Consider the following 56,183-nt stretch of genomic DNA (forward strand, 5'->3'; position numbering starts at 1 on the left):
ATCCATGCGACCTCTACATTGCACCTCCTCGGGCTGTGGGCCCGTCAGTACAACCTCATTGGAGAAGGATGCATGGAAACGATAGGCACGTGGTGGATGTGGGCGGGCTTCGCCGCCTTTGTGGTCGTGGCGATCGCCGTGGACCTGCTGGTGATGGAGCGCCAGGGCGCGCACCGGGTGACGATGGGCGAGGCCGCGCGCTGGAGCCTGCTGTGGTTTGCGCTGGCGTTCGTGTTCGTGGGACTGCTGTGGTGGTACCTGGACGGCAGCCAGGGCCGCGACGTGGCCAACACGGTGTCGATGCAGTTCATCACCGGCTACCTCGTCGAAAAGAGCCTGTCGGTGGACAACATCTTCGTGTTCCTGATGCTGTTCAGCTACTTTGCCGTGCCGCCGCAATACCAAAAGCGCGCCCTCATCATCGGCATCATCGGCGCCATCGTGTTGCGCACGCTGCTGATCCTGGCGGGCGCGTGGCTGTTGGCCACGTTCCACTGGCTGCTGTACGTGTTTGGCGCGTTCCTCGTGGTCACCGGCATCAAGATGTGGTTTGCAGCGGGGAAGGAGCCCGACATCGCGACCAACCCGGTGCTCAAGCTGCTGCGCCAGCGCATGCGCATCACCGACCGGTTCGACGGAGAGAAACTCTCCACCATGATCGACGGCGTCAAGCACTACACCCCGCTGTTCGTGGTGCTGGTGCTGATCGGCACCACCGACATCATCTTCGCGGTGGACAGCATCCCCGCCATCTTCGCCATCACCAGCGACCCGTTCATCGTGCTCACGGCCAACGTGTTCGCCATCCTGGGCCTGCGCGCGCTGTACTTCCTGCTGGCCGACCTGGCCAACCGGTTCCACCTGCTGGCCTATGGCCTGGCGCTGGTGCTGGTGTTCATCGGCACCAAGATGCTGCTGATCGACCTGGTGAAGATTCCCATCGGCTACGCGCTGCTGGTCACGGCGACGCTGATTGCCGGCTCCATCGTGCTGTCGCTGCGCGGCTCGGGGGGGAGCGCGGCGCGCCCCGTGCCCCCACTGCCGGGCAAGCGCTGACCTGCCCTGCGCGCCCCCCGGCCGGGGTCACGCCCGGCCGTGGGTGGCCCGGTTCAGCGCGTGCGTGCCAGGGCCTGGTCGATATCCCAGAGGATGTCGTCCAACTCCTCGATGCCCACGCTCAGGCGCACCATGTCCGCGCGCACGCCGGCGCGGGCCAGCTCTTCCTCGTTGAGCTGGCGGTGCGTGGTGGAGGCGGGATGGATCACCAGCGTCTTCGCGTCGCCGATGTTGGCCAGGTGGCTCAGGAACTCGCAGGCGTCGATGAACCGCTCGCCCGCGGCTGCGCCGCCCTTCACCCCGAAGGTCAGGATGCCCGAGGCGCCGGGCTGACCGTCCAGTGCGCGGAACTGTTTTTGCGCCAGCGCGTAGTGGGGCGAGTCCGGCAGGCCCGGGTAGTTGACCCAGGCCACCTGCGGGTGCTGCTGCAGGAACCGCGCCACGGCCAGCGCGTTGCGGCAATGCTCGCGCATGCGCAGGTGCAGCGTCTCGGCGCCCTGCAGCAGCAGCCAGGCGTTCAGGGGCGAGAGCACGCCGCCGAAGGTGCGGTTGACCTCCATGCGCGCCTTCATGGTGTAGCCAAAATCGCCAAAGGTCTCGTAGAACTTCACGCCGTGGTAGGCGCGGCTGGGCTCCACCATCTCGGGGAAGTGGCCGTTGTCCCAGGGGAATGTGCCGCCCTCCACCACCACGCCGCCCATGGTGGTGCCGTGGCCGCCGATGTACTTGGTGGCGCTGTGCACCACGATGTCGGCACCCAGGGCCAGCGGGTTGCACAGGTAGGGGCTGGCCACGGTGTTGTCGATGACCAGCGGCACGCCGTGGGCGTGGGCCACCTCCGCAATCGCCGCGATGTCCAGCACGTTGACCAGCGGGTTGCCGATGGTCTCGCCGTACACGGCGCGCGTGTTCGGGCGCATGGCGCGGGTGAAGTTCTCGGGGTCGGACGGGTCGACGAAGGTCGTCTCGATGCCCAGGCGGCTGAAACCCACGCCCAGCTGCCCCACCGTGCCGCCATAGAGCGTGCTGGCGGCCACGATGTGGTCGCCGGCCTTCAGGATGGCCAGCAGCGCCGCCATCTGCGCAGCCATGCCGCTGGCGCAGGCCAGGGCCGCGCGGCCGCCCTCCAGGCTGGCCATGCGCTCCTCGAACACGGCGACCGTGGGGTTGCTGATGCGGCTGTAGACGTTGCCGAAGGTCTGCAGGTTGAACAGGCTGCTGGCGTGTTCGGCGTCGTCGAAGACGAAGCTCGTGGTCTGGTGGATGGGCGTGGCGCGCGCGCCGGTCACGGGGTCGGGCTGGGCGCCGGCGTGGATGGCGCGCGTGCCGAAGCCGAAGGCACGGTCGGCTCCAGAGCCGGGTGGGGTGGATGCGGTCATGGTTTTATGAGTCAAATAGGCCCCCAGCGCTTATCCATCAATCGCTGGCAGCTATCAATACGGGAGCTTGCACAGTCGCCTGGGCGAGATCACCTGGGTGTTCACGCCCATCCAGCCCGCCGAACAGGCGTGCGTGCTCGATCTTCACGCAGCGGTTGTGGATCACCTGCAGGCCCGCGGCCTCGGCCTTGGCGCTGGCGGCCTCGTGGAACACGCCCAGCTGCAGCCACAGGCACCGGGCGCCAATGGCAATGGCCTCGTCGGCCAGCGGCGGGATGTCTTCGCTCTTGCGAAAGCAGTCCACCATGTCGATGCGCGCACCCTGCGCGGCCAGGGCGGCAGCGGCATCCAGCACGCTGGCGTAGGCGGTCTCGCCCAGTATCTGCCCGCCACCTTGCGCGACCAGCGGGTTCACGGGCACGATGCGGTAGCCATGGGCCTGCATGTACTTGGTGGCCAAGTGGCTGGGCCGGTGCCACTGCGGCGACAGGCCCACCACGGCGATGGTGCGGCACTGCGTGAGCACGTCACGCAGGGTGCTGATGGTGTCGGGTGTGCGGAGCATGGCGGCAGTGTATGCACAGCCGTGGGCCGGCGGTACCCACGGCACCCTTCATGCGGTGGCAGCATGCCGCTTCAGCCACGCCCCCCACGCCAACCCCAGCAGCGCCGCCAGGCCCGAGGCCAGCAGCACGCCGCGCTTGGCGGCGTCCAGCAGCGCGGCGCTGTCGAACGCCAGGGTGGCGATGAAGATCGCCATGGTGAAGCCGATGCCCGCCAGCAGCCCGGTCAGCAGCACGCCGCCCCAACCCATGTCCGCAGGCAGGGCGCACAGGCGCAGGCGCACCGCCAGCCAGCAGGCCAGCAGCACGCCCAGCGGCTTGCCTGCCACCAGCGCCAGGGCCACAGCGCCCATCAGCACGCTGGCGCCCGGCGCCGCCTGCTGTGCGCCGCCCAGGCTGACGCCCGCGTTGGCCAGCGCAAACAGCGGCATCACGCCAAACGTCACCCACGGGTGCAGGCTGGCCTGTACGCGCTGCACGGGGGCGGCGTGTTCGCGCCCGGCCAGCATGTGCACCGGCGTCACCAGGCCCAGCACCACCCCGGCCAGGGTGGGATGGGCGCCCGTCTGCCAGATGCCCCACCACAGCAGCGCGCCCGTCGGCACAAAGGCCCAGGCGCGGCGCACGCCCAACTGCTGCAGCAGCACCACGCCCGCCAGGCCCAGCGCGGCAATGCCCAGCATGGGCCACTGCAGCCCGCCCGAATAAAACAGCGCAATGATCAGCACGGCCACCAGGTCGTCGATGATGGCCAGCGTGAGCAAAAACACCCGCAGCACCGGCGGCAGGCCGCGCCCCAGCAGGGCCAGCACGCCCACGGCGAAGGCGATGTCGGTGGCCGTGGGCACGGCCCAGCCGCTGCGCAGCGCGGGCGGCACCAGCGCCAGGTACAGCAGCGCCGGCACGGCCACGCCGCCCAGCGCGGCCAGCACGGGCAGCAGCGCATCGCGGGGCTGGGCCAGGACGCCGTCGTGCAGTTCGCGCCGGATCTCCAGCCCCACCACCAGGAAGAACACCGTCATCAGCGCGTCGTTCACCCAAAAGTGCAGCGATTGCTCCAGTTGCCAGCCACCCAGCGCGACCGACAGCGGCAAATGCCACAGCGCGTGGTAGCTGGCGGCCCAGGGTGAATTGGCCCAGGCCAGCGCGGCGGCGGCCGCGATCAGCAGCACGATGCCGCCCGCGGCATCGGCGTGCGACAAGCGCGAGAGCAGGGCCGAGCAGCGGTCGGCCAGGGCAAGCAGGGCGGGCTGGCGCGGCGCAGCGCGCCGCGGGGTAAGGCGGTCGGTCATGGACAGGCGGGGCCGCATGCTGCGGCCCGTGGTGCGCAGGCGGCCCGACCTGCGCTGCAACAATCCTGCCCTGCCGCCCCATGCGGTGGACACCCGCGGGCAGTATAGGAAGCCGCGCCCAGCGTGCCCGCGCAATGCCCCGGCCCTACACTGGCTTTTTTCGCATGCCCAGGAGTTTGCGATGGTCCCTGCCACCTCTGCCGCTTTGCAAGGCGTCTGTTTGGCGCTTGTCCTGGCCGCCAGCGCGGCGCAGGCGCAGCCGGCCGCGCCGGCCCTCTGGGTGAATGCGCTGGGCATGCCCTTCGTGCGCATCGCGCCAGGCAGCTTCCGCATGGGCAGCAGCGAGCCCGTCGACGCGTTGGCCCGTGCCTACCCGACGCTGGAGCGCTGGCGGTTTGAGCAGTTGGCCGACGAGGCGCCCGCCCATACCGTGCGCATCACGCGCGCCTTCTACCTGGGGCAGACGGAGGTCACGGTGGGGCAATTCCGCCGCTTCGTGCAGACCTCCGGCTACGTGCCCGAGTCCGAGGCCGACGGCACGGGCGGCTACGGCTACAACCCGGCCTACGACCCCGCCGCCAGCGCGCGCGGCGACGCATTCGAGGGGCGCGACCCGCGCTATTCCTGGCGCAACCCCGGCTTCGCCCAGGGCGACGACCACCCGGTGGTCAACATCACCTGGCACGACGCGCATGCGCTGGCCGCCTGGCTCAGCGCCACCGAGGGCCACCGCTACCGCCTGCCCACCGAGGCGGAGTGGGAATACGCCTGCCGCGCTGGCACGCGCACGCGCTACCCGCATGGCGACGACCCGGCCGCGCTGGCGCGCCACGCGAACGTGTTCGGCGAGGATGCCGCGCCCTACTGGCCGCGCTGGCGGCCCCAGGCCGCGCCGGGGCATGACGGGCATGCGTTCACCGCGCCCGTGGGCCGCTACGCGCCCAACGCCTTCGGCGTGCATGACATGCTGGGCAACGTGTGGGAATGGGTGTCGGACTGGTATGCCGAGGAGGGCTATGCACACTCCCCGCGGGACGATCCGCAGGGCCCGGCCACCGGCCAGGTACGCGTGCGCCGCGGCGGTTCCTGGCACACCTGGCCGCTGTACGCGCGCTGTGGGTTCCGCAACTGGAACACGCCCCAGACGCGCTACACCCTGGTGGGCCTGCGCCTGGTGCGCGAGATCGACCCGCCGCAATCGCCACGGCCACGCGGCGCGCGGCGGTGATCAGAGCGCGGCCACGGCGGCGCGCAGTTCCGACTCGCCCAGGATCTCGGAGAACACCACCGGCGCCTTGCCCGGCGCATGCAGCACATACACCGGCACGCCGCTGCGGCCGAGCTCAGCCAGCGCGGCGGTGATGGCGGGGTCGCGCCGCGTCCAGTCGGCACGCAGCAGGGCCACGTTCTTCGTTGCAAAGTCCTGCAGCACCGCAGCGCTGGCCAGCGTGGTGTTCTTGTTGTACTGGCAGGTCACGCACCAGGCGGCCGTGTAGTCCACGAACACCGGGCGGCCCTGGGCCACCAGCTCGTCGGCCAGGCCAGGGCGCCAGGACTGCCAGGATGTCACGCCGGCCACGCCGCTGGGGGCCGAGGCCGCGGCCATGGGTGCGCTTTCCAGTTCAATGATCTTTGGGCCCCAAAGCCATACCAGCCAAGCGCAAGCAGCTATTGAGAGAGGAGCGAGAACAGCCCGCGTGGCCCCGCGCAGCGTGAGCGCCCACACGGCCATGCTGAGCGCCACCAGCAGCGCCAGCAGCGCCGCCGCGCCGTTGATGCCGCTTTGCTGGCCCAACACCCACACCAGCCACACCACGGTGGCGAACATCGGGAACGCCAGCAGGCGGCGCAGCGTGTCCATCCACGCGCCCGGCCGCGGCAGGGCGCGCGCAAACGCGGGCAGCCAGCTGGCCAGCAGGTAGGGCAGGGCCAGGCCCAGGCCCAGCGCCGCGAAGATCGACAGTGCCTGCCCCGCGGGCAGCGTGGCCGTGAGGCCCAGCGATGCGCCCATGAACGGCGCCGTGCACGGCGAGGCCACGGCCACGGCGAGCACGCCGGTCAGGAAGGCATCCAGCACGGGGTGGCGCGCCTGCAGGCCCGCCAGCGACGAGGGCAGCATGCGCCCGAACTCGAAAACGCCCGCCAGGTTCAATCCGATCAACGTGAACAGCGCGGCCAGCGACGCCACCACCGCCGGTGACTGCAGCTGAAAGCCCCAGCCCACGGCCTCGCCCGCGGAGCGCAGGCCCAGCATCAGCGCGCCCAGCAGCAGGAACGACAGCACCACGCCCGCGGTGTAGGCCAGCCCGCCGATGCGGTGGGCGCGCTGGTTCTGCGCATGGCGCGCAAAGCCCACCACCTTGATTGCCAGCACCGGGAACACGCAGGGCATGAGGTTCAGGATCAGCCCGCCCAGCAGCGCGCCGGCCAGCGCGGCCAGCCAGGTGCCCAGCGGCGCGGGTGTCGCAGCGGCGGGGGCCGCGGGCGCGGCGGCATTGGCGGCGTTGGCTTTCAGCGCGGCCTCCAGCGCGGGCGACATGCCCTTCAGTGCCGCCACGGCGGGCCAGCCGCCCGGCACGGGCAGCTCGGCACGCCAGCCCTGGCCGCCATGGGCCAGCACCACCGGCATCGGCACGGGCCCGTCGCTGCGCTGGGGCGACAGCGGCAGGCGCGCCGTCCACACCGCGCCGTCCCACTGCTGCGCGGGCGTGGCGGCGGTCTCCACCACGCCTGTGGTCTCGGGGAACACCTCCAGCGTCTGGCCCTGCAGCGCCGGGGGCAGGCCGGCCACGCGCAGCAGCACGGTGTCGCCCTCGACCTGCGCGCTGCTGCCGCCTAGAGCCGGCAGATCGCGCGGGTGGGCCGCGGCGGCGGCATCGAACGCGGCGGCATGCAACGCCGTCGTACCGCGCAAGGGCAATTGCAGCGTGAAGCTGCCCTCCTCGGGGATGCACTCCTGGCGGCACACCAGCCAAGAGGCCTTGAGCTGGAAGGTCGCTTCCTTGGCCAGCGGGCCGGGGTTGAATGCTGGGGAGACAGTCATGGGCACGGGCAACAGCACCGTGCCCTCGTAGCCGTAGTTGGCCAGGTTGCCCAGCGGAATCTTCTTGGGCACGGGCCAGGCGACCTCGCCCGCGTCGATGCCCGCCGGCAGCTGCCACTCCAGTTGCGTGGGCAGGCCGGAGTCGCCCGGGTTCTTCCAGTAGGTGTGCCACTCGGGCTGGTGCGTGATCGACAGGCCCAGCCACAGCGGCTTGCCCGGGCCCACACCGTCGGGTGCCTGGGCCACCAGCTCGGCGCGCACATGCGGCGTGACGACGCTGCTGCTGCCCGCGGCGGCGGTTGTCTTGAGCTGAATTTGGCCGATGGCGACCGTGGATACAGCGCAAGCAGCTATGAAAAAAAGAGTGTGCAGGGAGCGCTGCAAGGGGCGAAGGCAGGACATGGCGCAGGGTGGGAGCAACTGGGGCGGGGTTTGGTTCCTTGGGGGCTGGCGTTCAGGCGCCCAAGCCCAGCACCACGCGGCGCGACATGGCGCCCTTTTTCTCGATCTTGGTGACCACCACGGCGCCGATCTCGCCGGTGCGCGCCACATGCGTGCCGCCGCAGGGCTGCAGGTCGATCTGTGCGGCGTCGCCGTCGCAGGCGCCGCCCACGCGCACCGTGCGCACCGTGCCGGTGCCGCGCGGGGGCTGCACACTCATGCTCTTGACGAGCTGCGGGTTGGCGTCCAGTGCCGCGTCGCTGATCGCGCCGATGGTCACCGCATGGTCTTGCGCCACCAGGCGCGCGATGGCGGCGGTGAGCGCGTCCTTGTCCAGCGCACCGTCCATGTGGAAGTCCAGGCGCGCGTAGTCGGGCGTGATCGAGCAGCCGTTCACCGGCTGCGCGACGATGTGGCACAGCAGGTGCGTGGTGGTGTGAAAGCGCATCAGCCGGTGGCGGCGCTCCCAGTCGATGCGCGCCGTGACCGCGTCGCCCACCGCCAGTCCCAGCGCCTGGCCCGGCGCGGGCACATGCACGATGTCCGCGGTGGGCCGCCCCTCGGCGTCCTTGCCCTTGCGCGTGTCGGCGATGGCCAGTGCCGTGCCATCGGGGCGCAGCAGCACGCCGGCATCGCCGGCCTGGCCGCCGCCCAGCGGGTAGAACACGGTGCGGTCCAGCACCACGCCACCTTCGGGCGTGAGGGCGGTGACGGTGGCGCTGCATTCGCGCAGGTAGCTGTCGGCGCGGAAAAGGTCGTGGGTCATGGTGGGCAATGGTAGAGCGTCCGCCCAGGAGTGCGCGGACAGGCTCTAAGATGGCCCGCATGCGATATCCCTCCCGCTTTTGGGCCGATCTGTCCGCCCGCGACTTTGCCCAGGCGCAGGCCTCGGGCCTGGCCGCGCAGACCGTGGCGGTGCTGCCCGTGGCCGCCGTCGAGCAGCATGGGCCGCACCTGCCGCTGTCGGTCGATGCCACGCTGCTGGCCGGCGTGATCGACGCTGCGCTGCCCTTGCTGCCCGCCGATCTGCCCGTGCTGCTGCTGCCGGCGCAGAACGTGGGCCTGTCCACCGAGCACCTGTCCTACCCCGGCACGCTCACGCTGTCGCCCGCCACGCTGATCGCGCTGTGGACCGAGCTGGGCGCCTGCATCGCGCGCGCGGGGGTGAAGAAGCTCCTGCTGCTCAACGGCCACGGGGGCAACGTGGCGGCCATGGACATCGTGGCGCGCGAGCTGCGCCAGCGCCACGGGTTGCTGGTGTACGGCAGCAGCTGGTTCAACCTGGTGGACGAGGCCAACAACGCACGTTTTGCTGCGCAGGAGCACCGCTTCGGCATCCACGGCGGTGAGATCGAGACGTCCATGATGCTGCACCTGGCGCCCGCCACCGTGCGCATGGAGCATGCGCAGCATTTCCCCTCGACCTCGCAGGACCGCGCGGCGCGCTACGGGCTGCTGGGCAACGGCAAGAGCGCCAAGATGGGCTGGGCCATCGAGGACTACAACCCCGCCGGCGCCGTTGGCAATGCCGCGGCCGCCACTGCCACCCAGGGCCAGGCCATGGTGCAGGCTGCCGCAAGGGGGCTGGCCCAGTTGCTGGGCGAGCTGCATGCGCTGCCGCCCGAGACGGTGGCAAAAATTTAAGCAAAAATCGGCTCTAGCGCTTTTCCATCAAGCGCTAACAGCTCGCTTTTCAATAGCAAACGTTCTCAGGCGTGCGTTGCCCAGCCGCGGTGTTCGGGCGTGTCCAGGTGCGGCAGCGTGTTGAAGGTCTGCAGCATCAGGCGTTTGGGGCTGATGCTGAACTCCGTGACCGCGCTGTTGCGGATGCGCATGTTCAGCGCGATCGTGACCTCGGGCGGGGTGCAGAGCACCTCGCCCACGGCGGCGGCGATGGGCCCGCCGCTGGAGACCAGCAGCACGTTGTGTCCCGTGTGCTGGCGCCGTACATGGTCCAGCGCCGCGCGCACCCCGCCAGAGAAATCGTCCCAGCAGGGCATGCCCGCCGGGCTGATGGTGCCCGCCATCCACTGCGCCATGGCATCGCACAGCAGGCGAAAGTGCTGCTTGTACAGCTCGGGCGTGTCGGGGCGCGGCAACGGCATGGGGTGCACGCAGTGGATCAGTGCATGGCTGTCGTATTCGTTGAGTCCCGGCATCAGCAGGGGCTCGGGCGTGCCCTCCAGCCCTTGCTGGATGCCTTGCAGCGTCTGCGCATGGCGCCGCAGCGTGCCGCACAGCACCGCATCGAACTGCAGCCCGCGCTCGCGCCAGTACGCGCCCAGGCGCACCGCCTGCTCATGGCCGCGCGGGCTGAGCTGGTCATAGTCGTCCGCGCCAAACGAGGCCTGGCCGTGGCGCACGAGGTAGAGGGTTCCCATGGTCTGGAATTGTGGCGAGGCCGCAGCCGCGCGCTTGTCGCGGCTGCGACCGGCGGCGCGCTAGGCTGCAAGCGCCGCCCGCGCCTGCGCCGCCGTGGGCAGCAGGCGGCGCTGCTGCAACTGGCCGAACCATTTGCGGAACATGTCCTCGGTGTCCATGCACGCATGAAAGCCCGCCTGGCGGATCTTCACCGAACTCATGATCACCGGCGGCAGCGGGGCGGCCCTGCCGTGGTTCATCTGGAAGTCGGCGTACGCTGCGCCCTGGCCGATGAAGGCGGTCAGATCGCGCGGCGCCGCCAGCTGGTACTTGTCCACCAGGCGTTCCCACGCGGGCTGCTGGTCGGCCAGCGCGGTGGCCAGCGACTGGGGCTCGGGTTCGCCCACGGGCATGCCCAGCGCGTCGGCAATGGTGGGCCAGACGTTCTGCCAGACGAACACGTCGCCGTTTTCCAGGTTGAAGGTTTCGTTGCGTGCGTTGGGCGACTCGGCAGCCCAGGCGCAGGCCTGGGCGATCAGGTCGGCGTCGATGGCTTGGTTCACGCGCGCCGGGCCGCCGGGGTAGGCCAGGAGCAGGCCCTGTTCATGGCGCAGCCAGGCATAGACGCCGATGGCCGGGATGGGGTTCATGTTGCTGCCCGCCGCGTCGCCGAACACGATGCGCGGGCGCATGATGGTGAAGTGCCACGGGCCCTTGGCCTGGCGCTCGCGCAGGAAGTCCTCCTGCAGCCAGTAGAAGTTCTCGTGGGGGTCGCGCGGCCAGCGTTCGCGTGCGGGCACGGCGATCTGCGGGTGGATGTGCACGCCGTAGGCCTTGCCGCCCTGCATGATGGTCACATGGCGCAGCGCACCGCCCGGGCGGTCCAGCGGCTCGACCACGTTGCGCAGCATTTGCAGGTTGATGCGCATCTGCTCCTGGTCGCGCCAACCGCCCACGAGGCCCCCGGGCTGCTCGTACACGGCGGCATAGACCACATGGGTGATGTCGTCCCGTGCGCCCAGCGCAGCCTGGCAGGCCGCCGCGTCCTGCAGGTCCAGCTGCAGCGCGGTGGCGCCCGCGGGCAGGGCGATGGCGCGGCGCGCCACGCCCACGGCGCGCCAGCCGGGCAGGGCGGCGAAGTGGCGCAGGCAGGCCTGGCCCACGACGCCGGTGGCGCCCACGACGAGTACGGTGTTCGTCATTTCTTCACCATGGGGCACTTGGACTGCGACAGTGGCAGGAAGGCCTTGTCGCCGGGCACCGTGGCCACGAGCTTGTAGTAGTCCCACGGGTACTTGGACTCGGCCTGCGACTTGACCTCGAACAGGTACATGTCATGCACCATGCGGCCGTCCTCGCGGATGCGGCCGTTCTTGGCGAAGAAGTCGTTGATGGGCGTGGCCTTCATCTTGGCCATGACCTGGGCCGTGTCGTCGGTCTTGGCGGCCTGCACGGCCTTCAGGTAATGCATGGTCGATGAATAGGCGCCCGCCTGGCTCATGTTGGGCATCTTCTTCATCTTCTCGAAGTAGCGCTTGGACCAGGCGCGCGTCTCGTCGTTCATGTCCCAGTAGAAGCCCTCGGTCAGCATCAGGCCGCCGGCGGTGCGCAGGCCGATGGCGTGGATGTCGTTGATGTACATGAGCAGGCCGGCCAGGGTCTGTTTGTTCTTGCCCGTGGTCAGGCCGAACTCGCGCGCGGCCTTGATGGTGTTCACCGTATCGCCCCCCGCGTTGGCCAGGCCGACGACCTGGGCCTTGCTGTTCTGCGCGCTGATCAGGAACGAGGCGAAGTCGCTCGCAGCGATCGGGTGGCGGGCCGCGCCCAGCACCTTGCCGCCCTGGGCCGTGACCACGGCGCTGGCCTGCTCCTGCAGGCTGTGGCCGAAGGCGTAGGGCCTGTTCACACTATTTTTGCCAGATGCGTTGCGATCAAAAAGGGCCAGGCGCAAGGCGCCAAACGAAGCTGGGGTGCTACCCCAGCGAGGCTTGGCAACGCCGCGAATGGCCCTTTTTGATCGCAACCCGGAGGGAACGGAGTGAAAACCGCGCCATTCGTCGTTGCCCTCCTAGCCAAGGCCCCGGCCTTGGCGTCGTCACGCGCCTAGATTGGCGCGGTTTTCACGCCATTCGCACTGGCAAAAATAGTGTGAACAGGCCCTAGTCGGCGGTGATGAAGAACCAGTCCTTTCCGCCGCGTGCGGTGATGGCGCTGGCCGTTACGTTGGCCAGGGCGTAGGTGTCGTACACGTAGTGCACGGTGCTGGGCATGCACAGGTCGCCCGTGAGGCGGTCCAGGCCGGGGCCGTTGAAGATGACGACCTTCTGCTTTTGCTTGGCCACCTCCAGCACCGCCAGCGCGGGCGCGGAGACGGCCACGTCCATGATGGCGTCCACCTTGCCGGTATCGAACCACTCGCGCGCCTTGCTGGAGGCGATGTCGGCCTTGTTCTGGTGATCGGCCACCACCAGTTCGATCTTCTTGCCCGCTACCTTGCCGCCGAAGTCGTCGATGGCCATCTGGATGGCGGCGGCGCTGCCGGGGCCGGTGATGTCGGCGAACGGACCGTTCAGATCGGTGAGGATGCCCAGGCGCACCACGTCGTCAGAAATTGCCGTGTCCTGGGCGGTGACGGTGGCCGTGGCGGCCAGCAGGGCAAGGCCCGTGCACAGCGCGCGGCAGGCGCGGGTCAGGGGACGCGGAGTGAGGTGGACGGGGCGGTTCATGGTTGTCTCCTTCGTTGGTGTGTGTTTGGGAATCACAGGGTGGCAATGGGGGTCACGGGCGAGCCCACGGCGCCCGGCAGGCGCAGCGGTGGCGCGGTGAGCAGGAAGCGGGTGCGCCCGAGGGTGTGCAGGTGGTCGGCCAGTTCTTTCAGGTACCACAGCTCGCCCAGCGGCAGGCCCAGCTTGAACAGGCAGTGCTCGTGCAGCGGCAGCACGGGGTAGGGCGCACCGTCCTCGGGAACGCGGCGTGGCGGGTGGCGCTCCACGGCGTAGTTGTCGGCGATCAGCGCGGCGATGCCGCTGTCGGTGATCCACTGCAGCAGCTTTTCGTCGCATCCGTCCAGCGCGGCGCAGCTGTGGTGCAGGCGGTGCGCGTCGGGCTGGCGCTGCATGGACAGCACCAGCTCGGCAAAGCCGGTGCGCAGCAGCAGCATGTCGCCGTGCTCCACGCTGGCGCCGCTGCGCTCCATGGCACGCATGAGTTCGTCGTAGCCGATGTCGCGGAAGTCGGTGCCGTAGGCGCGCTCCAGGTCCACCAGCACGCCGCGCCCCTGCATGCCCTTCACGGCCAGGTGCTCCACGCCCAGCGCGCGGGCCACGCTCTCGTCCGGCGCGCGGCCGGCGCAGCACACGGGCTGGTAACGCGCCGCCGCGCCGTCGCCGTCGCGCGCGGGGATGCCATGGTCCTGCGGACCCAGGATGTGCTCGTGGCCGCGGTAGCCGTTGTAGTACACCGTGCGCGGCTGGCCATCGCCGTCGGGGTCGAACAGCGCGCCCACATGCGCCAGCGAGTCCCATTGCGTGGAGTACTGCAACGACAGCAGCACCTGGTCGTCGCTGACCACGTCGGTGGCGCCGGGGTACACATGGCCCAGCGGAAAGTTGACGTACGGAATGCCTTCGCGCCGCGTGGGGCGCAGTTGGGGCGGCAGGCGGCGCGCGTTCAGCACGTTGCCGCCAGGGTAGTCCAGCGGCAGCGACAGGCACAGGCTGATGCCCTCGCGCACTTCCTGCACGCCCTTGCGCACCTGCTCCGGGCCGATCAGGTTGGTGCGGCCCAACTGGTCGTCGGGCCCGAAGTCACCCCAGTTGGAGCCGGCGGGGCGTTGTCTCCATCGCATATTGGTGTCTCCAGCGCCGCGGATGGGTGCGGCTTGGAAGCAATGGTGTTGGCGCAGGCAGGGCTGCGTCAAACACCGCGATGAAAGTTTTGTTGGTTGAAATCACCCGCCGGGAAAACCCTGGCGTTCTCCGGCCGGCCTCGTGCGGCGTGTTTTGCAGGTCGAAACCCGCAGTCACTGCCCCATCAGTACCCGGGCGAACAACGCCGCATCCACATTCCCGCCTGTGAGCGGCAGGCCCACGCACTGGCCGCGCAGGGCTTCCCGCTCCTGCAGCGCGGCAGCCAGTGCCGCTGCGCCCGCGCCCTCGGCCACGTTGTGGGTGTCCGTGAACAGCGCGCGCATGGCGGCGGCCACTGCGTCATCGTTGACCTGCACCACCCGGTCCAGTTCAGGCAGCAGCACGGCCAATGCGTCCGGGTCGGCCATGCGCACCGCCAGGCCGTCGGCGATCTGCGTGCTGACGGGCGACGCCACCACATGGCCCGCGGCGAACGAGTCGGCATAGGTGGTGGCGTGGCAGCTCACCACGCCCACCAGGCGCACTCCATGTCCCAATGCCCGCTTGGCCGCCACGGCAGCGCAGGCGCCGGAACCCAGGCCGATGGGCACATAGGCCACATCCATGTGCGGCACGGCGCGCAGGAATTCCCACCAGTAGGTGGCCACGCCGCGCACCAGGTCGGGGTGGTAGCTGGGCACCATGTGGGCGCCGCGTTCGACGGCCAGTTGCAGGGCGTGCTCGCGGGCGGCCTGGAAGTCGTCGCCGTGCTCCACCAGGTTCACGCCCAGTGCGCGCATGGCCGCGTTCTTCTCCACCGAATTGCCGTGCGGCACGACGATGGTGCAGGCCACGCCATGGCGTCGCGCGGCCCAGCCGATGCTCTGGCCGTGGTTGCCGCGCGTGGCGCTGATGACCTCGTGCGGCAGCTCACCCCGCTGCGCCAGCTGGTCGAAGTACGTCAGGCCGCCGCGGATCTTGAACGCGCCCACCGGGTTGTGGTTCTCGTGCTTGAGCCAGCACTCCGTGCCGAGGCGCTCGCCCAGCAGGCCCCAGCGGTACTGCGGCGTGGGCTGGAACTCCTGGTAGACGGTGCGTGCCGCGGCTTCGATGTCGGCCAGCGTGGGCAGCGGTGCTGCGGCGCGCGTCACAGCCGCACCTCGCCGCGCACGCAGGTGACGGAGTGGCCGCCCACCCAGATCTGCGGGCCGTCCTGCTGCACATGCACGCGCCCGGCGCGGCCCAGCGCCGTACCCTGGCTGGCCACATAGCGGCTGGGCGCCAGGCCCGCGCCGATGAGCCATTGCGCCAGCGCCGCGTTCAGGCTGCCGGTGACGGGGTCTTCCGCCAGACCGTTGTTGCCCGGGAAGAAGGCGCGCACCTCGAACGCGATGCCCTCGGCATCGCTGGCGCCCACCACGCCGACCTTGCCGCGCGGCCCCACCACGCCCACGTCCAGCCCGGCCAGTACCGCGCCGTCGGGCCGCAGTCCGAGTACCTGCTCGGCCGAGCGCAGCATCACGCCGCGCCAGTTGGGGCCGTTGTCGCACCAGGCATGCGCCACGATGTCGTCCCGCGCCACGCCCAGGCCGCGTGCGATGAGCTGCACGTCCTCCTCGGCCAGCGGGCCGCTCTTGACGAGCGGGGGCGCGGCAAAGGCAAGCTGCTCGCCGTCGCGCCGCAGTGTGACCAGCCCCACACCGCATTCCTGCACGATGCGCCCCGTGGCGCGCGGCTGGCCGCCGGCCTGCAGCCAGGCGTGGCAGGTGCCCAGCGTGGGGTGGCCGGCAAAGGGCAGCTCGCGCCCGGGGCAGAAGATGCGCACGCGGTAGTCCGCGCCGGCCGCATGACCCTCGGGCGTCGGCGGCAGCACGAAGGTGGCCTCGGACAGGTTGGTCCAGTTGGTGAACCGCTGCATCTCCTCGGTGGACAGGCCCTCGCCGTCCAGCACCACGGCCAGCGGGTTGCCGCGGTAGGGCGTAGCGGTGAAGACATCGACTTGCTGGAACGGGCGCAGGCGCATGGAACGGCTCCGGTGGTGGTGATAGAGGATGGGGCGGGCATGCGGCGGCGGCACCTGCGCGTGCGCAGGGCTGCAGCCACCTTCCCGCGCGGGAAGGTCAGGGTTTGAAGGGCGTCAGGCCGCTTCGCGGATGGCGGCGGCCAGCGCGGCAATCGCGGTGCGGATCTGGCCCTGCGACGCCGTGACGAAGGACAGGCGCAGCGCGCGGTCGTCCGGCTGGTCGGCGTAGAAGGCCGCGCCGGGCACGAAGGCCACGTTGCGCTCCACCGCGCGCGGCAGCAGTTGCAGCGCGCTCATGCCTTCGGGCAGGCGCAGCCACAGGAACATGCCGCCGTCGGGGCGGTTCCAGGTCACGCCCAGGCCCTGCATCTCCTGCTCCAGCGCGGCCACCATGGCCTGGCACTGCTCCTTGTAGAGCTGGCGGATGGTGGGCACGTGGCGGTCCAGGAAGCCGTTCTTGATGACCTCGGACACCAGGCGCTGGTTGAAGCTGGGCGTGTGCAGGTCGGCCGCCTGCTTGGCCTGCAGCAGCTTGGGGTACATCTGGCGCGGCGCGACGACGTAGCCCAGGCGCAGGCCGGGGGCCAGCACCTTGGAGAACGAACCCATGTAGATGCAGCCCTCGGGGTTGCGCGCCGTCAGGGGTTTGGGGGGCGCCTGGTCAAACCACAGGTCGCCATAGGGGTTGTCTTCCACCAGCGGCAGGTTCAGCGCGGCGGCCTGGGCCACCAGGGCCTCGCGGCGGGCTTCGCTCATGGTGCGGCCCGTGGGGTTCTGGAAGTTGGGCAGCACGTACAGGAAGCGCGCCTTGTCCGCGCCGCTGCCGGCCTTGGCCGCCAGGTCGTCGATCAGCACGCCCTCGCTGTCGCTGGCCACCGACACCACCTGGGGTTCCATGGGCGCGAAGGCCTGCAGCGCGCCCAGGTAGGTGGGCGTTTCCACCAGCACGCGGCTGCCCGCGTCGATGAGCACCTTGCCGATCAGGTCCAGCGCCTGCTGCGATCCGGTGGTGATCAGCACCTGGTCGGGGTGCACGTCCCAGGGCAGGAATGCGGCAATGGCCTCGCGCAGCGGGGTATAGCCCTCACTGGCCGCGTACTGCAGCGCCGATGCGCCGTCGGTGGCCAGCACGGAAGCGGCCGCGGCGGCGAAGGATTCGATCGGGAAGGTCTTGGGCGAGGGCAGCCCGCCGGCCAGGCTGATGATGCCGGGCTTCTCGGTCACCTTCAGGATTTCCCGGATCACCGAGGGGTTCATCTTTTCGGCGCGTGCGGCCAGGGTCCAGTTCGTCATTCGTTTATCTCCAATGGCGCGCTGCTGCGCGCCGTCTATCCACTCAGAAATGCCGTTGTGCGGCGGTGTGCGGCCCTGCGGGTGGGGCAGCGCGCGCAGCATACGGCAACGGCGCACCGCCCGAGGGGCGCGGCGCCGGGTCCAGGGTTTTCGCGGGGCGGCGGTTCACCGGCGCACCGGCATGCGCCGCCCCAGGGCCACGGTGGCCAGCACCGCCAGGCCAAACGCCACGCTCACCGCGTCCAGCGACTCGCCCAGCAGCGGCACGGCAAACAGCATGCTCATGAACGGCTGGGCCAGTTGCACCTGGCTCACCCGCACCGTGCCGCCCAGGGCCAGGCCGCGGTACCAGGCGAAGAAGCCCAGCCACATCGAAAACACCGCCACGTAGGCAAAGCCAGCCCAGGCCGCGGCAGGCACCGCCGCCTGCGGCCATGCCAGCCAGGCCAGCGGCAGCGATACGGGCAGCGACAGCACCAGGGCCCAGCAGATCACCGCATCGGCGCGCATGTGCTGCGCCAGCCGCCCGCCCCAGGCGTAGCCCACGGCGGCGCAGGCCACGGCGGCCATCAGCAGCAGATCGGCCGGATGCAGCGACAGGCCCTGCCGGCCCGAGCGCAGCACCGCGAACACCACCACCAGCGCCGAGCCCAGCAGCGCGCAGGCCCAGAACGCGGCAGACGGCCGCTGGCGGTGCAGCAGCGCGCCCACGGTGGCGGTCGCCAGCGGCAGCAGGCCGATGATCACGGCCGCGTGCACGGCGCCCACGTAGCGCATGGCGATGGAGGTGAGCAGCGGAAAGCCGAACACCACGCCCAGCGCCGTCACGGCCAGCGGCCACCAGTCGCCGCGCTGCGGCAATGGGGCGCGCTGCCACAGCAGCAGCGCGGCCGACAGCAGCCCGGCCACCGCCGCGCGGCCCATGGCCAGGAACAGGCCGGACATCAGCGGTGCCTCGGGCGTGCCGACGGCCAGGCGCGTCATGGGCAGGGTGAGCGCGAAGATCGCCACGCCCAGCAAGCCCAGCAGCAGGCCCCGTGATTCCGAATCACCCCCTGAGTCGCTTCGCGCCTTCCCCCTCCAGGGGGACGCCGCCGGTGGCCTGGCCAAGCCAGCTCCACGGCGTCCGCTGGCTTGGCCTGCTCCGCGGCCTTTCGACCAATGAGGATGCGCCGGTCTCATGCGGCCACCATCCACAGCGCCGTGGCCAGCAGCACGACGGCCATCGCGCGGTTGAACCACAGCAGGCGCTGCCCGTGGGCCAGCCAGTGGCGCAGCAGCGCGCCGGTGGCCGCATAGGTGAAGTTGCTGGACAGTGCGAAGAAGGCCATTGCCGGCAGCACCACGGCCATGCGCTGCAGGCTGTCGTCGCGCCCGATGACCCAGCCGGCCACGATGGTCAGCGCGAGCAGCCAGGCCTTGATGTTCACGAACTGCAGCGCCACGCCCTGCCAGAAGCCCACCGACAGGCGTGCCGCATCGGCCTCGGACAGACGGCCCGTGTTCGACAGCTTGAACGCGAGCCACAGCAGGTAGCCGATGCCCAGGGCCTTGATGGCCCAGCGCAGCGCCGGCACCGCCACCACCACCGCGCCCAGCCCGGCGGCGCACAGCACCAGCAGCAGACTCCAGCCCACGGGCACCGCCACCACGAAGCGCATGGCGGCGGGCAGGCCGCGGTTGGCGGCCAGCGCGGTGGACAGGGTGGTGTTGGGCCCGGGGGTAAAGCTCATGGCAGTGGCCAGCACCAGCAGGGCGGTGAATTCAACCAGGGGCATGGGTGGGGTCCATCGTTGGGAATGAAGTTATGCGATGCACTGTAGGGGCAAAGTCCATTACAGTACCAATACAGTCAAACCCCACAATTTCATGCACTGTATCGGCAATTGCATTGGCACAGTGCCGGCTCAGGAAACGCCTCCATGCTGACCCGCACCCCCGACCGCACCCTGACCGAACAGCTCGCCGAGCGCTTTGCCGAGCGCATCCACGCGCGGCTGCTGCCCGCGGGGGCCCGCCTGCCTTCGGTGCGCGAATGCGCGCGCCAGCAGGGCGTGAGCCCCTACACCGTGGTGGCAGCCTACGACAAGCTACTGGCCCAGGGGCTGGTGGAGGCCCGGCGCCAGCGTGGCTTCTTCGTGCGCGATTTTGTGCAAAAACAGGCTCCGACGCCCGATGGGCAAGCGCTGACAGCTCCTACAAAAGGAGCAAAAAATGTGTCGCCGCTGGCCGGCGTCGGCGTGCGCCTGTCGGGCTCGCACATCAACGCCACCGCGCTGATCCGCGGCATGTTCCACCAGGCGTCGAGCAAGCCCCAGCCCGGTGCGGGCGTGCTGCCCATCGGCTGGCTGGACGAGGCGCGCTTCATGGGCGCCGCGGTGCGCAAGATCACCGGCAGCAGCGCGCTGCGCGACGGCTCCCTGAGCTACGGCGAGCCCATGGGCGAGCCCGCGCTGCGCGAGGCGCTGGCGCGGCGCATGGCCGACATCAACATCCACGCCCAGCCCGATCAGATCATGACCACCGTGGGCGCCACGCAGGCGCTGGACATCGTGAGCCGCACGCTGCTCAAGGCGGGCGACCCGGTGATGGTGGAGGAGCCCGGCTGGTCGGTGGAGTTCGCGCGCCTGGACGCGCTGGGCATGCGCGTGCTGCCCGTGCCGCGCGGCCCCGAGGGGCCGGACCTCGCCGTCATGGCGCGCTACTGCGAGCTGCATGCGCCCAAGCTGTTCGTGAGCGTGAGCGTGCTGCACAACCCCACGGGCTACAGCCTGTCGCCGGGCAGCGCGCACCAGGTGCTGCAGCTGGCGCAGCAGCACAACTTCCACGTGGTCGAGGACGACACCTACGGCCACATCGCCGCCGACCACGCCACGCGCCTGACGGCGTTGGACGGGCTGCGCCGCACCATCTACGTGAGCGGCTTCGCCAAGATCTTGGCGCCCAACTGGCGCGTGGGCTACCTGGCCGCGCCGCCCGACCTGGTGGAGCGGCTGCTGGACACCAAGCTGCTGTCCACGCTGACCACGCCCTCGCTGCTGGAGAAGGCCCTGGCGCTGTGCATCGAGCAGGGCCAGCTGCGCCGCCATGCCGACCGCATGCGGCTGCGCCTGGCGCAGGCCCGCGCGCGCAGCGTGCAACTGGCGCTGGAGGCGGGCTGCAGCTTTGCCGCCGAGCCCGCGGGCATGTTCGGCTGGGTGGAAACCGGCGTGGACACCGACATGCTGGCCCAGCGCATGCTGGACGAGGGCTACCTCATCGCGCCCGGCGCGCTGTTCCACGCCACGCGCCGCCCCTGCACGCTGATGCGCATCAACTTCTGCACCACGCAGGACCCGGCGTTCTGGCGCACGTGGAAGAGAGTGGTCCAATCGGGCTGAAGCGCTTGATGGGCAAGCGCAAGCAGCTCTCTTTTACGTAGCGTTGGCGTCAACGCCGCGGCGGCGTGAGCCCCAAGGCGGTGTTCACCTTGTCCAGGTTGTCCACGTGCGCCTGCAGCATCTCCTGCAGCCCGGTGCGGATGCCCGCATCGTCCACCAGCGGCAGCAGCTCGCGCAGCTTCTTGGCCACCCAGCCCTGGCCGCGGTTGAGGAAGGCCAGGCGCTCGCGCAGGTCGGGCACGGCCATGGCCTTGTCGTAGAAGTCGCCCGTGCGGCTGCCGGGCGTGCCCTCCAGCGTGCGGATGGCGCGCATCAGCATGCCGCACCACTTCACTTCGTCGCGGTGGATGGCGTCGATCAGCGCGCGCAGCGCTTCGTCCTCGGTTTCGGTGCGGCTGCGCAGCGCCACGCGCGCGCCGGCGCGCTCGGCCTCCAGCAGCTCGTCCAGCCGCGCGATGAGTGGGGCGTGGCGCTCGCGCTCCGCATCCCCCGCGTAGCACACGGGGGACGCCACGGCCACGGGCGTGTCGTTCAGCAGCCGCAGGTGCGCGGCGGCCTCGGCGGCGATGCGGCGCAGCCGCTCGCCCGCGGGTTCGATGGCCGTGATGCGCCCCACACCCTGGCCGGCGTACAGCGCCATGGCCTCGAAGTCGCCGGTCATGGAGCGCAGCGGCGAGTCGGTGCTGAACAGGTAGATGGGCCGGCCTTCCTCGTCGCCGATCACCGTGCGTGGGATGTCGCCTGTGGCGGCGAACGGGTCGCCGCGCTCGCGCCGCGTGACGCTGTTGGCCAGCACACGCACCGCGGCGTGGGGCGGCCAGTTGATGTGGAAGTCCTCGGTCAGCACGGTGTCGCCGGCCTGCGCGGCCACCAGCCGCTGCTTGTGCGCGTCGTGGGCGAAGGACTCATGCGTGGCCATCAAGGCGGTCCCCAGCACCGCGGCCTGCGCGCCCTGGGCCAGTACACGCGCCACGCCCTGCCCATCGGCCAGGCCGCCCGCGGCGGCCACGGGGACGCTGGCCATCGCCAGTACCTCGGACAACAGCTCGGCCAGCGGCTGGCGCCCGCGCACATGGCCGCCGGCCTCCACGCCCTGCGCGATGAGCGCCTGCGCGCCGGCCTCCTGCGCCTGCAGCGCCTCGGCGGCGGAGCCGATCTGGTGCACCACGGTGATGCCCGCTGCGCGCAGCCGGGCAATCACGTCGGCATCCACGTCCCAGAACAGGCTGACCACGGGCACCTGCAGCGCGATGAGCAGGTCCACCTGCGCGCGCAGCAGGGGCGCGGGCGTGGCCGCGGGGATCAGGTTCACGCCGAAGGGCAAGGCCGTGCGCTGGCGCACCTGCGCCACCTCGCGCTCGATCAGCGCCAGCGGCTCGCGCACCATGCCCAGGAAGCCGAACCCGCCGGCCTCGGTCACCGCGGCCACCAGTTCGCTGCGCGACACGCCGCCCATGCCCGCGAGCATCAGCGGCAGGCGGCAGCCCAGCAGGCGGCACAGGGGGGTGGCGGGCGGCGCGTCGTGCATGGAGTTCTCCTGTGGGCTGGCGGCTATGGAAGAGCCGGCCATCATGCGTCCTGCGCCACGCACGGTGCAAAGGCCATGCCGGCGCCATGGATGGCGTGCGCTATGAAAAAACTAGCTGCTCGCGCTCGCCAGGAAAGGGTTGCGCGGTGTTTTAGCTCAAAACGCCGGGGTGCCGCGCCGTCACGCGCCGGAGAACACCCCCAGCCCCGCGAGCATGACCAGCAGGATCAGCACCGGCGTGACCCAGCGCAGCAGCAGGCTCACGACGCGGGCCAGCCCCTGGTTGCCCAACTGCCCGTGGTTGGAGAGTTGCGCCGCGAATGCGCGCTCGCCCCAGGCCCAGCCGACGAAGAGCGCGATGGCGATGCCCCCCGCGGGCAGCAGCAGGTTGGACGAGAGGTAATCCGCCCAGTCGAACAGGGTGCGCCCGCCCGGCTGGAAGGCGGCCAGCGTGCTCTGGCTCAGGGCGCAGCCCGCGCCCAGCAGCCCCAGGATCAGCAGCGTGAGCAGCGTGGCCCGGGGCCGGCTCAGGCCCCAGCGCTCGTGCAGGATGACGACCGGCACCTCCATCAGGGAGAGCATGGCGCCGGTCGCGGCGATGGCGGTGAGGAGGAAGAACGCCGCCAGCAGCACCGAGCCACCCGGCATCTGCGCGAACACCGCGGGGATCGTGATGAACACCAGGGATGGCCCCGCCGACGGCTGGAAGCCGAAGCTGAACACCGCGGGGAAGATCGCCATGCCCGCCAGCAGCGACACCGACAGGTCGGCCAGCATCACGCGCGTGGCGGTGGCCGGGATGTTCTGCTCGGCGGTGAAGTAGCTGCCGTAGGTCATCATCGTGCCCATGCCGATGGACAGCTTGAAGAACGCCAGGCCCATGGCGGTCAGCACCACCGCGGGCGTGATCTTGTGCCACTCGGGCGCGAACAGGAACGACAGCGCCTGGCCCGCGCCGGGCAGCGTCAGGCTGTAGCCGCCCAGCAGCACCAGCAGCAGGAACAGCAGCGGCATCAGCCGTTTGGTGGCCGCCTCGATGCCGCGGGTGACGCCCAGCAGCAGGATGCCGCCGATGAAGGCCAGCACCACCCACTGCCACAGCAGCGCCTGCACCGGGTCCCGCACCAGGGCGTCGAAGCTGGCCTGCGTCTGCACCGGGTCGCTGGACAGCAGGTTGCCCGACAGGGCCTTGGCCACGTAGGCAAACACCCAGGCGACGACCTCGGAATAGAACGCCATGATCAGGAACGCCGCCGCCATGCCTGCCACGCCGATCAACCACCACGGCGCGCCGCGGGGCTGCAACTGGCGCAGCGCAGAGATGGGATTGGCGCGCGCCTGGCGGCCGATGGCGATCTCGGCCACCATGAGCGGCAGGCCGATGAACAGCGTCGAGAGCAGGTAGATCAGCAGAAAGCCCGCGCGGCCGTTGGCCCCGGTGAGCGAGGGGAACTTCCAGATGTTGCCCAGCCCGACGGCGGAACCCAGCGTGGCGGCGAGCACGCCCAGGCTGGAGGAGAAGGCGCCGCGGCTGGTGGCTGCGTGGGCGCGGGAGGCATCGGTGCTTGAAGGGCCGGATTTGCTCATGATTTGATAGTGGTCTGCGCGCCTGGATTGTGCGCTACGGCCCAAAAACACCACGGGCCGTGAGTCGCCATCAGTGCGCGTGCGGGCGCTCCACCACCAGCTCGGACAGCACGCGCAGCAGCGCGCGGTTGACGTATTCCAGCTCCAGCTCATGCGTCTCGCACAGCTGGCGGATGGCGCCCGCGTCGTCGCTCTCCAGCGCGCAGGCCATCTCCAGGCTGGGGGCGTAGGGGCCGGTGCGCAGCACCGCGGCGTCGTACACCCGCTCGGACAGCGGCACGCGGCGCAGGATGGTGCCCAGAGGCTCGCGCAGCACCTCGTCCAGCTGCGAGAACAGTCCGCTCAGGTACACCTCGCGGCGCAGGTCTTTGCCCACGCCAGCGTCCAGCAGGTGCTCGGTCAGGCGCGCGCGCAGCACCATGCTGGCGCGGATGGGGCGCAGATCGGGTTCGGTGGCAGCGTGCGGCAACTGGTCGGCCAGCCAGCGCCCCAGCGAGCCGTAGCCCATCATCACCAGGCCGCGGCGCAGCGAATCCACGCCGGTGGACAGGCCGAGTGCAGCGGAGTTGGTGTAGACCATGAAGCGGTAGGCCAGCAGCGGGTCCTCGCCCAGGATCTGCTCGAAGCGGTCGATGGACTGTTCGTCGTCGATGGCCTTCATGAGCTTGAGCACCACCTCGTGCGCGGGCTGGGGCTGGCGATGGCGCAGGCTGTAGAGCACGTCCTCCACGGGCCAGCCGGCCACGGCCAGCGCGCCGCCTTCGTCCAGGCAGTGCGTGAGCAGCGCGCGGCTGGCCACGTTGTCATACACCTGCCCGGCGATCAGCGGACTGCGCTGGCCGGCGGCACGGGGGCTGGCATCGCTGCGCCCCGCAGCCGCGGCCTGCAGGGCCTGCACGGCGTCGCTGCTGGACAGGTGCAGCAGGCTGTTGTCGAACAGCCGCGCGGTGTCGGCGTCGGGCAGGTGGTCCAGCTCGCCGCGCCACACCAGGCGCAGGCCGCGGGCGTGGGCCTGGCGCGCGCGCTCGCGGATCGCGGGCACGTCCAGCCAGGCCTGGGGCACTTCGATCCAGGGCGCGCCGCGAGGGGCGTGCTCCAGCAGGTCCACCAGCAGCTGCTGCGAGCGAGCGGACAGCAGCAGCGGCGGCGAGCTGGAGGTCCACAGTTCCTGGATGGTGCGCAGCAGGTGCGGCGCATCCACCAGGGTGGCGCCCTCGCTGTGAACGTACAGCTGGATGCCGGCCAGCCGGCGCGCGGCATTCCAGAGGGGCCGGTAGCCCAGCACCAGGCTGCCAAGAACGGATTGGACCATGGGGTAGAAGTGTGGTCAGAGCGGGATGCCGGCCATTGTCACGCCAGTCGCGCGGGCGCGCACGTGGCGAAACCCTGCGTGCGCGGCGTCAGCTGATGAAATTGAAGAGCGACAGGCGCTGCACCTGCGCGTAGGACTTGAGCGCGGCCTCGTAGCCCACGCTGGCGTTCTGGAAGTCCGAAATACCCTGCACCATGTCGAGGTCCTCCGCGCGCGAGCGGTCGGCTTCGAGCTGGATCGAGCGCTTGTCCTGGTCGCCGGTGATGCGGTCGGCGCGGTTGAGCAGCTCGCCCGCATAGCCGCGCATGTTGTGCAGGCGTTCCATGCCGGCGTCGATGTTGGCCAGGGCCTGGCCGACGGCCTGGGCGGCGGCGTTGTTGTTGGCCGCGCCGCCGATGTCGCGGATGGCGCTGTCGATGCTACTCATCAGGCTGGGGCTGGGCTGTAGGGTGATCGAATCTCCGTTGGCGGGCGAATACACCAAGCTGCCATCGGCCTGCTTGATCGCTCCGGCATTGATGGTGAATGACAAACCGGGAAGATGCACCGCAGGGTTGGCGGCCGCGGAGATTTCGATACTCAGGGGTTTGTCGTTCGGGAAATCGGGAATGACGACGGGCGCCGAAGCAGTTCCCAGTGTTAGATCCTGAATGGTGTAGGTGGCGGTCGAGGTTCCCGGGGTGGCTCCTGGTCCCACTGCGCTGAACACAATGGCGTATTTGTGGCCGGTCACCTGGGAAGGATCCACGGGTGTGATCCCCGAGGTGGTGAGAGTGCGGCCGCTAGGAAGGGCGCCCAAGCTGGCGTAATACACCCCGTCCCTCTGCGGATCGAACATCAGCGCCGCATGCCCGTCCACGGTGGTGGGAATCGACGTGCCGCCGCTGGCCGCCTGCCCGGGCAGCCCGGCGAACAGGTAGTCGGGGTTGCTCAGTAGCGGGCCGGTGAAGGGCTCCAGCGCACTGCCCAGCGCGCCCAGCAGCGGCACACCGTTGGTGTCCTTGCGGTTGATCACCTGCGTGAGCTGCTCGCGCAGGCTCTGGATCTGGTTGGCGTAGGTCTTGCGGTCCTCGGGCTTGAGCGCGCCGCCACCGGCGGCCACGACCAGCTGGCGAATCTCCTGCACCAGGCCCACGGCGTCGCCCAGGGTGGACTCGGCCTGCGCGATGGCGTTGCGCTGCACGTCCAGCGCGCGTTGCTCGGTCTGGATGCGGCTGATGCGCGTGAGCGCGCGCTCGGCCTGGGCGGCGGCCACGGGGTCGTCGCTGGGACGCACCACGCGCTTGCCCGCGGTGAGGTTCTCCTGCAGGTCCACCAGGGATTTCTGCCGCGCGCTGAGGTTGCGCAGCGTGGCGTCGTACATGTTGGCGGTGCTGACGCGATAGAAAGAGCTGCTCATGGCGGTTCCTTTCAGCGGCCCATGGTCTGGATCAGGTTGTCGAAAATGTTCTGCGCAATCTGCAGCATCTTGGCGGATGCCTGGTAGGCCTGCTGGTATTGGATGAGCCGCGCGGCCTCCTCGTCCAGGTTCACACCGGAGACGGCCGTGCGGCTGGCTTCCAGATTGCTGGCGATGGAGTCCGAGAGCTTGGCCGCGTACTGGGCGCTCTGCGTGCGCGTGCCCACCTGGGCCATCAGCCCGGCGTAGCCGTCGGATAGCGTGGACTCGTCGAACATCTTCACGTCGCGCAGCGCCATGAGGGCCGATGCGTTGCCGGCGTTGCGGGTGTACCAGTCGCCACTGAGCTTGGCATCCCCAACGGTTACCGTGTCCCCGTCCTTGGGGGTGCCCTGCAGAGTGATGGACCAGCCGTCGATCCGAAGCGGCTCTCCTGGCACATAGGGAACGACGGTCGTACCCGGGGTGTAGGGTGCTGGCGGAGGAAGGTTCAGCGGCTGATCATTGGTACCCGTGATGACAAATCCTGAGGGTGGCCCGTCGCGGTACGTGAGCTGCACCCCTCCAGCGGGTGGGAGATTGAGCACGCCAGTGGCAACCACCTTGCCTGCAGTCGCATCCCAATGCTGGCCAGTGGCCTTCAGTTCCGCCAGTTGCAGCGAGCCCGCGTTGGAGGTGCCCATGGCCGAACTGATGGGGTTTGCCGCGGCCAGCTCGCGCGGCGAGTACACCAGTGCCTGTATGTTGGCCGCGGCGCTGGCAAAGGGCTTGAATAGCACGCGCTCGTTGACGGCGCCCGCGGTGCTGAACTTGAAGGTTAGCCCGTCCATTTGTGTACCCGCTGAGGCCATCAGATTCGCTACGTTGATGGTCTTGCCGTCGGATAGCCGAATGATTTGCCCTGGAACCTCGCCAGTGGGAGTGGGCCCCCCCGTAAACCGCACCTCGTAGTCCGATGCGGCGAACTCGGAAGTGCCCAAAGGCGTTTGAAAATCGATGAATCCTTGTGCCGTTCCGCTGGTATAGCCCGGCGCCTTATCGGGTTCGGAGAACAGTGGCTTGCCGGCCTGTCCGTCCAGTGTCAGGCCCATGCCCTGTTGGTAGTTCATCGTCCGGCCGATGGCCAGCGCCATGCGCCCCAGCAGGTTGCGGCCCTCGGCCAGGTCCTGGTTGGCAAAACGCAGCAGGCCGGCCACTTCGCCGCCGCCCAGCATGCCCTCGTTCAACTCCACGGGCGCGCCGCCCGCGGGCTTGAAGAACAGCTGCGTGAGCTGGCTTCCCGGGAACTGCTGGGATTCCGCCACCAGCACCTCGCTGGCCTTGTCGCCCAGCACCAGCGCCTGGCTGCCGCCGATGAACACGCCCACCGTGCCGTCGTCCGCTGGGATCTGCGTGGTCTGGATGAACTGGTTGAGTTCGCGAATCAGCTGGTCGCGCTTGTCCAGCAGGTCGTTGGGGCTCTGGCCGTTGCCCTTCACGCGGGCGATCTGCTCGTTCACGTCGGCGATGCTCTTGGCCAGCGAGTTGATGCGCGTGGCGTCGTTCTGCAACTGTTCATTGACCGAATAGGCGATCTCGTGCAGCTGCTCCGCACTGCTGCGCATGCGAGCGGCCATCTCGTCCATGCGGGTGAGCGTGACGGTGCGCGCCGTGATGTCGGTGGGCGACGCCACCACATCGGCCAGCGAGTTCAGCATGTCGGTGATGGCTGCCCCCAGGCCGCTGGTGCCCCCCTGGAACACGTCCTGCAACTGGCCGAGGCGCTCGGCGCGCACGGTGTCGCCCGCCTGCACCGCCTGTGCGGCCGCGGCCTGGCGCGTGAGCAGCTCGTTGTGATTGCGCAGGATGGTCGCCACCTGCACGCCGTTGCCGATGTAGCCTGAGCCGGTGAACTGGCCCTGCACGGTCTCCATCGCCACGTTCTGGCGCGAATATCCGGCCGTGCTGACGTTGGCGATGTTGTGCCCGGTGGTCTGCAAGGCGACCTGGTTGGCGAGGAGGGCGCGGGCGCCGACGTTCAGAAGACTCATGGTTCAGTGCGTTGGTTCTTATGGGTTCAGGCCTGCGTGCCGGATGCCTGGGCCAGCACGGGCGCGCTGGGGGTGCGCGCCACGCCCAGCGTGCTCTGGATGGCGCGGCTGAGCTTGGCGGCGTATTGCGGATCGGTGGCGTAGCCGGCCTTCTGCAGCTCCGTGGCGTAGGCGACGGCGGAATGGGTCTTCTCGCGCGCCTTCTCGTAGCGCGGGTTGTCGTTGATCAGGCGTGCGTAGTCGCGGAACGACTCCTCGAACGAGTCGTAGGCGCGGAACTTGGCGACCACCTTGCGCGGCGCGCCGTTGATGTATTCGGTGGTGGTCACCTCGGCCACCTTGCCGGTCCAGCCCTTGCCGGCCTTGATACCGAACAGGTTGAAGGAGTTGCTGCCGTCCTTGTGACGGATCTCGCCCTTGCCCCAGCCCGTCTCATGCCCGGCCTGGCCCAGCATGAAGCTGGCGGGGATGCCGCTGCTGCGTGCCACGCGCTCGGCCGCGGCGCGGTGGTGCTGCACGAAGTCCTCACGGCCCTTGGGCGACGCGGCACGCGGATTGTCGGCAGGCGCGGCCTTGCGCAGCGCGACGTCCATGCTCAGCGTGGAGCCCGGCACCAGCGTGGTCTGGCCGTCGCCGCCCAACTGGCGCGAGAGCTGGCGCTGGATGGCCTCGGCCAGCCCACCGGGCTGGCCTGCCATCTGCACCGACAGCTGCTGGTCGAACAGGTCGCTGGCCAGGTTGCCCTCGGCGCCCTCCAGCAGGCCGGACTTCATCGTCGCCTCGCGCATGCTCTTGATCAGCTCGCGCATGAACAGCGATTCAAGCTGCTTGGCGGCTTCCAGCGTGGCGTCTTTGGCCGACTGCGCATCGCCTTGGGTTGCCTGCAGCTTCAGGTGGTTGAGCGAGCGGCCGTCCACCGCCAGCGCCTGGCGCGCTGAGGTGGTGGCGGCAATGGGTGAGAGGGCCATGTCAGATCACCTCCAGCTCCGCATTCAGCGCACCGGCGGCCTTGATGGCCTGCAGGATGGCCAGCAGGTCTTGTGGGGTAACGCCCAGGCTATTCAGGGCTCGTACCACGTCACTGAGTAATGGTGATGGTGGAACGTTGATAACTCGGCCGGCGTCGGCCTGGATCGCGATATCGCTCTTAACCACAGAGACAGTAGTTCCCAAGGACAGCGGGTTGGGTTGGCTGATGACAGGTGTTTCACTGATGGTGATCGACAGGTTGCCGTGCGCAATCGCGCAGGGGCCCAGCGTCACCGCCTGGTTGAGAACGATGGAGCCCGTGCGCGCATTGATGACCACTTTGGCTGCTGGACTAGAGTCGGGCAGCTGTAGTTCTTCCAGCTCGGCAATAAAATTGACGCGGGCGCCGGGGTCTTGCGGGGCACGTACTTGCACCGTGCGCCCGTCAAGCGCTGTGGCTGTGTTGGCGCCGCCGCGGGCATTGATGGCTTGGGCCACTTTGCGGGCGGTTTGAAAGTCTGATGCGTTCAGGTTGAGGGTGATGGTGTCGCTGTCATGCAAAGGCGTTGGTACGGTTCGTTCCACTTGTGCCCCGCCGGGTATCCGCCCGGCGCGCAAGTGGTTGACCTGTACGCTGCTGCGATCTCCGGCAGTGTTGGCTCGTCCACCTGCGGCACCTGCTCCGGGAACCACCACATTACCCTGTGCCATGGCATAGATTTCGCCATCTGCCCCACGCAATGGTGTCGCAATCAATGTGCCGCCTTTCACTGATGGCGCATCCCCAATAGATGACACGGTGACATCAATCGACTGCCCTGGCTGGGCGAAAGCGGGCAACTGTGCTGTAACCACCACTGCTGCAACGTTTTTAAGCTGGGGAGCTCCGGCGTCCACCGGCAAGCTGATACCCATTTGCTGCAGGTAGTTCTGCATCGTCTGGGCTGTGAACCGCACCGAAGCTGAATCCCCCTTGTCCAATCCCACCACCAGGCCGTAGCCCGACAGCTGGTTGCTGCGCACCCCCTGCACGGCTGCGATCTCTTTAAGCCGCACAGCCTGCGCGGGAGCGGCCATGCCCAGGACGATTGCCAGGGCCAGGAGCCAGTGGACGATGTGGGGGTAGGGCAGGGCTTTCATGCCCTCCATTGTGGGAGTGCGGCCTGCGCGCAAAGCGTGGAAAAGCGGGGGCTTTGGGGGTGTTTACCGGGGCTATGCGGCTACGCGCGGCGCGCCGGCTGGATAGTTGGGTTATGTGCAAAAGTTGCCTGCAGCCCAGGTAGGGAGAGCGCTAGCAGCTATTGATAAAGTAGCAAAAGACTGCTGCAGGTCTGCCCACGAAATACCGGCTCCCTAAGTCCCCATCATCGCCGAACCCGCGCAGCGCTGGCTGGCGTGGGCGGCGGAGTGTGGCGTATGCAGTAGTAGTAAGCGTTGGGCACTTCTGTCAGGTGGTTGGGGCGGGCGCGGCCCGGGCCATCCAGTGAAGAAGCAGTGTCGTAGAGACCGGTTTGTACGTGGTACACGCCCCCTTGCCGCAGAACCACGCCGCCGCCGTAGAAGCCTGCAGCTTCGGCAGCTTCCAGCTCGCCAGCGGTGGGTAAAGTACCGTTTTGCGATTGGCAGTAGCGCAGTGCCGCATCGCGCGATACAAGGCGGTCGGCATGACCCGGCGCGGCTGTGAGCCACTGAGCGCCTGCCAGCGGATTCTGGTGGGCAGTGAATCTCGTACCATGAAAGTAGTCGAAGACCTCGCGCGCCAGCGTCTCGCCCAGCAAAGGTGTGGGTGCTGTCACGGTGAAGCTCTGGGACGCGCCGCTGCTCAGTTTGACGAGTGTGGCTGTGACCTGCATCAGCGCGCCCTCTAGCCGGGTGTAGGTGATGTAGGCCACCAACGTCAACCGGCCTGCCTTCGCCTTGAGGGTTTCCAGATTTTGTGCATCCAAAGCGGAGGCGCGCTGTAACTGTTCGGGCGTGATACCCGCAAACTCAAACCGCAGTTTGCGCACCCGAGGGTTGATAAGGCGCGTCTGCTTGTCTATCTCGCCAATGAATTGCGCGTTCAGGCTGCGTCCAAGTTGAGCGAGTGCCAGGCGCTCATGGTGGGCCTGAAGGGTGTCCACCGCCTGCAACGCTGCAAGCACCTGCGCGGGATCTGCCTTGAGGGCGTGCAAATCGGCAAAAACCTTGCGGTCTTGTTCATATTCGCCTAGATCAGCAGCGCGAATCACGGGAATGTTGGGCCATATGACGAAAGGCTGATCGGCTGGCTCGCGAAAGTCTTGTGCTTGGGCCAACGTGCAGCACAACGCTATCGCCAGGGCGGCGGTTCGGGTGCCCCATGCAAGCAGGTGTCTCATTTAGAACGGGCTAACTGTGTTGAACGCACGCGCCAGCCAGCCCATGGCCTGGGCCTCGGCCTGCTCGCCCAGGCCGCGCGAGATCACGCGCACATTGGCCACGTAGCGCGAGTCGATCATGCTGCCGTGAAGTCCATCACTCTTTCGTCTTAGATGGCGAGGATCGACAGTGCCCGAGAAACGCAAGACGTCCACACTCCTGCTTACACCCACCTGTTTTTCGCCCGTGATAACCAGATGCCCATTGGGCAAAACCTCAGTGACTGTGGCGGTGATATAGCTTTCAAATTCGTTGTCGCTGACGGTGTTTCCTCCGCCCTCAAAATCGTTCGTGTAAGACGCTCCGATGGCCGTTTTGCTGGCGATATTGCTCGAAAGAAAGGGCAGCGCGGTGATGCTGCCGCTAACCGTGGGCTTGCGGTTGACCTTGGCAGAGCCCGTCTGGCTCGCCTTGATCTTTTCCTGGATCTCGATGGTCACCATATCCCCCACCAGCCGGGCGCGCTGGTCTTCAAACGCGGGCCGGTAGCTGGCGGCCTGAAACAGGCTGCCCGTGGCCGGGCCGGCTGGTGCCGACGGGCGGGGCAGGGCGGCAACGGGCGGCGGCGTGGTGGGCAGCACGTCCACGGGCGGCGGCGGGTTGATGCTGGCGCAGCCGGCGGCCAGCGCGGCCGCAGTGGCTGCGCACAGCAGGCGCATGAGGGTGGATGCGGAGGTCATGGCTAGGCTCCTGGTCAAAAGGCTTACAGCTGCGACAGCTTGGCCAGCATCTGGTCGGATGTCTGGATGGCCTTGGAATTCATCTCGTAGGCGCGCTGGGTCTGGATCATGGTGACCAGTTCCTCCACCACGTTGACGTTGGAGTTCTCCAGGAAGCCCTGCTTGATGATGCCCAGGCCGTTGGTGCCCGGCTCGGCCTGCTGCGGCGCGCCGGAGGCGGCGGACTCGCGGTACAGGTTCTGTCCCACGGGCTCCAGGCCCGCGGAGTTGATGAAGCTGGACATGCCCAGCTGGCCGATCTGCTGGGGGTTGGGGTTGCCCGCCACGGTCACGCTCACCATGCCGCGCTCGCTGATGCTGATGCTCTTGGCGTCCGCCGGCACGGTGATGCCGGGCGCCACGGGCAGACCGCTGGAGGTGACCACGCGGCCCTGCGAGTCGAGCTTGAACGCGCCGTCGCGCGTGTAGCCGGTGGTGCCGTCGGGCAACTGGACCTCAAAGAAGCCGTTGCCGTCGATGGCCACGTCCAGGCTGTTGCCCGACTGCTGCAGGCTGCCCTGCGTGAAGTTGCGGCTGGTGGCGACCACGTTCACGCCCAGGCCCAGGTGCAGGCCCGTGGGCAACTGGTTCTCCTCGGTGGTCTGGCTGCCGACCTGGCGCAGGTTTTGGTAGATCAGGTCCTCGAACACCGCGTTGTTGCGCTTGAAGCCCGTGGTGGACACGTTGGCGAGGTTGTGCGAGATCACGTCCAGCTGGGTTTGCTGGGCGGTCATGCCGGTCTTGGCGATCCACAGCGAATTCATCATGGCGGTAGTCCTTCAGGGTTAGCCGTTGAGGCTCAGCAGCTGGCCTGCGCTCTTGTCGTCGCTCTCGGCGGTCTGCAGCAGGCGCATTTGTTGTTCGAACTGGCGGGCGGCGGCGATCATGCCGACCATGCATTCCACCGGGTTCACGTTGGATCCCTCCAGCACGCCCGAGCGCAGGCGCGCGTTGGGGTCGGCGGGCAGCGGGTCGCCGCCGGCCGTGCGGAACAGCCCGTCGTCGCCGCGCTTGAGCGGGTTGTCCGCCGCGGGCGTGGCCAGTTTCAGGCGGGCCACGGGCTGGGGTACTTCGCCCGCCAGGCGGGCGGTGATGGTGCCGTCGGCGCCCAGCGTCACTTCGGCATTAGGGGGCACGTCGATGGGTGCGCCGCCGTCCGAGAGCACGGCCATGCCGGTGCTGGTGACCAGCTGTCCGGCGGCAGTGACCTGAAAGGACCCGGCGCGCGTGTAGGTTTCCACGCCGTCCAGCCCCTGCACGGCGAACCAGGCATTGCCCACGGCCATGGCGTCCAGCGGACGGCCCGTGGTCTGCGCGGGGCCGGGTGTGTCCACATGGCCCGAGGTGGCCTCCAGCGCGAACACGCGCGTCGTGGAGCCGCCGCCTTGCAGCGGCACCGAGCGGAAGTTGGACATCTCGGCGCGAAAGCCGGTGGTGGAGGCGTTGGCCAGGTTGTTGGCCAGCACCGCCTGCCGGTGCGCGGCGGCATTCGCGCCGGTCATGGAGGTGTAGATGATGCGGTCCATGGCGTGGCCTCGGCGTCAGTGGGTTATCAGCGCAGGTTGACGAGGGTGGACATCACCTGGTCCTGCGTCTTGATGGTCTGGGCGTTGGCCTGGTAGGCGCGCTGGGCGGTCATCATGTTGACCAGCTCGGCCGTCAGGTCCACGTTGGAGTCTTCCAGGGCGCCCGCGCGCAGTGCGCCAAGATTGCCGCTGCCGGGTTTGTCAGGCACAGCGGGGCCGGATTCAATGGTAGCGACCCAGTTGTTGTTGCCGATCGGTGTGAGGCCCTGGGTGTTACGGAAGCTCGCCAGCGCGATTTGTGCCTGTGCACGCGTCACTCCATTGGAGTAGCTGGACATGATCGTCCCATCGGCGCCGATGTTTATGCCCGTGAGCTGACCATCTGCATAACCGTCCTGCGTCAGGTCGGATACCGAGAACTTGGTGCCGAACTGGGTGACTTTGCTGAGATCGAGGCTGACCTGAAATGAGGTGGGCGGATTGTTGGGGTTGGCCTTGCTTGGATCCACTGTCAGCGCCAATTTGAAATCAGCTGGTTCCGCGGTCGGTGTGCCTAAGGTTTCCTGCTTGATTGTCCAGTCAATGGTTTTGGGCGGTGTGGATAAGTCGGTGACTGCCTCCCACTCCCAGGTTACGGGAGTTTTCGCAAAGGTGCCATCTGCCTTACGTGTGATTTTGGTTCCTGTGGTGGTGTAGTTGTTGGCGGCGGTGGGGGTGGCGCCGGGTTCAGGCTGAGTCAGGCCAATAATGGCGCCGTTACCGTCCATCTCCAATTTACCCACGAACCTTCCGATCACCGGCGGGTTGGCCTTTGGATCATTGAGCGTGTCGTAGATATCCCAGGAATTGGAGCCGTTTTTCTCGAAGTACATGTTCAAGGGCGTGGGAATGCCCTGGCTGTCGTACACATTAATGGAGGTGCCATAGGTCGAGCGCGGCGTGATCGGGTCAGCGGCCGCATCCTTGGCTTGGGCGCTTAGATTCAGCTGTACCTTGACCTCGGTGGTCTGTTTGGCCGGTACCCCCTGCGAGGTGGGAAAGGTCAGGGGTTGCAGCCTGCCATTCACATAGCCCATGACCTTCTCGCCGCTATTGGTGACCAGGTTGCCCTCGTTGTCCAACTTGAAGTTGCCGGCGCGCGTGTAGGCTGGCGTTTCGTCGGCCGTCTGCAACATGAAGAAGCCATTGCCGTTGATGGCAACATCCATGCTGTTGCCCGTGACGGTGATGTTGCCCTGCGTGAACTGCTGGGCCACGGCACCCACCTGCACGCCAATGCCGGCATTGATGCCACCGGAGGTGCCGATGGCCGCTGCGACCATTTCGGCAAACTCGGTGCGCGAGGCTTTGAAGCCGACCGTGCCCGAGTTGGCAATGTTGTGGCCGATGACGTCGAGGTTCTTGGCCGAGGCGTTCAGCCCCGAGAGGCCTTGCTGGAAACCCATGGTTTTCTCTCCTGATGGTTCGTTCAGATCACGCCGCGCACGTTGGCGTAGTTGACGGTGCTGCCGTTGCTCAAGGTCAGTGTCAGCGCTCCGGACTGGGAGCCCGTGGCGACGACCTGCATCTGGGTCAGCGGTGTGGTCGTGACGGCGCTGCCGTCGGCCGTGGTGGCCGTCACGCGGAATTGCAGGTCGCTCTTGTTGCCGCTGTACTTTCCGGAATCCCAGTCGAAGCTGTGGCGGCCGCCCTCCTGGGCGCCCATGTCGATGGTGTCCACCACCACGCCGCCTGGCGTGACGATCTCCACCTTCACTCCGGTGGCTGCGCCTGCCAGGTCGAAGATGCCCTTGCCCGCGTTGTCGGTAAAGGCCATGCTGTTGCCTGCCGAGAGCACCGAGCGCCCGATCAGCGACGTGCCCTGGATCTGCTGCATGGTGCTGAATTGCTCGGCCATGGTCTGCATGGTCAGGTTCAGCGTCTGCAGGCCCGTTACCGTGTTGATCTGCGCCATCTGCGTGGTCATCTGCGCGTTGTCCAGGGGGTTCATCGGGTCCTGGTTGTTCAACTGCGCGACCAGCAGCTTGAGGAAGCGGTCTTGCATGGCCGCGGGGTCGTTGGTCGCGTTGGCCGAAGCGCCGGTGTTGGTCGTGGCGGTGGTGCCGATGGGGTTGAGGATCATGGCGTGCTTTCGGAGGGCGGTTTACTGGCCCATCTGCAGGGTCTTGAGCAGCAGCGTCTTGGCCGTGTTCATGACCTCCACGTTGTTCTGGTACGAGCGCGAGGCCGAGATCATGTTGACCATCTCCTCCACGGCGTTCACGTTGGAGTGGGTCACGTAGCCCTCGGCGTCGGCCATGGGGTTGGCCGGGTCGTGCACGCGGCGGCCGGGCTGGTCGCTCTCCTGGATGGACGACACGCGCACGCCCGCGGCGCTCTCGGGCCCCATGGGCGCGGTCTGGAAGACCACCTGGCGCGCCTTGTACGCCTGGCCGTCGGGGCCGGCCACGGCGTCCACGTTGGCCAGGTTGCTGGCCACGACGTTCAGCCGCTGCGACTGCGCGCTGATGGCGCTGCCCGAGACGTTGAAGATGGAGAACATGGACATGGCGGGTGGTGCTCTCTTTCGGGATTACTGGCCCTGGATGGCGCTGAGCATGGTCTTGGACTGGCCGTTGATGAAGCGCAGCGTGGCCTCGTAGCGCACGGCGTTGTCCACGAACGCGGCGCGCTCGCGGTCCATGTCCACGGTGTTGTTGTCCAGGCTCGGCTGGGTCTGCAGGGCATAGCCCAGCGTGCTGTCCGAGCTGCCACTGGCGGCTGCCGGCAGCGGGATGTGGCGCGGGTCGCTCACGCTCTGGCTGCGCAGGGGGCTGGGGGCCTGGGCTTCGTTCACGGCGCGCATGGCATCGGCAAACTTGAAGTCGCGCGCCACGTAGCCGGGCGTGTCCGCGTTGGCGATGTTGCTCGCGATGGCACGCTGGCGCTCCGAGCGCAGCAGCAAGGCGCTTCCGTGAAAGTCCAGGCGGTTGGTCATCTTGTCGAGCATGTGGGCCTCGGCGTGTAAAAAAGGGGTTCGGCCGCCATGGCCCAGGGGGCTTGTGGCGTGCGTCGATTATGGAAATCGCCCCGTTTTTCTAAAGCGCGAAGAGCGCTGGGATTGGCCCGTTGTTCCGCGCTTGGCGCATGCGGTGGCCGGCCTACAGTGGCAGGTGTGAAAAGGCGTCCGGGGCCCGTTGTGCCGGACTGCCGCCAGACCCGTTGGAGTCCCGTCATGCCGCTTCCTATCCTGCGCTCATCCCGCCTTGCCTGCCTTCGCTTCCTGATGGGCGGCGCGCTGGCGCTGGGCTCTGCCCTGGCGCTGCCCGCCCATGCCCAGCAGGGAGGCGATCAGACCGCCGAGCTGGGCTCGATCACCCAGCACTGGCTGGACGATGCGCTGGCCCAGGCGCAGGCTGGGGGGCTGCCGCTGCGCATGGAAGTCAGTGTGGGCACGCTGGATTCGCGCCTGCGCCTGGCGCCCTGCGCGCGCGTGGAACCCTATCTGCCCGCTGGTGCCCGCCTGTGGGGGCGCACCCGCCTGGGCCTGCGCTGCGTGGACGGCCCCACCCGCTGGAACGTGTTCCTGCCCATCACGGTCAAGGCTTTCGGCCCCGCTTGGGTGCTGGCCGGCAATGTGGGCACCGGCGCAGTGCTGAGCGAGCAAGATGCCATCGAGGCCGAGGTGGACTGGGCCGCAGAACCCGCGGCCATCGTGGCCAACCCCAAGGACTGGGTGGGGCAGACCGCCACCCGTCCGCTGTCCGCCGGCCAGGCGCTGCGCCAGAACATGGTGCGCGCCCCCGACCTGTTCAAGGCCGGCTCTGCGGTGCGCGTGGTGGTGCAGGGGCCGGGTTATGCGGTCACCTCCTCGGGCCAGGCCATGAGCGCGGGCGCTCAAGGACAGAATGTGCGCGTTCGCATGGCCAATGGACGCATTATTGGGGGTACTGTGCTTGAGGATGGGACAATAGAAGCCACTTTGTGAGCCGCGAGGCACCACAAAGCGCTAAAGTCTGCTCCCTGCCGGCCGAAAACATGGCTACTGGCCCCACATCTCACAGGGGTGGTGGAGAGTGCGATGAAGATTGGACACAACCCGGATACTGCGACTGCGCTGTCAAAGGCCGCTGCCAACAAGCAGCAGGCCAAGGCCGCCGCACCTGCGCCGGCCGCTGAAGAAGCGGCCCAGGGCGCGACGCGCGCCGCCGCAGGCGTGCCCGTCACGCTGTCGGCCGCCGCCCGCGGGGTGGACGCCACCAAGTCCACGGCCGACTTCGACACCGCCAAGGTCAAGGCGATCAAGGCCGCCATCGAAAAAGGCACCTTCCGCGTGGACGCCGAAGCCGTGGCCGACAAGCTGCTGTCCAGCGCCTACGAAACCCTGTCCCACTCGCGGGGCTGACCCGCCCTCCTGGGCCCGGCTGGCCCGCCGGGGTGACAGGCTCTAGACTTGCACCCCATGTCACTCGACGACACCCTCACCTTCATCGAAGCGCAGCTGCAGGACATGCAGGCTGCGCTTCTTGCTTCCAACCCCCAGACTTTTGAAGACACTGCGGTGCAGCTGCGCGGCGCTGCCATGGCGCTGGCCCAGGCCCTGGCGCCTGTGGCGGGCGCGCTGGAGCCCGCCGCCGCGCAACGCGTGCAGACCATCGGCCGGCAATTGACGCTGGTGCGCGACCAACTGGCGCGGGTGATGGCGCTGACCGAGCGACAGGCGGCGTCGCTGCTGCCGCCGGTGGAGGGGGTGACTTATGGGCCTTCGTCCGGCGCCGCGGGGGCGCGGATTTATCGGGCACCGGGGTGACTTTTAGCCCGAATTGCTGGCTGAGGCTTATGGGATAAGCGCTGGCAGCTATCTTTTTTGACGGGTTCTGGAGGTTTGATGCTGTTGACCGGGACCCGCCCCGGCGGGCGCATATCCCGGCCCGCGCCATGAAAAGCCGCAGCGCAAGCAAAAAAAATAGCTGCCTGCGCTTGTCCGGCAAGCGCAAAACAGCTATTTCATCCAAAGAATCAGTGCCCCCGCATCTTGGTCCGCAACCGCGCAATCGCCTGGCTGTGCAGCTGGCACACGCGCGATTCGGTCACGCCCAGGACGGCCGCGATTTCCTTCAGGTTCATGTCGTGCTCGTAGTACATGCCCATGATGTACTGCTCGCGCTCGGGCAGGGCTTTGATGGCCTCGACCAGCGAGGCGCGCAGGCGCTGGTCGCGCAGCACGGCCATGGGATCGGCGCCCTCGTCGGCCACGTGGCGGTCCAGGAAGCCCTCGTCCTCGTCATCGTGGTGAAAGTCTTCCAGGTACACCAGCTGCGTGCCGCGCACCTTGCTCAGCAGGGCCTGGTAGTCCTCCAGGCTCATGCCCAGTTCGGCGGCGATCTCGGACTCGATGGGGCTGCGGCCCAGGCGCTGCTCCACGCGGTGCAGGGCATGCTCGATGTCCTTCTGGCTCTTGCGCGAGCTGCGGCTCATCCAGTCGCCCTCGCGCAGCTCGTCGAGCATGGCGCCGCGGATGCGCTGGCTGGCAAAGGTCTCGAACTGCACGCCCTGCGCGACTTCGTAGCGCGAGAGCGCGTCGTTCAGACCGATCATGCCGACCTGGATCAGGTCGTCCAGCTCCACGTTGGGCGGGAGCTTGGCGATCATGTGGTGGGCGATGCGCCGCACCAGGGGCACGTGCTGGTGGAACAGCGCGTCCCGGTCGAGCTGGCCTTTCGCGGTGTACATCGGGTCAGTGGCTCCGGTCCAGGGGCGAGAGGGAGGCGCACAGGCTGTGCGGGGGCAGCAGGGGCATGGCAGCGTCAATGGTGCATGCGTTTTCCAGCAGTTGCAAGGCCAGCCGCTGGATGTCCTGCGCGCGCGCGGCGGCCACGGTGGTGGTGTGGACCTGCAGGCCCAGGTGGGTGCGCGCGCTGCGCTGCAGCGTGTCCAGCGCCTCGGCGGTCTGGCGGTGCTGCACAGGCTCCTGCGGCGCGAGGATGGACGCCACCGTGCAGCGCACGCCGGCGTGCAGCGCCATGTGCTTGAGCTGGCGGTAGCTGCGCACCATGCCTTGCGCGCCGGGGCCGGTCATGATCAGCGGTACGCTGGCGCTGCCGCGCAGCAGCGGCGCCAGTTGCTCGGGCGGCGCATGCAGCACCACCAGCGCGTAGGCGCGAAACAAGGGCTGCAGGCGCTGCAGCACGGCGGCGCCATGGTGTTCGGACTGCTGCGCGAGGCGGGCCAGCCCGCGGGCCGCGGGCACCACGGCCAGCGACGCGCCGGTGGCGGAGGCCAGCGTCTGCGCGCCGTTCCAGGGAGCCGGGTGCAGCAGCTGGTCCAGGCCGGGCATGTGCGGGCTCTCGAGCGCCGTGCCGTCCAGCACCACGACGGGGTAGCCCAGGCGCTGCAGGCTGGAGCACAGCTGCCACAGCATCTCCAGCCACGGGCCGCTGCCCGGCTGGCTCAGCACGGCCAGCAGGCGCAGGTCCTGCTGCGGCGTGTAGCTGTGCAGCCCGGCGGCCTGGTGCAAAGCGGTATCAAGCAACATCGGCCATCCCCCGCTCATCGGCCGTTTCCGTGGCGTGCGAGAAGAAGAAGTTCAACTCGGCGGCCTTGGGGTCGAAGGCCGACTTCACGCTCGTGCGCATGGAGGCGCTCACCAGCTTGCGGGCGTCGGCCGCTTCCCAGTCCTCGGGCACGCGCTGGCCGTTGGTCACGCCGCGCAGCACCATCTGGTGGCGGATCAGCGCATCGATGGCGGGGCCCAGCTTCACGGCCTCGTCCACCTTGGACAGGATGGCCTGCTGCGAGCCGGTGGTCTTGAAGCCGGTGAGCACGTCGTCCAGCGTATCGCCGTGGCTGCTGGCGTTGAGCACCAGCAGGCGCTTGACACCGGGCAGCGCCAGCACGTCCAGCAGGTCGCGCTTGCGCGGGTCGCGCGGGGCCACGCCCGTGGTGTCGATGAGCACCATCTTCTTGGACGACAGCAGGCCCAGCAGGTCCTGCAGCGCCGCGCGGTCGTGCGCCAGGTGCGCCACCACGCCCAGCATGCGGCCGTAGGAGCGCAGTTGCTCGTGCGCGCCCACGCGGTAGGTGTCCAGCGTGATCAGGCCCACGCTGGCGGGGCCGTGGATGCGCGCGCACAAGGCGGCCAGCTTGGCGGTGGTGGTGGTCTTGCCCACGCCGGTGGCGCCCACCATGGCGAAGATGCCGCCTTCCTCGTACAGCGGCAGCGTCTGCGCGTCGGTGCGCAGGTTGCGCTCCAGCACTTCCATGAGCCAGCGCACGGCGTCCTGGGCGCCCAGATGCTCGGGCAGGTGTTCCAGCACCGCGCGCGAGAGGGCGGGCGAATAGCCCGCACGGATGAGCTTGAGCATCAGTGTGGACTGGATCGGGTTCTGGCGGGCCTGGCCCAGCCAGGCCAGGGTGTTGAAACGGTCCTCGATCAGCTCCTTCATGGACTGCAGTTCCTTCATGAGGTTCTGCTGTCCCAGGCCGGCCGCCAGCGTGGGCGCGGCTGTGGCGGGCGCCTCGGCGCGGCGCGGCGTGAGCTGCTCTGCGCCCAGGGCGGCATGCATGGGCCGCAATGGGTTGTGGCGTGCCACCGGGGCATTCACGGGCTGTGGCGCGGGTGGCTCGGGCAGGCGCTCGGCGCGGGGTTCGAAGCGTTGTTCGGGCAGGCCGCGCTCCAGCGCGGCGCGCTCGTTCAGGGGCGCGGGGGCGCTCGTGCCGTGCAAGGCCTCGTGGCGGCGGCGCAGCATGCGCTCGCGCACATAGTCTTGGAACGACAGCGTGCTCATGGCCAGTTGCTCGGTGTCGTGCGCCACGGTGCTGCGTGCCGCGGGCGCCGGCTGGCGTGCGGGCTGCGGGACAGGGGCTGCATGGGGCTGCGTCTGGGACATGCGCACCGGCTGGCTCGCGGCCAGGTCGTCGGCGCGCTCCTGCAGACGGTTGGGTGCCGGCTCGGCGCCGCCGTGCAGGGACGACAGCGCGTCCTCGGCCGTGGCCACCACCTCGACGCCGCCCGCCGTGGGGCGGTTGGACAGGATCAGCGTGCCTTCACCGAAGGCCATGCGCGCCTTGGCCAGGGCCTCCCGTGCGGTGGGAGCGGTAAAGCGTTTGATGTTCATGCGGATGCACCTTTGAGGATCGGGCCGATGCGGATGGTGTGGGTCTCAGGAATCTCGCTGTGGGCGAGCACCTGCAAGCGGGGAGCCACGCGCCGCACCAGGCGGGCGATGGCGTTGCGGATCTGGTCGGGCACCAGCAGGCAGGCGGGCATGCCCAGCTCTTCCTGCTGCAGGGCGACTTCGGCGGCCTTGTGGGTGAGCAGGTCGGCCACGCCGGGGTCCAGCGCCGGGCCGCTGGCATTGCCCAGGGCCTGCATCAGCAGGCGCTCCAGCCCGGGCTCGATGGCGATGACGCTGAGCTCGCGCGTGGGGCCGTAGATCTGCTGCACGATGGCGGGGGACAGGGCGATGCGCACGCGGCGCGCCAGTTCCACGGGGTCTTGCGTGCTGCCGGCGTGTTCCGCCAGCGTCTCGATGATGGTGCGGATGTCGCGGATGTGCACGGACTCCTCCAGCAACAGCTGCAGCACTTTCTGGAATGTTGTGATGGACACCATCTTGGGCACGACTTCTTCGATGAGTTTGGGTGCCAGCCGGGTCACATGCTCCACGAGCTGCTGCGTCTCGGTGCGGCTCAGGAGCTTGGCGGCGTGCACTTGCATCAAGTGTGACAAATGGGTCGCCATCACGGTTTCCGAATCAACCACGGTAAAGCCCGCCATTTGTGCCGCTTCCTTCTGCGCGGCGTCGATCCAGTGCGCGGGCAGGCCGAAGGCGGGGTCGGTGGTGGGAGTGCCGATCAGCGGCGTGGAGATGCCGCCGGGGTTGATGGCCAGGTACATGCCGGGGAATGCCTCGCCTTCGCCCACCACCACACCGCGCAGCGTGATGCGGTAGGCGCTGGGCTTGAGCTCCAGGTTGTCGCGCACATGCACGGCTGGCGGCAGGAAGCCCACCTCCTGCGCAAACTTGCGGCGCACGCCCTTGATGCGCGTGAGCAGGTCGCCCTGGCGGCTCTTGTCCACCAAGGCGATCAGGCGGTAGCCCAGCTCCAGGCCCAGCAGGTCCACGGGCTGCAGGTCGTCCCAGCTGGCCTCGCCGTCGCTCACGGGCGCGGGGGCTTCTTCCACCGGGGCGGGGCGGCGCTGGCGCTGCAGCAGCACCCAGGCGCCGTAGCCGAGGAGGCTGCCCATGACCAGGAACACGGTGTGCGGCATGCCGGGGATGAGGCCCAGCAGGATCAGCACGCCCGCGGTCACGCCCAGCACGCGCGGCGACATGAGCAACTGCTGCACGATCTGCTGGCCCATGTCGGTTTCTTTGCCCACGCGCGACACCACCATGGCCGACGCCACCGAGATCAGCAGGCCCGGAATCTGCGCCACCAGCGCATCGCCCACCGCCAGCAGGATGTAGCTGTTGGCCGACTCGCTGGCCGACAGGCCGTGCGACAGCATGCCGATGGCAAAGCCGCCCACGATGTTGATGATCAAAATCAAAATGCCGGCAATCGCATCGCCGCGCACAAACTTGCTGGCACCGTCCATGGCGCCGAAGAAGTTGGCCTCTTCCTGCACCTCGATGCGGCGGCGCTTGGCTTCTTTCTCGTCGATCAGGCCGGCGTTCAGGTCGGCGTCCACGGCCATCTGCTTGCCGGGCATGGCGTCCAGCGTGAAGCGGGCCGACACCTCGGCGATGCGCTCCGCGCCCTTGGTCACCACCACGAAGTTGATCACCACCAGGATCGCGAACACGATCAGGCCCACGGCGAAGTTGCCGCCGATCAAGAAGTGGCCGAAGGCCTCGATCACCGCGCCGGCCGCGCCCGGGCCGGTGTGGCCTTCCAGCAGCACCACGCGGGTGGACGCCACGTTCAGCGACAGGCGCATCAGCGTGGTGAGCAGCAGCACCGAAGGGAAGGCCGCGAAGTCCAGCGGCTTGATCATGTACGCGGCCACCATCATCACCATCAGCGCCACGGCGATGTTGAGGGTGAAGAAAGTATCCAGCATCCACGCCGGAATGGGCAGCACCATCAGCGCCAGGATGGCCACTACCAGCAGCGGGGCCGACAGCCCCTGCAGTGCCATGCCGTTGGTGCCGGCCCATTGCCTCATGGATTGGATGGAATTGGGCGTTGTCATGGTGTGGCTCCTGCCGTTGCGGCAAGCGGCTTGTGGTGCGGGTCAAGCTCGGGCGGCACGAAGGGGTCAGGCTGCGCGTCGGGCATGCGGCCTTCGCCGCGCATGGCGGCCTTCAGGCGATAAACATAGGCCAGCACCTGCGCCACCGCGTTGTAGAGCTGGGCGGGAATGGGCTGGTCCAGTTCGGCGTGGGCGTACAGCGCGCGCGCCAGCATGGGCGACTGCAGCACCGGCACCTTGTGCTGCTGGGCAACTTCTCTGATCTTGAAGGCCAGCAGATCCGTGCCCTTGGAGATCACCTGCGGCGCGCCCATGGAGGCCTCGTCATAGCGCAGGGCCACGGCATAGTGGGTGGGGTTCATCACCACAAAGTCGGCCTTGGGCACGGCAGAGATGCTGGCGCGGTCGGCAATCTCGCGCTGCTTTTGCCGAATCTTGCCCTTGACCTCCGGGCTGCCCTCAGACTCCTTGTGCTCCTGCTTGACTTCCTGGTGGCTCATCTTCATGCGCGACTTGAAGAAGAACGCCTGCAGCGGCACGTCCACCACCGCAAACACAAACACCACCAGCAGCTGCAGGCTGGCGCCCGCAACGATCCAGTCGCCCACATGGCGCAGCGACGCTGGCGAGGGCTGCAGCACCAGCAGGGCCATTTCTTCAATGCTGTGGCCCATGTAGTTCCAGGCCACGGCGGTGAGGATGGCGGTCAGCAAAATCATCTTGGCCACGTTGGCCAGCTGCTGTTTGGAAAACAGATTGGCAAAACCCGACAGCGGGTTGAGCCGGTTGAACTGCGGGCTGACGGGCTTGAAGCTGAAAATCCAGCCGCCCGCACCTACGGCGCTGGCCAGCGCTGCGCCGCCGGTCAGCAGCGCAAACGCCACGCTGGCCAGCAGGCCCACCCCCACCATGGACTGCATGCGCGCCAGCATCTGGCCGGGCGCCTGCACCGTGGCGGCATCAAACACCAGCTGCATGCGCATGGCGCGCTGCAGGTATTCGACGAACCAGGGCGCCAGCGCCAGCAGGGCCACTGCACCCATGCCCAAAATGGCCAGGTGCGACAAGTCCCGCGACCGGGCCGCCTGGCCGTCGGTGCGCGCCTTTTGGAGCTTGCGCTCGGTGGCGGGTAGGTTTTTGTCTTGGCTCGAATCCATGGTGGCATGACCTCAGGGCCACTCCATTGTCGGGAGCCGCGAGAAAAGCTAAAGCCCGAATAACGGGGCTGCGGGGGCGCTATTTGCCAAGGCCGTCGCCGTCGCGGCAACAGTCGCGCGGGCTGGTTTTGCTATTGAAGCGATAGCTACTGGCGCTTATCTGGTAAGCGCTAGAGGCTAAAACACTTGATTAGGTACATGCCGCTGCAGGCCCCTCACCCCTCCCCAAAGGGGCGAGGGCGATCGGTTGCGCCGGTATTGCTCCCTCGCCCTCTGTAAAACACCCACAAAGCCAAGGCACCACCCAGGGCGCCCCACGGCATGCGGCCGTCAAAACCCCAGGCTGGCCAGCAGGTCATCCACCTGCGACTGGTCGGTGACCACGTCGGGCGTGGACTCGGGGTTGACCACGGGGCCCTGCAGGCGTTCGCGCTGCGGCTCGGGCGTGGTGGGCGCCTGGGCGCCGGGCGGCGCGGTCTGTATCAGCAGCTGCACCAGTTGCTGCTCCAGCGTGCCCGCCAGGTTGGCCACGCGGGCAATCACCTGGCCGGTAAGGTCGTGAAAGTCCTGCGCCATCATGATCTCGGTCAGGTGGCCGTCGGCCTCCTTGGTCACGCGATCCACGTCGGTCAGAAAGTTGTACACCTCGCCCTTGGCCACGGCTGCCACCGGGTCGGCCACCAGCGCGTTGACCACGCGTTTTGTCTCGGAGGCCATGTAGTCGTGCAGCGACTTGGCCTGCTCCACGCGGCCCAGCACTTTTTCGGCCGCCTCGCCCGTCAGCCGCGCGATGTAGGACAGGCGGCTTTGCGCGTCGGGCAGCTCGCCCATGCTGCCGCGCAATTGGTCGGCATAGCCCAGCTCGTTGAGCGCGTTGTGCAGTTGGCGGGTCAGCTGGCCGATTTTGTGGTGGATGTCGTCCGCCCCGCCGGCGGGCAAACCTTGATCCGCTGCCTGCATGGTTACAGCCCCAGCTTCTTGAGGATGAGCGTCACCTTTTCTTCCAGCGTGGCTTTGGTGAACGGCTTGACGATGTAGCCCGCAGCGCCACCCTGGGCCGCAGCCACGATGTCTTCTTTGCGGGCCTCGGCCGTCACCATCAGCACGGGCAGGTGCTTGAGCGTGTCGTCCTTTTTGATCTCGGTCAGCAACTGAAAGCCGTTCATGTTGGGCATGTTGATGTCGGTGACCACGAAGTCGAACTTGCCGTTGCGCAGCTTGTTCAGCGCCGCCACGCCGTCTTCGGCCTCGTCGGCATCAGCGAAACCGCTTTCCTTGAGCAGGTTGCGGACGATGCGCCGCATGGTGGAAAAGTCGTCAACGATCAGAAAGCGAAGGGCGGAGGACACAAAGGACCCTTTCGGTGAATATGGGGCTATTGTCGTAAGTCATCAGCAACGTGACAAGTTGTTACTGATTCGGCGATGAGGAAGCTGGATTGTCCTGCTTTTCTGCCACGGGCGACGGTAACGGAAATATCACGTTCTTTTTACCCATGAGCCGCTCTTCGGCTTCATGGGTGAGTACGGTGATGGTGATGCGCCGGTTCACGGCGGCGCGGGGGTTCTCGGGCTCCAGCAGATCGCTGGCAGCCATGCCCACCACGCGGCCCAGCTTGGCGTCGGGCATGCCCGCGGCCACCAGTTCGCGGCGCGAGGCATTGGCGCGGTCGGCAGACAGCTCCCAGTTGCTGTAGCCGCGCTCGCCGTTGCCGTAGGGCACGGCGTCGGTGTGGCCGGCCAGGCTGATGCGGTTTTCTACCCCGCCCAGCGCGGCGCCAATCTCGCGCAGGATGTCGCGCATGTACGGCTTGACCAGCGCGCTGCCGCTGTCAAACATGGGCCGGTTGAGCTCGTCCACGATCTGAATCTGCAGCCCGTCGGGCGTCAGGTCCAGGCGGATCTGCGAGCGGTATTCGTTCAGGCGCGGGTTGCCGGTGATCATCGAGTCGATCTTGGACTGCAGTGCCTTGATGCGCTCGGCGTCTATCCGCGCACGCTCAGACCGCGCCGACTCCAGCGTGCGCGTGGAGTTGGCCTTTTTTTCGGCATCCGCGCGGCGCACCTGGCCGTGCACCTTGGTCAAGTCATTGCCACCACCCGGAATGATGCTGGAGCTGTTGCCCGCGCCGTCGCCGCCCTGCATGGCCACCTTGAGCGGCGACTGAAAATACGCCGCAATGCCCTGCAACTCGCCCTGGGCCGTGGAACCCAGCAGCCACATCAGCAGGAAGAAGGCCATCATGGCCGTCATGAAGTCGGCGTAGGCGATCTTCCATGCGCCGCCGTGCGGCGCATGGGGGCGCTTCTTGGCGCGCTTGATGATGATGGGCTGGAGCTTCTTTTCGGCCATGGCAAAGGCGGTTCAGGCGTGGCGCGTCACTTCTTGCCCTTGACGTGGGCTTCCAGCTCGGCGAAGCCTGGGCGGTCCCCGGAGAACAGCACCTTGCGGCCGAACTCGATGGAGGTGGCGGGGTTGTAGCCCTGCATGCTGGCCAGCAGGGTGGACTTGATGCACTCGTATTCCTTGGCGGCGTCGGCGGCCTTTTGCTCCAGCAGCCCGGCCAGCGGCTCCACCGCGCCGTAGGCCAGGAGAATGCCCAGGAAGGTGCCGACCAGCGCCGAGGCGATCATGCCCCCCAGCACGGCGGGCGGCTGGCCCACCGAGCCCATGGTGTTCACCACCCCGAGCACCGCGGCCACGATACCGAAGGCCGGCAGGGCGCCGGCCAGCCGCGTGAGCGCCGCCACGGGGGCGTGCGCCTCGGCGTGGTGGGTTTCGATCTCGCTGTCCATCAGCGCCTCGATCTCGTGGGCGTTCAGGTTGCCCGAGACCATCATGCGCAGGTAATCGGTGGTGAATTCGATCACGTGCGGGTCGCTGCCCACGGTAGGGAATTTCTTGAACAGCTCTGATTCCTTGGGCGACTCCACGTCCTGCTCGATCGACATCAGCCCTTCCTTGCGGGCCTTCTGCAGGATCTCGTAGAGCATGGCCATCAGCTCCATGTAGCGCGCCTTGGTGTACTTGTTGCCTTTGAACACCTGGGGTAGGGTGGCCATGGTGGCCTTGAGCACCTTGGGCTGGTTGGTCACGATGAATGAGCCCAGCGCGGCCCCGCCGATGGTGATCATTTCAAAGGGCAGGGCCTCCAGCAACACCTTGATGTTGCCGCCATGGGCCACGAACACGCCGAAGACGCAGCCGAAGGTGATGAGGTAGCCGAGGAGGACAAGCATGGTGGGCGATTCTGGCAGAGCCGTTTGCGCCCATAAGCCCAAACAAGGCCCGCTTGGGCGGCCAGATCAAGCCGCTGCACGGGGATGGGCCGGGCCGCACGCCGCCGCGGCGCCACTTGGCCGTCGGGCAGGCATTCACGGTCTTTTTTGGTTGTAGCGCTTTGCTGTCAAGCGCTAGTAGCTATCAAAACAAGAGAAAACTCCGCCTCGCCCGTCGGCTAGTACCGACGCGCGCCGTCGAATGTCGCAAAAAGTTACCGCAGCCCTAAAGTTTGCCGCGCAGCGGGCCGATAACACACACAACAGGGATGCAAAGCCCTGTCCCCGCGGCAAGGCCCAGATGGATGCAAGGGCCGCAAGCCAACGGGTTGGGCAGCCAGCGTGTGCTGGCATTTGATACCGGCAGCAATGCCGCACGTTAGGGCTTTATACAAGGAGCTATCACCATGGCAGTCATCAACACCAACATCGCATCGCTGAATGCGCAGCGCAACCTCAATACATCGCAAGCTTCGCTGGCCACCTCGATGCAGCGCCTGTCTTCGGGCCTGCGCGTCAACAGCGCCAAGGACGACTCGGCTGGCCTGGCGATCGCCGAGCGCATGAGCGCACAAGTGCGCGGCATGAACGTGGCGATCCGCAACGCCAATGACGGCGTTTCGCTGTCGCAGACGGCGGAAGGCGCCCTGGGCAAGGTGGGTGATTCGCTGCAGCGCATGCGTGAACTGGCAGTGCAGGCGCGCAACTCCACGAACTCTAATGACGACAAGGATTCGCTCGATAAGGAGTACCAGGCGCTGGCTTCTGAAATCACGCGCGTGCTGGGCGGCACCACATTCAATGGCAAGCACATTTTGGGCGCTGACGCTGGGACGCTGACCTTCCAGATCGGTGCCAATACGACAGCCGACGACTCGATCGATGTGGTCACCACGGACATGACGGGCGACGCAACCATTACCGCTGTCACGGGTGGAAAAATCGACAACACCGCTACCACGGCGACGCTCAAGACCGTTATTGACAACATCGACACTGCGCTGAAGACCGTCAACTCGAAGCGTGCCGATTTCGGCGCGGCGCAAAACCGGTTCGATGCGGTGATCTCCAACCTGCAGGTGTCTGTCGAGAACCAGTCGGCCGCCCGCAGCCGCATCATGGATGCCGACTTCGCATCGGAAACGGCCAATCTCTCGCGCTCGCAGATCCTGCAGCAGGCCGGCACCGCCATGGTGGCCCAGGCCAACCAGTTGCCACAAGGCGTCCTGTCACTGCTGCGCTAACAGCTCCCAGATTCCGCCGGCCGTCAGCGGTCGGGCAAAAACCCACGGAATATGCCGTGGGTTTTTTTATGGACGAAGCGAGGTTGTGCGGGTTGAAAAGGGCGGCAAAGGGCCTTTTTATCGGCGTCTTGCCTGAGGGCGATGTCTCCAGAATCAAGCCATCAAGAAAGCCGGGATTGCGCCGGGCTTGATGTTTTGCCAGCGCTCACGGCTGGCGCTGGAAACGACGGCGATGCCGTCGGGCTTAACAAGGAGCAGCTCATGGCATCAACCATCAACACCAATATTTCTTCGCTGAATGCGCAGCGCAACCTCAATACCTCGCAGGCTTCGCTGTCCACCTCCATGCAGCGCCTTTCGTCGGGTCTGCGCGTCAACAGCGCCAAGGACGATGCGGCTGGCCTGGCGATCGCCGAACGCATGAACACGCAGGTGCGCGGCATGAACGTGGCGATCCGCAACGCCAATGACGGCGTTTCGCTGGCGCAGACGGCGGAAGGCGCCCTGGGCAAGGTGGGTGATTCGCTGCAGCGCATGCGTGAACTGGCAGTGCAGGCGCGCAACTCCACGAACTCTAATGACGACAAGGATTCGCTCGATAAGGAGTACCAGGCGCTGGCTTCTGAAATCACGCGCGTGCTGGGCGGCACCACATTCAATGGCAAGCACATTTTGGGCGCTGACGCTGGGACGCTGACCTTCCAGATCGGCGCCAATACCACTGCCGACGACACTATCGATGTGGTCACCACGAACATGAAGGTTGACACAACCATTACCGCTGTCACGGGTGGAACAATTGACAACACCGCTGACACGGCGGCGCTCAAGGCCGTTATTGACAACATCGACACAGCGCTGGACACCGTCAACTCGAAGCGTGCCGATTTCGGCGCGGCGCAAAACCGGTTCGATGCGGTGATCTCCAACCTGCAGGTGTCTGTCGAGAACCAGTCGGCCGCCCGCAGCCGCATCATGGATGCCGACTTCGCGGCCGAAACGGCCAACCTGTCGCGCGCCCAGATTCTGCAGCAGGCCGGTACCGCCATGGTTGCGCAGGCGAACCAGTTGCCCCAGACGGTGTTGAAACTGCTCCAGTAAGCGCTTTGCGGGCGCGGAATTCAAGTTTTTCACCCTGGTGCCGATATTTCGGGGTAATCGGCTTGGCTGGGTGCCGTGTTGCGCGGCATTCCGGCATTTTGTTTTTGCTGTGTGGCATCAGGCCGGCTGAGTATTAGGCTTTGCGCTATGTGGCGTATATGGTCGTTTACTTGAAGCAACTTAGGGGTGTGATATGGGCCTTTCATCTACAGGCATTGGCAGCGGACTGCAGGTCGAGGACATCGTCTCCAAGCTGGTTGCGCTGGAAAGGCAGCCGATTGCCAAGCTGCAATCCGTGGCTTTGTCGATGCAGACCAAGCTGTCCATCTTCTCCCAGGTCAAGTCGATGATGTCCACGCTGTCCGATGCGGCGGCCAAGCTATCCAAGAACAGCACCTGGGGTGGCATGGTGGCCACTTCGTCCAATAGCGCTGCGGTGTCGGTCAGCGTGATTGGCGCGGCCAGTGCTACGTCGTTCGGCATCGGTGTGCAGCAGCTGGCGCGGGCGCAGTCGGCGGCTTCGGCCTCGCTGGGTGCTCCGGGGGCGTCCGTGGGAGGCGGCAGCCTGTCCATTCAACTCGGAACCTGGACGGGCACAGATACGGCCTCTCCCCAGTTCACCGAAGGCGCGGCGGGCGCCGTGCCGGTACAGATCGATGCGGGCGATTCGCTTGCCACGATTGCCTCCAAGATCAACGGTGCAAAGGCCGGCGTCACGGCCACGGTGCTGCGCGATGCCAATGGCGAGCGCCTGCTGGTGCGTTCCGACAGCACGGGCGCGTCCTCGGGTTTCCGCATTCGGGTGACCGAGGATGGCGCGGCTCCGGGTCTGTCCAATTTGGCGTTTGATCCCCAGGGCGCGCCGGGCGCCGGCATGGCGGCCAATGCCATTCAATATGCGCAGAATGCGCAGGCCACGGTCAATGGCATTGCGGTGGAGTCGGCGACAAATACGTTCACTGACACCATTCCTGGCCTGAGCTTTACTGCGTCGCAAATCACTACCGCACCGGTCGAGGTGGCGGTGGGTTCGGACACGGAAACCTTGAAAAAAAACATTCAGGATTTTGTGAATGCCTATAACGGCCTCAATGACCTGTTAGGCGCATCCACCAAGTACGACAGCGCGAGCAAGACGGCGGGCGCCCTGCAGGGCGACGGCACCACGGTAGCGTTGCAGAATACGCTGCGTTCGATGATCGCCTCCACCGCGGAGGGCACGGGTGCGTTTCAGCGGCTGGCCGACATCGGCATTGACATCAAGACCGGTGGCAAGCTGGAGGTTTCGGCCGATAAGCTCGATGCCGCGCTCAAGAACCCCGAGGCGCTCAAAGCCCTATTTGCCACCAATGTGGGTTCTGGTTCGCAGGCAAACGGTCTGGCCGTGAAGATGAAGGCCCTGGCAGACCAGATGTTGTTGCCCGAGGGCTTACTCGACAACAAGGCCAGTGCACTGGGGGCCTCCATCAAGCGCAACAAGTCGGATCAGGATCGGGTCGATGAGCGGGCCTCCATTATGGAAAAGAGGCTGCGCGCCCAGTACACGGCGCTTGACGCCAAGATGGCCTCGTTGTCGGGACTTGGCGCCTACGTCGGGCAGCAGGTTTCGCAGTGGAACCGCACTAACAATTAAATGCTTCGACTAAACACATAGTTGTCCTGTACCGTGAAAGCCCGATGAGCCCGGTTTTTTGCTTCCTGAAGTGCTATTAGATTTGCTTGAGTTTTCGATGCAGCTGCCGATATTGACTGTAAATAGCATGAAGGAGTCGCCGATGTACACCCCAGTCAGTTCACGCGCCACCATGGCCTATCGGCAGGTGGGAGTTCAATCCGTGGTGGAAAGTGCGTCGCCGCATATGTTGATTCAAATGTTGTTCGACGGTTTGATGCAGTCGCTCAATGCGGCACGCGGTGCCTTGCAGCGTGGCGAAATTGAAGAAAAGGGGCATCAGCTAGGCAAGGCTGCGCGCATTCTGGACGAGGGACTGAAGGCGGGGCTCAATGTCGCTCAAGGCGGAGAGCTGGCCAGCAACCTGGGCGCTCTGTACGACTATTGCGCCAACCGGCTGATGCTGGCCAATGTGCGCAACGACCTTGCGTTGATTGAAGAAGTGGTGCGCCTGATCGCACCCGTGGCCCAAAGCTGGGGGCAGATTGGCGCAGGCAGCGCTGCGCCAGCCCAGGGCGGAGGGGTTTGAAGATGCCCACCATGCTGATTGACTACTACAAGGCCATCGAGGACAGCAGCGCCAAGATGCTGGAGGCGGCCAAGCTCAAGGACTGGGACGGCGTGGTGCGCTACGAGGGCACCTGCGCGGTGCTCATCGAGCAGTTGCGCTACCAGTCGCAGCAGCAGGAACTGGCGCCTGAGCACCGCAAGGAGAAGGCCCGCATCATGCAGCGCATCCTGCGCAACGATGCCCAGATCCGCTGCCTGGCCGAGCCCTGGCTGGCGCAGTTCGAGCACCTGTTCGACGGGCAGCCGCAGATGATGCACTGACGTTGTGCTTTCCTTCCCTGGCTGCGGCGTGGTGGCGCCGGGCGGGGGGGCTCCAGGGGCAACGCAAAAAGCCGGCACCGCAAGGTGGCCGGCTTTTTTATATGCGAAATATGCCTCTAGCGCTTATCCATTAAGCGCTAGCAGCTATTAAATCATGAGCTAAAGTCGCGTCGATGCGCGCCTTACACCTGCATGTTCATGATGTCGGTGTAGGCCTGCACCATGCGGTTGCGCACATGCAGCGTGGCCTGGAAGCCGATCTGCGCCTTCTGCATGGCGACCATGGTTTCCTCGATGCTGACGTGGGGATTTTCCAGTTGCACTTCGCGCTGCAGACCGCTGGCCTGGTCCTGCGCTGCGCTCACGGACTGCAGCGCGTTCTTGAACGCCGAGGAAAAGCCGGCCTCCCGCACGCCTTCCTGCGGCGCGGTGACGCGGCGCGCCACCTGGGTGCCGGTGAGGGGAAACTGGGTGCTGTTGATGCGCAGGTCCATGGTGGGATCGGGAAATGTCAGGAATGGCGCAATCGTAGGGCGCCGTGGGGCGCGCAGAGGCGGGAAATGATGGCCAAAGCCGCGCTTTATCGGCTGAACGGCGGACGGGGCGGATTCCATAATCGCCGCACGCCAGAGCCTCGCCTGGCGCCCGTCTTTTTGTGGAAAACCCGATGTCTGCAGTTGCCGAAGTTCCCGACGCTCCGCCTCCCGTCGCCAGCCCTGGCTGGCCTCAGCGGCTGGCCTCGCTCGACCGTGCCGCACGCCTGCGCCTGGGGGGGGTGGCAGCGCTGCTGGTCGCGGCGCTGCTGGCCGCATTCTTCTACAGCCGCCAGCCCGACTACCGGGTGCTGTTCTCCGGCCTGAACGACAAGGACGGCGGCGCCATCGTGGCGCAGCTGTCGCAGATGAATGTGCCTTAGTCGCCCCTGATTTATTCGTAAGCCATTGATTTTGCTGGATATTTTCTTCATTCCGGCGTATAATTTCTCCCGTTCTGATAGCGCATCCGCCTTGATTTCTGGGAGTTTCGTGCCGTGATGTTCACCTGCCCCGCCACCGACGATTTCTTCCGCTCGCGCATCGACCAGATGATCGATCTGCGCCATCCGCTGGCGGTGCTGTCTTCGCGCATGCCCTGGCAGGAGATCGAGGCGCGGGTGGCCCACCTGCTGGTGCGCAAGGCCCACGCCGGGCAGGCCATGCCCGATCTGGATTTGTTCGGCGAGAAGCCCCAGCGCCAGGCTGCGGCCAGCAAGGCCGGGCGCCCGCGCGTGGCGCTGCGCATCATGGTCTCGCTGCTGTACCTCAAGCACGCGTTCAACGAATCCGATGAGGGCGTGGTGGCCCGCTGGGCCGACACCCCGCGCTGGCAGTTCTTCTCGGGCTGCGCGTACTACGAAGACCGCCAGCCCTGCGACGCCACCACCCTGGTCAAGTTCCGTCAGTTGCTGGGCGAAGAAGGCGTGGAAGAGCTGCTGGCGCAGACCATCAACGTGGCCGTTGAACTCAAGCTGATCAAGCCGCAGGAGCTCTCTCGCGTGATCGTGGACAGCACGGTGCAGCACAAGGCGATTGCGCACCCCACCGACAGCCGCCTGCTGGAGACAGCCAGGGTCAAGCTGGTCGAAGCAGCCAAGGGTGCCGGCATCGACTTGAAGCAGACCTTTGCCAAGGAAGGCAAGGAGCTGGGCCGCAAGGCCGGGCGCTATGCCCACGCGCGCCAGTTCAAGCGCATGCGCCGCGCCATCAAGCGCCAGCGCACCATCGTCGGGCGGCTGCAGCGCGAGATCGAGAGGAAGATCGCCACTGGGGCCAGCGCCATCGGGCAAGCCGTGCGCCAAGCGCTCGCCCAGACATTGAGCAAGGCCGCGCGCATCGTGGCCCAGAGCGGCCAGCGCAAGGCGGTGGATGGACAGCCCAAGCTGTACGCCTGGCATGCCCCGGAGGTGGACTGCATCAGCAAAGGCAAGGCCAAGCAGCCCTACGAGTTCGGCGTGAAGGTGGGCATTGCCAGCACGCTCAAAGGCAACCTGATCGTGGGCGCCCGGGCCTTCCACGGCAACCCGTACGATGGTCACACCCTCACAGAGCAACTGGAGCAGGCCACGATCCTGATGCAGGACAGCGATGCAAAACCAGCGACAGCGTTCGTTGATCTGGGCTACCGGGGGGTGGATGCGGACAACCCGGATGTGCACATCGTGCACCGGGGCAAGGCCAAGCGGATCAGTGAGCAGGAAAGAAAGCTGCTCAGGCGGCGCCAGGCTATTGAACCCATCATCGGGCACCTCAAGGCCGATCACCGCATGGGTCGCTGCCACCTCAAGGGCGAACAGGGCGACCGCCTGCACGCGGTGCTGTGCGCGGCCGGCTACAACATCAAGTGGCTGCTGCGCATGATCGTCAAGAAGGGGGTGGCCTTCTTGCAGGTGGTTTTTTTGTGCCTGCTGCAAGCCAGCACACAGGAGCGTTCTTGGCTGGCCGCTGTGATGGACATGCGCTCTTGGGCTGCTGATGCCCGATCAACCCTGTGCACAGCCCTGGCCAACCGGCTGACCTTGGGGGCTGGCAGGCT

At 67.4% G+C, this 56,183-nt stretch carries 49 protein-coding genes and 5 pseudogenes; 14 read left to right on the forward strand and 40 right to left on the reverse strand.

Going from position 1 to position 56,183, the window contains the following annotated elements; genetic code table 11:
- The first annotated feature begins 72 nt into the window (after positions 1-72).
- Positions 73-1,056, forward strand: a complete 984-nt coding sequence (locus I3K84_RS14900; protein ID WP_172208761.1) for a TerC family protein — start codon at positions 73-75, stop codon at positions 1,054-1,056.
- A gap of 53 nt (positions 1,057-1,109) precedes the next feature.
- Here I3K84_RS14900 and I3K84_RS14905 read toward each other — a convergent pair whose 3' ends face one another.
- The 3 genes and pseudogenes from I3K84_RS14905 to nhaA all read right to left on the reverse strand — a co-directional run bounded on the left by I3K84_RS14905 (position 1,110) and on the right by nhaA (position 4,290).
- On the reverse strand, positions 1,110-2,435 hold the full coding sequence (locus I3K84_RS14905; RefSeq protein ID WP_196994879.1) for an O-acetylhomoserine aminocarboxypropyltransferase/cysteine synthase family protein: 1,326 nt from the start codon (positions 2,433-2,435) through the stop codon (positions 1,110-1,112).
- A 54-nt stretch (positions 2,436-2,489) separates the two neighbouring features.
- A pseudogene (locus I3K84_RS14910) lies at positions 2,490-3,000 on the reverse strand (CoA-binding protein).
- A 48-nt stretch (positions 3,001-3,048) separates the two neighbouring features.
- On the reverse strand, positions 3,049-4,290 hold the full coding sequence (gene nhaA, locus I3K84_RS14915; protein ID WP_196994880.1) for a Na+/H+ antiporter NhaA: 1,242 nt from the start codon (positions 4,288-4,290) through the stop codon (positions 3,049-3,051).
- A 181-nt stretch (positions 4,291-4,471) separates the two neighbouring features.
- Between nhaA and I3K84_RS14920 the strand changes: the two genes are divergently transcribed.
- Positions 4,472-5,518, forward strand: coding sequence for a formylglycine-generating enzyme family protein (locus I3K84_RS14920; RefSeq protein WP_196994881.1), 1,047 nt, complete (start codon positions 4,472-4,474; stop codon positions 5,516-5,518).
- Here the strand turns inward: I3K84_RS14920 and I3K84_RS14925 are convergent, their stop codons facing one another.
- On the reverse strand, positions 5,519-7,735 hold the full coding sequence (locus tag I3K84_RS14925; protein ID WP_196994882.1) for a protein-disulfide reductase DsbD: 2,217 nt from the start codon (positions 7,733-7,735) through the stop codon (positions 5,519-5,521).
- A 52-nt stretch (positions 7,736-7,787) separates the two neighbouring features.
- Positions 7,788-8,540, reverse strand: coding sequence for an alanyl-tRNA editing protein (locus I3K84_RS14930; protein ID WP_011806940.1), 753 nt, complete (start codon positions 8,538-8,540; stop codon positions 7,788-7,790).
- A 50-nt stretch (positions 8,541-8,590) separates the two neighbouring features.
- Between I3K84_RS14930 and I3K84_RS14935 the strand changes: the two genes are divergently transcribed.
- Positions 8,591-9,418 (forward strand): creatininase family protein, encoded by an 828-nt coding sequence (locus tag I3K84_RS14935; protein WP_196994883.1) that lies wholly within the window; start codon positions 8,591-8,593, stop codon positions 9,416-9,418.
- Positions 9,419-9,483: 65 nt separating this feature from the next.
- Here the strand turns inward: I3K84_RS14935 and I3K84_RS14940 are convergent, their stop codons facing one another.
- The 10 genes and pseudogenes from I3K84_RS14940 to I3K84_RS14985 all read right to left on the reverse strand — a co-directional run bounded on the left by I3K84_RS14940 (position 9,484) and on the right by I3K84_RS14985 (position 19,077).
- The gene (locus I3K84_RS14940; RefSeq protein ID WP_011806938.1) at positions 9,484-10,155 is read right to left on the reverse strand and encodes a histidine phosphatase family protein; all 672 of its coding nucleotides are present in this window, start codon (positions 10,153-10,155) and stop codon (positions 9,484-9,486) included.
- A 60-nt stretch (positions 10,156-10,215) separates the two neighbouring features.
- Positions 10,216-11,337 (reverse strand): SDR family oxidoreductase, encoded by a 1,122-nt coding sequence (locus I3K84_RS14945; RefSeq protein ID WP_196994884.1) that lies wholly within the window; start codon positions 11,335-11,337, stop codon positions 10,216-10,218.
- Positions 11,334-12,029, reverse strand: a pseudogene (locus tag I3K84_RS14950) (ABC transporter substrate-binding protein); the annotation flags it as partial. The gene I3K84_RS14945 and the pseudogene I3K84_RS14950, both read right to left, overlap by 4 nt.
- A 268-nt stretch (positions 12,030-12,297) precedes the next feature.
- Positions 12,298-12,861: pseudogene (locus I3K84_RS14955) on the reverse strand (ABC transporter substrate-binding protein); the annotation flags it as partial.
- Between the two features lie 32 nt (positions 12,862-12,893).
- A complete protein-coding gene (locus I3K84_RS14960) occupies positions 12,894-13,982 on the reverse strand; it encodes a cyclase family protein (protein ID WP_196994885.1) in 1,089 nt (362 codons plus the stop codon).
- Between the two features lie 174 nt (positions 13,983-14,156).
- Positions 14,157-15,134, reverse strand: a complete 978-nt coding sequence (locus tag I3K84_RS14965) for a threonine dehydratase (RefSeq protein WP_196994886.1) — start codon at positions 15,132-15,134, stop codon at positions 14,157-14,159.
- Complete coding sequence (locus tag I3K84_RS14970) at positions 15,131-16,006, reverse strand: PhzF family phenazine biosynthesis protein (protein ID WP_196994887.1); 876 nt, start codon at positions 16,004-16,006, stop codon at positions 15,131-15,133. Before I3K84_RS14970 ends, I3K84_RS14965 begins: the two co-directional genes overlap by 4 nt.
- A gap of 114 nt (positions 16,007-16,120) precedes the next feature.
- The gene (locus tag I3K84_RS14975) at positions 16,121-17,299 is read right to left on the reverse strand and encodes a PLP-dependent aminotransferase family protein (RefSeq protein ID WP_196994888.1); all 1,179 of its coding nucleotides are present in this window, start codon (positions 17,297-17,299) and stop codon (positions 16,121-16,123) included.
- Positions 17,300-17,464: 165 nt separating this feature from the next.
- Positions 17,465-18,409 carry a DMT family transporter gene (locus I3K84_RS14980; RefSeq protein WP_103738065.1) on the reverse strand — a complete coding sequence of 315 codons (945 nt, stop codon included), beginning with the start codon at positions 18,407-18,409 and terminating at the stop codon, positions 17,465-17,467.
- A 68-nt stretch (positions 18,410-18,477) separates the two neighbouring features.
- Positions 18,478-19,077 carry a LysE family translocator gene (locus tag I3K84_RS14985; RefSeq protein WP_196994889.1) on the reverse strand — a complete coding sequence of 200 codons (600 nt, stop codon included), beginning with the start codon at positions 19,075-19,077 and terminating at the stop codon, positions 18,478-18,480.
- A gap of 144 nt (positions 19,078-19,221) precedes the next feature.
- On the opposite strand from I3K84_RS14985, the gene I3K84_RS14990 reads away from it, so the two are divergent.
- Positions 19,222-20,679 carry a PLP-dependent aminotransferase family protein gene (locus I3K84_RS14990; protein ID WP_196994890.1) on the forward strand — a complete coding sequence of 486 codons (1,458 nt, stop codon included), beginning with the start codon at positions 19,222-19,224 and terminating at the stop codon, positions 20,677-20,679.
- Between the two features lie 49 nt (positions 20,680-20,728).
- Here the strand turns inward: I3K84_RS14990 and I3K84_RS14995 are convergent, their stop codons facing one another.
- The 15 genes from I3K84_RS14995 to flgB all read right to left on the reverse strand — a co-directional run bounded on the left by I3K84_RS14995 (position 20,729) and on the right by flgB (position 37,138).
- A complete protein-coding gene (locus I3K84_RS14995; RefSeq protein ID WP_196994891.1) occupies positions 20,729-22,207 on the reverse strand; it encodes a nitronate monooxygenase in 1,479 nt (492 codons plus the stop codon).
- A 180-nt stretch (positions 22,208-22,387) separates the two neighbouring features.
- The gene (locus I3K84_RS15000) at positions 22,388-23,794 is read right to left on the reverse strand and encodes a sodium-dependent transporter (protein WP_196994892.1); all 1,407 of its coding nucleotides are present in this window, start codon (positions 23,792-23,794) and stop codon (positions 22,388-22,390) included.
- 70 nt (positions 23,795-23,864) lie between these two features.
- The gene (locus I3K84_RS15005) at positions 23,865-25,106 is read right to left on the reverse strand and encodes an HDOD domain-containing protein (RefSeq protein ID WP_103738062.1); all 1,242 of its coding nucleotides are present in this window, start codon (positions 25,104-25,106) and stop codon (positions 23,865-23,867) included.
- Positions 25,107-25,194: 88 nt separating this feature from the next.
- Positions 25,195-26,505 (reverse strand): flagellar hook-associated protein 3, encoded by a 1,311-nt coding sequence (locus I3K84_RS15010; protein WP_196994893.1) that lies wholly within the window; start codon positions 26,503-26,505, stop codon positions 25,195-25,197.
- An 11-nt stretch (positions 26,506-26,516) separates the two neighbouring features.
- Positions 26,517-28,535, reverse strand: a complete 2,019-nt coding sequence (gene flgK / locus I3K84_RS15015) for a flagellar hook-associated protein FlgK (RefSeq protein ID WP_196994894.1) — start codon at positions 28,533-28,535, stop codon at positions 26,517-26,519.
- A gap of 26 nt (positions 28,536-28,561) precedes the next feature.
- A complete protein-coding gene (gene flgJ / locus I3K84_RS15020; protein ID WP_196994895.1) occupies positions 28,562-29,503 on the reverse strand; it encodes a flagellar assembly peptidoglycan hydrolase FlgJ in 942 nt (313 codons plus the stop codon).
- A gap of 1 nt (position 29,504) precedes the next feature.
- On the reverse strand, positions 29,505-30,644 hold the full coding sequence (locus I3K84_RS15025; protein ID WP_196994896.1) for a flagellar basal body P-ring protein FlgI: 1,140 nt from the start codon (positions 30,642-30,644) through the stop codon (positions 29,505-29,507).
- A 224-nt stretch (positions 30,645-30,868) separates the two neighbouring features.
- On the reverse strand, positions 30,869-31,801 hold the full coding sequence (locus I3K84_RS15030) for a hypothetical protein (protein ID WP_231403339.1): 933 nt from the start codon (positions 31,799-31,801) through the stop codon (positions 30,869-30,871).
- A gap of 63 nt (positions 31,802-31,864) precedes the next feature.
- Positions 31,865-32,563 (reverse strand): flagellar basal body L-ring protein FlgH, encoded by a 699-nt coding sequence (locus I3K84_RS15035; protein ID WP_231403340.1) that lies wholly within the window; start codon positions 32,561-32,563, stop codon positions 31,865-31,867.
- A 44-nt stretch (positions 32,564-32,607) separates the two neighbouring features.
- Positions 32,608-33,390 carry a flagellar basal-body rod protein FlgG gene (gene flgG / locus I3K84_RS15040; RefSeq protein ID WP_011806919.1) on the reverse strand — a complete coding sequence of 261 codons (783 nt, stop codon included), beginning with the start codon at positions 33,388-33,390 and terminating at the stop codon, positions 32,608-32,610.
- 18 nt (positions 33,391-33,408) lie between these two features.
- Positions 33,409-34,149 carry a flagellar basal body rod protein FlgF gene (locus I3K84_RS15045; RefSeq protein WP_011806918.1) on the reverse strand — a complete coding sequence of 247 codons (741 nt, stop codon included), beginning with the start codon at positions 34,147-34,149 and terminating at the stop codon, positions 33,409-33,411.
- Between the two features lie 26 nt (positions 34,150-34,175).
- On the reverse strand, positions 34,176-35,594 hold the full coding sequence (gene flgE, locus I3K84_RS15050) for a flagellar hook protein FlgE (protein ID WP_172208725.1): 1,419 nt from the start codon (positions 35,592-35,594) through the stop codon (positions 34,176-34,178).
- Between the two features lie 23 nt (positions 35,595-35,617).
- A complete protein-coding gene (locus tag I3K84_RS15055; protein ID WP_172208723.1) occupies positions 35,618-36,271 on the reverse strand; it encodes a flagellar hook assembly protein FlgD in 654 nt (217 codons plus the stop codon).
- Between the two features lie 21 nt (positions 36,272-36,292).
- Positions 36,293-36,697, reverse strand: a complete 405-nt coding sequence (gene flgC / locus I3K84_RS15060) for a flagellar basal body rod protein FlgC (protein ID WP_011806915.1) — start codon at positions 36,695-36,697, stop codon at positions 36,293-36,295.
- A gap of 24 nt (positions 36,698-36,721) precedes the next feature.
- The gene (flgB, locus tag I3K84_RS15065) at positions 36,722-37,138 is read right to left on the reverse strand and encodes a flagellar basal body rod protein FlgB (RefSeq protein ID WP_041836110.1); all 417 of its coding nucleotides are present in this window, start codon (positions 37,136-37,138) and stop codon (positions 36,722-36,724) included.
- 225 nt (positions 37,139-37,363) lie between these two features.
- On the opposite strand from flgB, the gene flgA reads away from it, so the two are divergent.
- The 3 genes from flgA (at position 37,364) to I3K84_RS15080 (ending at position 38,938) form a co-directional block, all read left to right on the forward strand.
- Positions 37,364-38,116, forward strand: coding sequence for a flagellar basal body P-ring formation chaperone FlgA (flgA, locus tag I3K84_RS15070; RefSeq protein WP_123676772.1), 753 nt, complete (start codon positions 37,364-37,366; stop codon positions 38,114-38,116).
- A gap of 93 nt (positions 38,117-38,209) precedes the next feature.
- Positions 38,210-38,533 (forward strand): flagellar biosynthesis anti-sigma factor FlgM, encoded by a 324-nt coding sequence (flgM, locus tag I3K84_RS15075; protein WP_196994899.1) that lies wholly within the window; start codon positions 38,210-38,212, stop codon positions 38,531-38,533.
- Positions 38,534-38,590: 57 nt separating this feature from the next.
- Complete coding sequence (locus tag I3K84_RS15080) at positions 38,591-38,938, forward strand: hypothetical protein (RefSeq protein WP_196994900.1); 348 nt, start codon at positions 38,591-38,593, stop codon at positions 38,936-38,938.
- 209 nt (positions 38,939-39,147) lie between these two features.
- Here the strand turns inward: I3K84_RS15080 and I3K84_RS15085 are convergent, their stop codons facing one another.
- The 9 genes from I3K84_RS15085 to motA all read right to left on the reverse strand — a co-directional run bounded on the left by I3K84_RS15085 (position 39,148) and on the right by motA (position 48,725).
- Positions 39,148-39,861, reverse strand: a complete 714-nt coding sequence (locus tag I3K84_RS15085) for an RNA polymerase sigma factor FliA (protein WP_011806910.1) — start codon at positions 39,859-39,861, stop codon at positions 39,148-39,150.
- 4 nt (positions 39,862-39,865) lie between these two features.
- Positions 39,866-40,663 (reverse strand): hypothetical protein, encoded by a 798-nt coding sequence (locus tag I3K84_RS15090; RefSeq protein WP_011806909.1) that lies wholly within the window; start codon positions 40,661-40,663, stop codon positions 39,866-39,868.
- Entirely contained in the window at positions 40,653-42,245 is a 1,593-nt protein-coding gene (gene flhF / locus I3K84_RS15095; protein WP_011806908.1) for a flagellar biosynthesis protein FlhF, read from the reverse strand. The genes I3K84_RS15090 and flhF overlap by 11 nt, the downstream gene beginning before the upstream one ends.
- Positions 42,242-44,329, reverse strand: coding sequence for a flagellar biosynthesis protein FlhA (gene flhA, locus I3K84_RS15100; protein ID WP_196994901.1), 2,088 nt, complete (start codon positions 44,327-44,329; stop codon positions 42,242-42,244). Before flhA ends, flhF begins: the two co-directional genes overlap by 4 nt.
- Positions 44,326-45,486 (reverse strand): flagellar biosynthesis protein FlhB, encoded by a 1,161-nt coding sequence (locus tag I3K84_RS15105; protein ID WP_196994902.1) that lies wholly within the window; start codon positions 45,484-45,486, stop codon positions 44,326-44,328. Before I3K84_RS15105 ends, flhA begins: the two co-directional genes overlap by 4 nt.
- Positions 45,487-45,816: 330 nt before the next feature.
- A complete protein-coding gene (locus I3K84_RS15110) occupies positions 45,817-46,446 on the reverse strand; it encodes a protein phosphatase CheZ (RefSeq protein ID WP_196994903.1) in 630 nt (209 codons plus the stop codon).
- A gap of 2 nt (positions 46,447-46,448) precedes the next feature.
- Positions 46,449-46,835, reverse strand: coding sequence for a chemotaxis response regulator CheY (gene cheY, locus I3K84_RS15115; RefSeq protein WP_172208709.1), 387 nt, complete (start codon positions 46,833-46,835; stop codon positions 46,449-46,451).
- A gap of 61 nt (positions 46,836-46,896) precedes the next feature.
- The gene (gene motB / locus I3K84_RS15120) at positions 46,897-47,838 is read right to left on the reverse strand and encodes a flagellar motor protein MotB (protein WP_172208707.1); all 942 of its coding nucleotides are present in this window, start codon (positions 47,836-47,838) and stop codon (positions 46,897-46,899) included.
- Between the two features lie 26 nt (positions 47,839-47,864).
- Positions 47,865-48,725, reverse strand: a complete 861-nt coding sequence (gene motA, locus I3K84_RS15125; RefSeq protein WP_196994904.1) for a flagellar motor stator protein MotA — start codon at positions 48,723-48,725, stop codon at positions 47,865-47,867.
- 446 nt (positions 48,726-49,171) lie between these two features.
- On the opposite strand from motA, the gene I3K84_RS15130 reads away from it, so the two are divergent.
- From I3K84_RS15130 to I3K84_RS15150, 5 genes are all read left to right on the forward strand, one after another.
- Positions 49,172-50,008, forward strand: a complete 837-nt coding sequence (locus I3K84_RS15130; RefSeq protein WP_011806901.1) for a flagellin domain-containing protein — start codon at positions 49,172-49,174, stop codon at positions 50,006-50,008.
- 261 nt (positions 50,009-50,269) lie between these two features.
- Positions 50,270-51,109, forward strand: a complete 840-nt coding sequence (locus I3K84_RS15135) for a flagellin domain-containing protein (protein ID WP_011806899.1) — start codon at positions 50,270-50,272, stop codon at positions 51,107-51,109.
- A 193-nt stretch (positions 51,110-51,302) separates the two neighbouring features.
- A complete protein-coding gene (fliD, locus tag I3K84_RS15140) occupies positions 51,303-52,742 on the forward strand; it encodes a flagellar filament capping protein FliD (protein ID WP_011806898.1) in 1,440 nt (479 codons plus the stop codon).
- A 142-nt stretch (positions 52,743-52,884) separates the two neighbouring features.
- On the forward strand, positions 52,885-53,310 hold the full coding sequence (gene fliS, locus I3K84_RS15145; protein ID WP_011806897.1) for a flagellar export chaperone FliS: 426 nt from the start codon (positions 52,885-52,887) through the stop codon (positions 53,308-53,310).
- Between the two features lie 2 nt (positions 53,311-53,312).
- A complete protein-coding gene (locus I3K84_RS15150; protein ID WP_011806896.1) occupies positions 53,313-53,612 on the forward strand; it encodes a flagellar protein FliT in 300 nt (99 codons plus the stop codon).
- A gap of 182 nt (positions 53,613-53,794) precedes the next feature.
- Here I3K84_RS15150 and fliE read toward each other — a convergent pair whose 3' ends face one another.
- Positions 53,795-54,106, reverse strand: coding sequence for a flagellar hook-basal body complex protein FliE (fliE, locus tag I3K84_RS15155; protein WP_196994905.1), 312 nt, complete (start codon positions 54,104-54,106; stop codon positions 53,795-53,797).
- Between the two features lie 173 nt (positions 54,107-54,279).
- On the opposite strand from fliE, the pseudogene I3K84_RS15160 reads away from it, so the two are divergent.
- Positions 54,280-54,525: pseudogene (locus tag I3K84_RS15160) on the forward strand (flagellar basal body M-ring protein FliF); the annotation flags it as partial.
- A 120-nt stretch (positions 54,526-54,645) separates the two neighbouring features.
- Positions 54,646-56,098: pseudogene (locus tag I3K84_RS15165) on the forward strand (IS5 family transposase).
- The last annotated feature ends 85 nt before the right edge of the window (positions 56,099-56,183 follow it).

The organism is Diaphorobacter sp. JS3051, from assembly GCF_015832135.1.
Classification (GTDB): Bacteria; Pseudomonadota; Gammaproteobacteria; order Burkholderiales; family Burkholderiaceae_C; genus Diaphorobacter; species Diaphorobacter nitroreducens.

Coding starts and splice junctions, on each gene's coding strand:
- I3K84_RS14900 (WP_172208761.1), top strand. CDS start 73: ATGGAAACGATAGGCACGTGGTGGATGTGGGCGGGCTTCGCCGCCTTT.
- I3K84_RS14905 (WP_196994879.1), bottom strand. CDS start 2,435: ATGACCGCATCCACCCCACCCGGCTCTGGAGCCGACCGTGCCTTCGGC.
- nhaA (WP_196994880.1), bottom strand. CDS start 4,290: ATGACCGACCGCCTTACCCCGCGGCGCGCTGCGCCGCGCCAGCCCGCC.
- I3K84_RS14920 (WP_196994881.1), top strand. CDS start 4,472: ATGGTCCCTGCCACCTCTGCCGCTTTGCAAGGCGTCTGTTTGGCGCTT.
- I3K84_RS14925 (WP_196994882.1), bottom strand. CDS start 7,735: ATGTCCTGCCTTCGCCCCTTGCAGCGCTCCCTGCACACTCTTTTTTTC.
- I3K84_RS14930 (WP_011806940.1), bottom strand. CDS start 8,540: ATGACCCACGACCTTTTCCGCGCCGACAGCTACCTGCGCGAATGCAGC.
- I3K84_RS14935 (WP_196994883.1), top strand. CDS start 8,591: ATGGCCCGCATGCGATATCCCTCCCGCTTTTGGGCCGATCTGTCCGCC.
- I3K84_RS14940 (WP_011806938.1), bottom strand. CDS start 10,155: ATGGGAACCCTCTACCTCGTGCGCCACGGCCAGGCCTCGTTTGGCGCG.
- I3K84_RS14945 (WP_196994884.1), bottom strand. CDS start 11,337: ATGACGAACACCGTACTCGTCGTGGGCGCCACCGGCGTCGTGGGCCAG.
- I3K84_RS14960 (WP_196994885.1), bottom strand. CDS start 13,982: ATGCGATGGAGACAACGCCCCGCCGGCTCCAACTGGGGTGACTTCGGG.
- I3K84_RS14970 (WP_196994887.1), bottom strand. CDS start 16,006: ATGCGCCTGCGCCCGTTCCAGCAAGTCGATGTCTTCACCGCTACGCCC.
- I3K84_RS14975 (WP_196994888.1), bottom strand. CDS start 17,299: ATGACGAACTGGACCCTGGCCGCACGCGCCGAAAAGATGAACCCCTCG.
- I3K84_RS14985 (WP_196994889.1), bottom strand. CDS start 19,077: ATGCCCCTGGTTGAATTCACCGCCCTGCTGGTGCTGGCCACTGCCATG.
- I3K84_RS14990 (WP_196994890.1), top strand. CDS start 19,222: ATGCTGACCCGCACCCCCGACCGCACCCTGACCGAACAGCTCGCCGAG.
- I3K84_RS14995 (WP_196994891.1), bottom strand. CDS start 22,207: ATGCACGACGCGCCGCCCGCCACCCCCCTGTGCCGCCTGCTGGGCTGC.
- I3K84_RS15000 (WP_196994892.1), bottom strand. CDS start 23,794: ATGAGCAAATCCGGCCCTTCAAGCACCGATGCCTCCCGCGCCCACGCA.
- I3K84_RS15005 (WP_103738062.1), bottom strand. CDS start 25,106: ATGGTCCAATCCGTTCTTGGCAGCCTGGTGCTGGGCTACCGGCCCCTC.
- I3K84_RS15010 (WP_196994893.1), bottom strand. CDS start 26,505: ATGAGCAGCTCTTTCTATCGCGTCAGCACCGCCAACATGTACGACGCC.
- flgK (WP_196994894.1), bottom strand. CDS start 28,535: ATGAGTCTTCTGAACGTCGGCGCCCGCGCCCTCCTCGCCAACCAGGTC.
- flgJ (WP_196994895.1), bottom strand. CDS start 29,503: ATGGCCCTCTCACCCATTGCCGCCACCACCTCAGCGCGCCAGGCGCTG.
- I3K84_RS15025 (WP_196994896.1), bottom strand. CDS start 30,644: ATGAAAGCCCTGCCCTACCCCCACATCGTCCACTGGCTCCTGGCCCTG.
- I3K84_RS15035 (WP_231403340.1), bottom strand. CDS start 32,563: ATGCGCCTGCTGTGCGCAGCCACTGCGGCCGCGCTGGCCGCCGGCTGC.
- flgG (WP_011806919.1), bottom strand. CDS start 33,390: ATGATGAATTCGCTGTGGATCGCCAAGACCGGCATGACCGCCCAGCAA.
- I3K84_RS15045 (WP_011806918.1), bottom strand. CDS start 34,149: ATGGACCGCATCATCTACACCTCCATGACCGGCGCGAATGCCGCCGCG.
- flgE (WP_172208725.1), bottom strand. CDS start 35,594: ATGGGTTTCCAGCAAGGCCTCTCGGGGCTGAACGCCTCGGCCAAGAAC.
- I3K84_RS15055 (WP_172208723.1), bottom strand. CDS start 36,271: ATGATCCTCAACCCCATCGGCACCACCGCCACGACCAACACCGGCGCT.
- flgC (WP_011806915.1), bottom strand. CDS start 36,697: ATGTCCATGTTCTCCATCTTCAACGTCTCGGGCAGCGCCATCAGCGCG.
- flgB (WP_041836110.1), bottom strand. CDS start 37,138: ATGCTCGACAAGATGACCAACCGCCTGGACTTTCACGGAAGCGCCTTG.
- flgA (WP_123676772.1), top strand. CDS start 37,364: ATGCCGCTTCCTATCCTGCGCTCATCCCGCCTTGCCTGCCTTCGCTTC.
- flgM (WP_196994899.1), top strand. CDS start 38,210: ATGAAGATTGGACACAACCCGGATACTGCGACTGCGCTGTCAAAGGCC.
- I3K84_RS15080 (WP_196994900.1), top strand. CDS start 38,591: ATGTCACTCGACGACACCCTCACCTTCATCGAAGCGCAGCTGCAGGAC.
- I3K84_RS15085 (WP_011806910.1), bottom strand. CDS start 39,861: ATGTACACCGCGAAAGGCCAGCTCGACCGGGACGCGCTGTTCCACCAG.
- I3K84_RS15090 (WP_011806909.1), bottom strand. CDS start 40,663: ATGTTGCTTGATACCGCTTTGCACCAGGCCGCCGGGCTGCACAGCTAC.
- flhF (WP_011806908.1), bottom strand. CDS start 42,245: ATGAACATCAAACGCTTTACCGCTCCCACCGCACGGGAGGCCCTGGCC.
- flhA (WP_196994901.1), bottom strand. CDS start 44,329: ATGACAACGCCCAATTCCATCCAATCCATGAGGCAATGGGCCGGCACC.
- I3K84_RS15105 (WP_196994902.1), bottom strand. CDS start 45,486: ATGGATTCGAGCCAAGACAAAAACCTACCCGCCACCGAGCGCAAGCTC.
- I3K84_RS15110 (WP_196994903.1), bottom strand. CDS start 46,446: ATGCAGGCAGCGGATCAAGGTTTGCCCGCCGGCGGGGCGGACGACATC.
- motB (WP_172208707.1), bottom strand. CDS start 47,838: ATGGCCGAAAAGAAGCTCCAGCCCATCATCATCAAGCGCGCCAAGAAG.
- motA (WP_196994904.1), bottom strand. CDS start 48,725: ATGCTTGTCCTCCTCGGCTACCTCATCACCTTCGGCTGCGTCTTCGGC.
- I3K84_RS15130 (WP_011806901.1), top strand. CDS start 49,172: ATGGCAGTCATCAACACCAACATCGCATCGCTGAATGCGCAGCGCAAC.
- I3K84_RS15135 (WP_011806899.1), top strand. CDS start 50,270: ATGGCATCAACCATCAACACCAATATTTCTTCGCTGAATGCGCAGCGC.
- fliD (WP_011806898.1), top strand. CDS start 51,303: ATGGGCCTTTCATCTACAGGCATTGGCAGCGGACTGCAGGTCGAGGAC.
- fliS (WP_011806897.1), top strand. CDS start 52,885: ATGTACACCCCAGTCAGTTCACGCGCCACCATGGCCTATCGGCAGGTG.
- I3K84_RS15150 (WP_011806896.1), top strand. CDS start 53,313: ATGCCCACCATGCTGATTGACTACTACAAGGCCATCGAGGACAGCAGC.
- fliE (WP_196994905.1), bottom strand. CDS start 54,106: ATGGACCTGCGCATCAACAGCACCCAGTTTCCCCTCACCGGCACCCAG.